At 69.4% G+C, this 57671-nt stretch carries 47 protein-coding genes and 2 tRNA genes (1 of these 49 running past the window's edge); 24 read left to right on the top strand and 25 right to left on the bottom strand.

The window, feature by feature from the left end:
• Together BST28_RS15795 and BST28_RS15790 are read right to left on the bottom strand one after the other, a co-directional pair.
• Positions 1–1082 carry the 5' portion of an NAD(P)H-dependent amine dehydrogenase family protein gene (locus tag BST28_RS15795; RefSeq protein ID WP_019738725.1) on the bottom strand. The gene continues 7 nt to the left of window position 1, outside the view, so only the first 1082 of its 1089 coding nucleotides appear in the window; the start codon lies at positions 1080–1082; its stop codon lies off the left edge, out of view.
• Positions 1079–2110 (bottom strand): aromatic ring-hydroxylating dioxygenase subunit alpha, encoded by a 1032-nt coding sequence (locus BST28_RS15790; protein WP_019738724.1) that lies wholly within the window; start codon positions 2108–2110, stop codon positions 1079–1081. Before BST28_RS15790 ends, BST28_RS15795 begins: the two co-directional genes overlap by 4 nt.
• A gap of 107 nt (positions 2111–2217) precedes the next feature.
• Between BST28_RS15790 and BST28_RS15785 the strand changes: the two genes are divergently transcribed.
• From BST28_RS15785 to BST28_RS15775, 3 genes are all read left to right on the top strand, one after another.
• On the top strand, positions 2218–2868 hold the full coding sequence (locus BST28_RS15785; protein ID WP_065288940.1) for a TetR/AcrR family transcriptional regulator: 651 nt from the start codon (positions 2218–2220) through the stop codon (positions 2866–2868).
• 2 nt (positions 2869–2870) lie between these two features.
• Entirely contained in the window at positions 2871–4454 is a 1584-nt protein-coding gene (locus BST28_RS15780) for a Na+/H+ antiporter (protein WP_083081825.1), read from the top strand.
• A gap of 62 nt (positions 4455–4516) precedes the next feature.
• The gene (locus tag BST28_RS15775; protein ID WP_020425514.1) at positions 4517–5203 is read left to right on the top strand and encodes a cutinase family protein; all 687 of its coding nucleotides are present in this window, start codon (positions 4517–4519) and stop codon (positions 5201–5203) included.
• A 36-nt stretch (positions 5204–5239) separates the two neighbouring features.
• On the opposite strand, the gene BST28_RS15770 is transcribed toward BST28_RS15775, so the two are convergent.
• Both BST28_RS15770 and BST28_RS15765 read right to left on the bottom strand, forming a co-directional pair.
• Positions 5240–5959: a DUF2652 domain-containing protein gene (locus BST28_RS15770; RefSeq protein WP_065288939.1), complete on the bottom strand. Its 720-nt coding sequence runs from the start codon at positions 5957–5959 to the stop codon at positions 5240–5242.
• 26 nt (positions 5960–5985) lie between these two features.
• Positions 5986–6561, bottom strand: coding sequence for a carboxymuconolactone decarboxylase family protein (locus BST28_RS15765; protein WP_019734934.1), 576 nt, complete (start codon positions 6559–6561; stop codon positions 5986–5988).
• An 861-nt stretch (positions 6562–7422) separates the two neighbouring features.
• On the opposite strand from BST28_RS15765, the gene BST28_RS15755 reads away from it, so the two are divergent.
• On the top strand, positions 7423–8187 hold the full coding sequence (locus tag BST28_RS15755; RefSeq protein WP_065288937.1) for a PE-PPE domain-containing protein: 765 nt from the start codon (positions 7423–7425) through the stop codon (positions 8185–8187).
• Between the two features lie 281 nt (positions 8188–8468).
• Positions 8469–9203, top strand: coding sequence for a PE-PPE domain-containing protein (locus tag BST28_RS15750; protein ID WP_065288936.1), 735 nt, complete (start codon positions 8469–8471; stop codon positions 9201–9203).
• A 356-nt stretch (positions 9204–9559) separates the two neighbouring features.
• On the opposite strand, the gene BST28_RS15745 is transcribed toward BST28_RS15750, so the two are convergent.
• Together BST28_RS15745 and BST28_RS15740 are read right to left on the bottom strand one after the other, a co-directional pair.
• Positions 9560–9633: transfer RNA gene (locus BST28_RS15745), tRNA-Ile, on the bottom strand.
• Between the two features lie 76 nt (positions 9634–9709).
• On the bottom strand, positions 9710–10585 hold the full coding sequence (locus tag BST28_RS15740; protein ID WP_083081810.1) for a sigma-70 family RNA polymerase sigma factor: 876 nt from the start codon (positions 10583–10585) through the stop codon (positions 9710–9712).
• 85 nt (positions 10586–10670) lie between these two features.
• Between BST28_RS15740 and BST28_RS15735 the strand changes: the two genes are divergently transcribed.
• Positions 10671–11054: a DoxX family protein gene (locus BST28_RS15735; RefSeq protein WP_083081807.1), complete on the top strand. Its 384-nt coding sequence runs from the start codon at positions 10671–10673 to the stop codon at positions 11052–11054.
• Between the two features lies 1 nt (position 11055).
• On the opposite strand, the gene mddA is transcribed toward BST28_RS15735, so the two are convergent.
• Positions 11056–11799 (bottom strand): methanethiol S-methyltransferase, encoded by a 744-nt coding sequence (gene mddA / locus BST28_RS15730; protein WP_083081804.1) that lies wholly within the window; start codon positions 11797–11799, stop codon positions 11056–11058.
• Between the two features lie 114 nt (positions 11800–11913).
• Here mddA and BST28_RS15725 point away from each other — a divergent pair, with 114 nt between their 5' ends.
• Positions 11914–12777: an alpha/beta fold hydrolase gene (locus tag BST28_RS15725; protein WP_083081801.1), complete on the top strand. Its 864-nt coding sequence runs from the start codon at positions 11914–11916 to the stop codon at positions 12775–12777.
• 2 nt (positions 12778–12779) lie between these two features.
• Here the strand turns inward: BST28_RS15725 and BST28_RS15720 are convergent, their stop codons facing one another.
• Positions 12780–13598, bottom strand: coding sequence for a carboxymuconolactone decarboxylase family protein (locus BST28_RS15720; RefSeq protein WP_083081799.1), 819 nt, complete (start codon positions 13596–13598; stop codon positions 12780–12782).
• 39 nt (positions 13599–13637) lie between these two features.
• Here BST28_RS15720 and BST28_RS15715 point away from each other — a divergent pair, with 39 nt between their 5' ends.
• Positions 13638–14642 carry a zinc-binding dehydrogenase gene (locus tag BST28_RS15715; RefSeq protein ID WP_083081797.1) on the top strand — a complete coding sequence of 335 codons (1005 nt, stop codon included), beginning with the start codon at positions 13638–13640 and terminating at the stop codon, positions 14640–14642.
• A 16-nt stretch (positions 14643–14658) separates the two neighbouring features.
• Here BST28_RS15715 and htpG read toward each other — a convergent pair whose 3' ends face one another.
• Positions 14659–16599 (bottom strand): molecular chaperone HtpG, encoded by a 1941-nt coding sequence (gene htpG / locus BST28_RS15710; RefSeq protein ID WP_083081794.1) that lies wholly within the window; start codon positions 16597–16599, stop codon positions 14659–14661.
• 44 nt (positions 16600–16643) lie between these two features.
• Here htpG and BST28_RS15705 point away from each other — a divergent pair, with 44 nt between their 5' ends.
• The gene (locus tag BST28_RS15705; RefSeq protein WP_133054307.1) at positions 16644–16841 is read left to right on the top strand and encodes a hypothetical protein; all 198 of its coding nucleotides are present in this window, start codon (positions 16644–16646) and stop codon (positions 16839–16841) included.
• 32 nt (positions 16842–16873) lie between these two features.
• Positions 16874–17344 carry a nuclear transport factor 2 family protein gene (locus tag BST28_RS15700; RefSeq protein WP_052312173.1) on the top strand — a complete coding sequence of 157 codons (471 nt, stop codon included), beginning with the start codon at positions 16874–16876 and terminating at the stop codon, positions 17342–17344.
• Between the two features lie 10 nt (positions 17345–17354).
• Here BST28_RS15700 and BST28_RS15695 read toward each other — a convergent pair whose 3' ends face one another.
• Positions 17355–18722: a metallopeptidase TldD-related protein gene (locus BST28_RS15695; RefSeq protein ID WP_065288933.1), complete on the bottom strand. Its 1368-nt coding sequence runs from the start codon at positions 18720–18722 to the stop codon at positions 17355–17357.
• The gene (locus tag BST28_RS15690) at positions 18719–20233 is read right to left on the bottom strand and encodes a TldD/PmbA family protein (protein ID WP_019736948.1); all 1515 of its coding nucleotides are present in this window, start codon (positions 20231–20233) and stop codon (positions 18719–18721) included. Before BST28_RS15690 ends, BST28_RS15695 begins: the two co-directional genes overlap by 4 nt.
• A 33-nt stretch (positions 20234–20266) precedes the next feature.
• On the opposite strand from BST28_RS15690, the gene BST28_RS15685 reads away from it, so the two are divergent.
• Positions 20267–21151 (top strand): carbohydrate ABC transporter permease, encoded by an 885-nt coding sequence (locus BST28_RS15685; RefSeq protein WP_065288932.1) that lies wholly within the window; start codon positions 20267–20269, stop codon positions 21149–21151.
• On the opposite strand, the gene BST28_RS15680 is transcribed toward BST28_RS15685, so the two are convergent.
• Together BST28_RS15680 and BST28_RS15675 are read right to left on the bottom strand one after the other, a co-directional pair.
• Complete coding sequence (locus tag BST28_RS15680; RefSeq protein WP_080575674.1) at positions 21116–22600, bottom strand: APC family permease; 1485 nt, start codon at positions 22598–22600, stop codon at positions 21116–21118. The two genes, BST28_RS15685 and BST28_RS15680, sit on opposite strands and share 36 nt — an antisense overlap.
• 80 nt (positions 22601–22680) lie before the next feature.
• Complete coding sequence (locus tag BST28_RS15675) at positions 22681–23193, bottom strand: lipoprotein LpqH (protein WP_019736951.1); 513 nt, start codon at positions 23191–23193, stop codon at positions 22681–22683.
• A gap of 248 nt (positions 23194–23441) precedes the next feature.
• On the opposite strand from BST28_RS15675, the gene BST28_RS15670 reads away from it, so the two are divergent.
• From BST28_RS15670 to BST28_RS15660, 3 genes are read left to right on the top strand one after another with little or no spacing between them, the layout of a single operon-like run.
• Positions 23442–26036: a helix-turn-helix transcriptional regulator gene (locus BST28_RS15670; protein ID WP_083081792.1), complete on the top strand. Its 2595-nt coding sequence runs from the start codon at positions 23442–23444 to the stop codon at positions 26034–26036.
• A 13-nt stretch (positions 26037–26049) separates the two neighbouring features.
• Positions 26050–26892 (top strand): carbohydrate ABC transporter permease, encoded by an 843-nt coding sequence (locus tag BST28_RS15665; protein WP_083081790.1) that lies wholly within the window; start codon positions 26050–26052, stop codon positions 26890–26892.
• The gene (locus tag BST28_RS15660) at positions 26889–28223 is read left to right on the top strand and encodes an ABC transporter substrate-binding protein (protein WP_083081787.1); all 1335 of its coding nucleotides are present in this window, start codon (positions 26889–26891) and stop codon (positions 28221–28223) included. Before BST28_RS15665 ends, BST28_RS15660 begins: the two co-directional genes overlap by 4 nt.
• 17 nt (positions 28224–28240) lie before the next feature.
• Here BST28_RS15660 and BST28_RS25120 read toward each other — a convergent pair whose 3' ends face one another.
• The 3 genes from BST28_RS25120 to BST28_RS15645 all read right to left on the bottom strand — a co-directional run bounded on the left by BST28_RS25120 (position 28241) and on the right by BST28_RS15645 (position 31571).
• Positions 28241–28651 (bottom strand): DivIVA domain-containing protein, encoded by a 411-nt coding sequence (locus BST28_RS25120; RefSeq protein WP_083081785.1) that lies wholly within the window; start codon positions 28649–28651, stop codon positions 28241–28243.
• Between the two features lie 113 nt (positions 28652–28764).
• The gene (locus tag BST28_RS15650; protein WP_083081782.1) at positions 28765–29574 is read right to left on the bottom strand and encodes a CbiQ family ECF transporter T component; all 810 of its coding nucleotides are present in this window, start codon (positions 29572–29574) and stop codon (positions 28765–28767) included.
• Positions 29571–31571 carry an ATP-binding cassette domain-containing protein gene (locus BST28_RS15645; RefSeq protein WP_083081780.1) on the bottom strand — a complete coding sequence of 667 codons (2001 nt, stop codon included), beginning with the start codon at positions 31569–31571 and terminating at the stop codon, positions 29571–29573. Before BST28_RS15645 ends, BST28_RS15650 begins: the two co-directional genes overlap by 4 nt.
• A 137-nt stretch (positions 31572–31708) precedes the next feature.
• Between BST28_RS15645 and BST28_RS15640 the strand changes: the two genes are divergently transcribed.
• The 3 genes from BST28_RS15640 (at position 31709) to BST28_RS15630 (ending at position 34968) form a co-directional block, all read left to right on the top strand.
• Complete coding sequence (locus BST28_RS15640; RefSeq protein ID WP_019738867.1) at positions 31709–32158, top strand: MarR family winged helix-turn-helix transcriptional regulator; 450 nt, start codon at positions 31709–31711, stop codon at positions 32156–32158.
• Positions 32159–32375: 217 nt separating this feature from the next.
• Positions 32376–34184 carry a bifunctional diguanylate cyclase/phosphodiesterase gene (locus BST28_RS15635; protein ID WP_065288945.1) on the top strand — a complete coding sequence of 603 codons (1809 nt, stop codon included), beginning with the start codon at positions 32376–32378 and terminating at the stop codon, positions 34182–34184.
• 418 nt (positions 34185–34602) lie between these two features.
• Positions 34603–34968: a PAS domain-containing protein gene (locus BST28_RS15630; protein ID WP_019737033.1), complete on the top strand. Its 366-nt coding sequence runs from the start codon at positions 34603–34605 to the stop codon at positions 34966–34968.
• 4 nt (positions 34969–34972) lie between these two features.
• Here BST28_RS15630 and BST28_RS15625 read toward each other — a convergent pair whose 3' ends face one another.
• From BST28_RS15625 to BST28_RS15615, 3 genes are all read right to left on the bottom strand, one after another.
• Complete coding sequence (locus tag BST28_RS15625) at positions 34973–35650, bottom strand: TetR family transcriptional regulator (RefSeq protein WP_019737032.1); 678 nt, start codon at positions 35648–35650, stop codon at positions 34973–34975.
• On the bottom strand, positions 35650–36336 hold the full coding sequence (locus BST28_RS15620) for a TetR family transcriptional regulator (RefSeq protein WP_019737031.1): 687 nt from the start codon (positions 36334–36336) through the stop codon (positions 35650–35652). Before BST28_RS15620 ends, BST28_RS15625 begins: the two co-directional genes overlap by 1 nt.
• A gap of 163 nt (positions 36337–36499) precedes the next feature.
• Positions 36500–37624, bottom strand: coding sequence for an esterase-like activity of phytase family protein (locus BST28_RS15615; protein ID WP_019737030.1), 1125 nt, complete (start codon positions 37622–37624; stop codon positions 36500–36502).
• A 52-nt stretch (positions 37625–37676) separates the two neighbouring features.
• Between BST28_RS15615 and BST28_RS15610 the strand changes: the two genes are divergently transcribed.
• Both BST28_RS15610 and BST28_RS15605 read left to right on the top strand, forming a co-directional pair.
• On the top strand, positions 37677–39596 hold the full coding sequence (locus BST28_RS15610; protein ID WP_083081778.1) for an acyl-CoA dehydrogenase family protein: 1920 nt from the start codon (positions 37677–37679) through the stop codon (positions 39594–39596).
• Between the two features lie 71 nt (positions 39597–39667).
• On the top strand, positions 39668–40054 hold the full coding sequence (locus tag BST28_RS15605; protein WP_019734690.1) for a hypothetical protein: 387 nt from the start codon (positions 39668–39670) through the stop codon (positions 40052–40054).
• A 40-nt stretch (positions 40055–40094) separates the two neighbouring features.
• On the opposite strand, the gene BST28_RS15600 is transcribed toward BST28_RS15605, so the two are convergent.
• Positions 40095–40170, bottom strand: a tRNA-Asn gene (locus BST28_RS15600).
• A 129-nt stretch (positions 40171–40299) separates the two neighbouring features.
• On the opposite strand from BST28_RS15600, the gene BST28_RS15595 reads away from it, so the two are divergent.
• The gene (locus BST28_RS15595) at positions 40300–40554 is read left to right on the top strand and encodes a hypothetical protein (RefSeq protein ID WP_019734691.1); all 255 of its coding nucleotides are present in this window, start codon (positions 40300–40302) and stop codon (positions 40552–40554) included.
• A gap of 7 nt (positions 40555–40561) precedes the next feature.
• Here BST28_RS15595 and dnaG read toward each other — a convergent pair whose 3' ends face one another.
• Entirely contained in the window at positions 40562–42466 is a 1905-nt protein-coding gene (gene dnaG, locus BST28_RS15590; protein ID WP_083081776.1) for a DNA primase, read from the bottom strand.
• A gap of 82 nt (positions 42467–42548) precedes the next feature.
• Between dnaG and BST28_RS15585 the strand changes: the two genes are divergently transcribed.
• Entirely contained in the window at positions 42549–43343 is a 795-nt protein-coding gene (locus BST28_RS15585) for a sensor domain-containing protein (protein ID WP_019738700.1), read from the top strand.
• Positions 43344–43359: 16 nt separating this feature from the next.
• Here the strand turns inward: BST28_RS15585 and BST28_RS15580 are convergent, their stop codons facing one another.
• Complete coding sequence (locus BST28_RS15580; RefSeq protein ID WP_019738701.1) at positions 43360–44622, bottom strand: deoxyguanosinetriphosphate triphosphohydrolase; 1263 nt, start codon at positions 44620–44622, stop codon at positions 43360–43362.
• Positions 44623–44746: 124 nt separating this feature from the next.
• Between BST28_RS15580 and BST28_RS15570 the strand changes: the two genes are divergently transcribed.
• Entirely contained in the window at positions 44747–46732 is a 1986-nt protein-coding gene (locus tag BST28_RS15570) for a TPM domain-containing protein (RefSeq protein ID WP_083081770.1), read from the top strand.
• 85 nt (positions 46733–46817) lie between these two features.
• Here BST28_RS15570 and BST28_RS24120 read toward each other — a convergent pair whose 3' ends face one another.
• Positions 46818–48392: a PGRS repeat-containing protein gene (locus BST28_RS24120; protein ID WP_165758093.1), complete on the bottom strand. Its 1575-nt coding sequence runs from the start codon at positions 48390–48392 to the stop codon at positions 46818–46820.
• Positions 48393–48691: 299 nt separating this feature from the next.
• Positions 48692–50089, bottom strand: a complete 1398-nt coding sequence (locus BST28_RS15555; RefSeq protein WP_083081767.1) for a glycine--tRNA ligase — start codon at positions 50087–50089, stop codon at positions 48692–48694.
• A gap of 160 nt (positions 50090–50249) precedes the next feature.
• On the opposite strand from BST28_RS15555, the gene BST28_RS15550 reads away from it, so the two are divergent.
• Entirely contained in the window at positions 50250–50606 is a 357-nt protein-coding gene (locus BST28_RS15550; protein ID WP_052312335.1) for an ArsR/SmtB family transcription factor, read from the top strand.
• The gene (locus tag BST28_RS15545) at positions 50603–50995 is read left to right on the top strand and encodes a Fur family transcriptional regulator (protein WP_019738899.1); all 393 of its coding nucleotides are present in this window, start codon (positions 50603–50605) and stop codon (positions 50993–50995) included. The genes BST28_RS15550 and BST28_RS15545 overlap by 4 nt, the downstream gene beginning before the upstream one ends.
• Positions 50996–51011: 16 nt before the next feature.
• Here the strand turns inward: BST28_RS15545 and BST28_RS24410 are convergent, their stop codons facing one another.
• Complete coding sequence (locus BST28_RS24410; RefSeq protein ID WP_207570111.1) at positions 51012–57101, bottom strand: PGRS repeat-containing protein; 6090 nt, start codon at positions 57099–57101, stop codon at positions 51012–51014.
• Between the last annotated feature and the right edge of the window lie 570 nt (positions 57102–57671).

Genomic DNA, 57671 nt, shown 5'->3' with positions numbered 1-57671 from the left:
CGGAATCGTCCCGCGAACCCCCGCAACGGCAGGTCGGCACTGGTCAGTAACCCCGGCGGGGCGGCCACCACGGATCGGATCGCATTCAGGGCGGGCAAGCCGGTAACGGTCATGCCGATCGAGGCGAAGTTGTCAGGGTTGGACAGGTCCACACCGGGTTTCGGCAAGATCATGTGCTTGTTGTAGACGCACGGATCGCCGGTCACCCGAGTGAGGTAGCAGCCCTTGATCTTCCAGTTCGGTTCGGTGTGCGGGGTCATCTGCCATTCCAGGTGCGTCTCCACACGTGGCACCCCGTCGACCATGCCCTGGTATTTGATGTAGTTGCCGCCCAACGATCCTTTCGGCAGGGTGTACCAGCCCAGGTCGACGTCCTTGGTGCAGACGCCCAGCTCGTAGCTGAAGGTGACCTCGTCGAGGGTCAGGTCGAAGCAGTCCGCCATCATCAACACACTGTCGGCGAAGACGCGGGTGAACTTCTCCAGCTTGGCCGGGATCTCCGGATCATCGGCCGGCTGGCCGTAGCCGACCTCGATCCAGGTCTCCTTGGAGTGATGACACGACACATCGACCGATTCGATGGTGGTGACGTTCTCGATCTCGGCGACATCGGCCGCGGCCACCACGCCCAGGATCTGATTGAGGCCCGGGTTCATCCCGGTCCCGTAGAACGTCGCGCCACCCTTGGCGCAGGCCTCGGAGAGCAGCTGCGTCACCGGCTTTCCGGACCGGTGCGGGTGGTTGTGGTCGCGGTGCCAGCCGGTGATCCAGTCGGCGGTGGTGACGATGTTGATGCCCGCCTCGAGAACCTGGACGTAGAGATCTTCGTCGGGGAACACCCCGTGGAAGGTCAGCACGTCCGGTTTGGCGGCGATGATCTCCTCGATGCTGCCGGTCGCCTTCACCCCGTTGGGTGCGATGCCGACCAGCTCACCGGTGTCCTTACCCACCTTCTCCGGCGAATAGCAGTGCACACCAACGAGCTCCAGATCGGGACGCGCGGCGATCCGTTTGATCATCTCGGTGCCGACGTTGCCGGTGGCGACCTGGAACACGCGGATCGGGGTGGTGGACGCGGTCATGCGGAGGAGCCTTTCTGGGTCGCTGCATAGACTTCGGCGGCACTGCCTCCGATGCCGTCGGGGTAGAACTGTTTGGCCCACTGGCGGATTGCGGTGAAGCCGGAGTATTCGGCGGTGGCCAGCGCCGGCGGATCCGAATAGCGCTGATGCGACCAGATGTGGATGTCCTGTTCGAACTGCCGGATCACTTCGCGACCGAATTCGGCGGCCCTGGCCTCGGCGCGCACCGGATCGCCGGCTGGTGTGCGGCCGATGTAGACCATGAAGCGGACATCGGAGGTGGAATCGTCGACGGGCGTGATCGCCGAGATGGTGCGGTTGTCGATCATGCCCCAGCTCTTGGTCACCGCGATGCCCAAGCCGCCGTTGATGGCCTCGACACCGCTGTTGACGTCCTCGATCTTCTGGCCGTCATCGCCTTCGAAGGTGATGGTGAAATCGACGTAGGACACCGGCTCGGCGAAGTCGTGGCGGGTGAACACCGGCACGATCGGCGTGCCGTGCACGTATTTGAAGTGCGCGAAATCCACGCCGTTCTCCAGGACGTACTGCGGGTGCATTTCGAGGGTCTGCCGGTAGAGCCGCTGCTGCGGGTAGTAGTCGGCCGCCGTGCGGTCGTCGAAGCCGGCGAACACGTCCGGCGGGTCGAAGTACGGCTCTCGCCCGTGTACGTCGTGCCAGATGTAGACCGACTCGTTGCGTTCGATCACCGGGTAGGTGCGGATCCGCCGGCCCCGGTTGGGCTTGTCCTGGTAGGGAATACAGACGTTGCGCCCCTGAGAGTTCCACTGCCAGCCGTGGAAGGGGCACTGCAGCACTTCGCCGCAGACGGTGCCGCCGTAGCCCAGGTGCGCGCCGAGGTGCTCGCAGTAGGCGTTCATCACGGTGAGCTGCCCGGACTCGGCGCGCCAGGCGACCATCTCCTGTCCGAAGTACTTCATGGTGTGCACCTCGCCGACACCGATCTCGTCGGACCAGGCGACCTGAAACCAGCCGGTCGGCTTCATCGACAGCGGCGGTTTAGCCATGCGTGCGTGTCCTCTCCATGGTCGCGAGCGGGCCGACTTCCGCAGCATAGTTCGCCCGACAACAGAATCATAGGGGGTACTATGGAAATGTTGCTAGGATTCCTGGGATGACGCAACCAGCACCGCGGCGCAGCAACAAGCGCGGGCAAGCGACCCGCGAGGCGATGCTGGACGCGGCGGTGCGCTCGCTGGCCACCGGCGACCCGGGCGCGGTGTCGGCGAGCCGGATCGCCAAGGAGAGCGGCGCCACCTGGGGCGCGGTGCAATATCAGTTCGGCGACGTCGACGGCTTCTGGGCGGCGGTGCTGCACCGGACCGCCGAGCGGCGGGACGCGACTATATCGGCGTTCGCCGAGCTGAAAAAGGATGCCCCGCTACGGGATCGGGTTGCCGCGATCATCGACACCCTCTATCACGGGCTGGCGTCGCAGGATTCCCGGGCCATCGAGAACCTGCGGGCCGCCCTCCCCCGCGACCACCACGAGCTGGAACGGCTGTACCCGCGCACCGCGGCGGAGCTGTTCTCCTGGGGCAGAAGCTGGCTGCAGACCTGTTATAGCGCGTTCGCCGACCTGGAGGTCGACCCGCAGCGGGTGCGGGAGGTGGCCGCCCTCATCCCGGGTGCCATGCGCGGGCTGGTCTCCGAGCGTCAGCTGGGCTCCTATGCCGACCTCGAGGAGGCACGGCGCGGTCTGACCAATGCCTTGGCGGCCTATCTCGAAGGCTCCCCAGCGCGCCGCCGGCACGGCAGGATGTGATGGTGTTTGGCCTCGTCGTCATTGTCACGCTCGTCGCCACCGTGGTCGCGGGCACGCTCCTGGGCAAGCGGTATCGCGTCGGCCCGCCGGTACTGCTCATCCTGCTCGGCGGCATGCTGGGCCTGATCCCCCGCTTCGGCGAGACCCAGCTCGACGGGGAGATCGTGCTGCTGCTGTTCTTGCCGGCGATCCTGTACTGGGAGAGCCTGAACACCAGTTTTCGCGAGATACGGGCGAACCTGCGGGTGATCGTCCTGGTCAGTGTCGGCCTGGTGATCGCGACCGCGGTGGCGGTGTCGTGGACGGCGCGAGCGCTGGGAATGGAGCCCCATGCGGCGTCGGTGCTGGGCGCCGTACTGTCGCCCACCGATGCCGCCGCGGTGGCCGGACTGGCCAAGAAACTGCCGCGTCAGCCCCTGACCGTGCTGCGCGCCGAAAGCATCATCAACGATGGGACTGCGCTGGTGTTGTTCGCCGTGACGGTCGCCGTCGCGACGGGCAGCCCCTCGATCGGACCCGTCGACCTGGTGGGCCGCTTCGTCGGCTCCTACCTCGGCGGGATCGTGGCCGGGCTGCTGGTCGGAGGAGCGGTCACGCTGCTGCGCCGCCGCATCGACGCACCGCTGGAGGAAGGCGCCCTGAGCCTGCTGACCCCGTTCGCGGCGTTCCTGCTGGCCCAGACATTTCATTGCAGCGGCGTCGTCGCGGTGCTGGTGTCGGCCCTGGTGCTGAACTACGTCGGCCCGCGGGTCATCGGGGCCCGTTCGCGGCTGCAGGCTTTCGCCTTCTGGGACATCGCGACCTTTCTGATCAACGGTTCGTTGTGGGTATTCGTCGGTGTTCAGCTTCCCGGCGCCGTGCACGGCATCGTCAACATCGGAGAGGGTCTCGCCCATGCCACGGCGCTCGGCCTGGCTGTCACGGGCGTGGTCATCGTGACCCGGATCGCCTGGGCGGAGATCACCACCGTGCTCATCCGCCTCGTGGACCGGCGCGCCGAACAGCGAGCCCGTCGTATCGACTGGCGGCAGCGCGCGGTGTCGAGTTGGGCGGGCTTCCGCGGCGCGGTCTCACTGGCCGCGGCACTGGCCGTCCCGCTGACCACCCACAGCGGCGAGGCGTTCCCGGATCGCAACCTGATCATCTACGTGGTGTCGTTCGTGATCCTGGTGACCGTGTTGCTGCAAGGCAGCACGTTGCCGGCCGTCGTTCGCTGGGCCCGCATGCCCGAGGATTCGGCGCGCGCCGAGGAATTGCGGCTGGCCCGCAGCCGCGCCGCCGAGGCCGCGCTGGAGGCGCTGCCGCGGGTGGCAGGTCAACTCAACGCCGACCCGGAGGTGGTGGACCGCTTACACCAGGAGTACCGGGACCAGGCCGCGCTGGTGACGACAGACGATCGAGCCGGCGACGCCGCCGGGTATGAAGACGTGGTGCGGCAAATACATCTGGGCGTCCTCGAGCACAAGCGCCGGGCTGTCACCGAACTTCGCGACCGAAATCAGATCGACGACATCGTATTACGTGAAGTGCAGGCGTCGATGGATCTGGAGGAAGTACGCCTGCTGGGCCCTGCGGACACCGAGTAGCGGCCAAACCGGCCGGGCTATTGGCGGCGACAGAATGGCTGTGGGCCACTACCATTCACCTCGTGAGCGATTCTTCGGCCCACCGTCTGCGACTCACCGGCTTCGGCGCTGTGCTGGCGGCAGTCCTGCTGATCGCCCCCGTCGTCCTTCCCGCCGGGACACCCGGTGCGGTGTCGCCGGCCAGCGCAGCATGTCCCGACGCCGAAGTGGTGTTCGCCCGTGGGCGCCTGGAATCGCCCGGCGTCGGGGCGGTCGGCAATGCATTCGTCAGCGCGCTGCGCTCCAAGACCTCCAAGAACATCGGTGTGTATGCGGTGAATTACCCCGCCGACAATCAGATCGACCAGGGCGCCAACGACATGAGCGCCCACATCCAGAAGACGATCAGCGGGTGCCCCAACACCCGTATCGTGCCGGGGGGATATTCGCTGGGCGCGGCGGTCACCGACGTGGTGCTGGCGGTCCCCTTTTCGGCGTTGGGCTTCACCAATCCTCTGCCACCGGGCGCCGACGAGCACATCGCCGCGGTTGCGCTGTTCGGCAACGGCAGTCAGTGGGTCGGACCCATCACCAACTTCAGCCCGGTCTACAACGACCGGACCATCGAGCAGTGTCATGGCGCCGACCCGGTCTGCAACCCGGCCGATCCGAACACCTGGGAAGCGAACTGGCCGCAACACCTGGCCAGTGCCTACATCTCGTCGGGCATGGTCAACCAAGCCGCCGACTTCGTCGCCGCAAGGCTGTAGCCGGCGGCCATCGGCCCTGCCCCCGCTGCGCTGCGGTCAGCCCCGCGACAGTTCCGGGGCGCCGCGGCCCAGACTGCGGAATCCCGCACACGGTTCCTTGGCACCGAGCATGAACGGCAGCGAACTCAGCCGGAACTTCAGCCTGCCGGCCCAACCCAGGGCGTCCGGGGGCGGCGGCACCGCCGAGTTCGCCAGATCCAGGTAGTACGTAGACGTTTGGCCCAGCCCGTCGAAATCGTGCACCAGGGGGGTGCACACCGCGCGCACCGGCTCGTCGAGACACTCCGCGACGGCGTCGGTCATCAACACGTATTCGGGCACCGGCACCTGATTCTTGAGCATCCGGTGCACCAGGATGACGTCGACACCGGCGAGCTCGGTGTGGCGCTTGACCTTCTGCTCGGCCACCTCGCCCTGGTGAGCAACGAATTTCAGCGACAGGTTCATCAATTGCCGGCAGCTGTCGCACTCACACAGGCGTCCGTTCTCGATACGCGCACGCCGGTCGATGAACGCCTGATGCATCCGCGCCAGCCGCTCGCTGACCAGTTTCTGGGCGTCACCGTCGGGCGCCCAGAAGAAGGCGGCGTCGCCCTCCAGCTTCGCCAGCTTCATGCCCTTGGCCGCGTCGATGACCGATTCCAGCAGCGTGGCCACCGCCATCTGGGCGTGTACCAGGTGGGTCCTGTTCCAGTTCATGTAGGCGGTGTAGCCGCCGATATCGGCGATGACGAGCACCGCGCGCCGGATGGCCATGAACTCAAGAGTGTAGTCGCAGACCGTCAGCCGTAGCCGCGCTTCACCAGATGGCGCGCACCGGCCTCTATGGCGGCCGGGCCGGCGACTTCGAAGTCGAAGGCGTTGGCCAGCCGGTCGGTGATGTTGAAGACCAGGCTCACGGCCAGGGCGTCCTTGAGCTGCTCGGCGGTCACACCGGTCGCCAGCACGGCTCGCACGTCCTCGGCATCGACGCTGTGCTCGCGGGTGAGTCTGCCCAACAGGCGAAGCGTCGCCCGCAGCGGCTCGGTGATGGGTGCCGTCTCCAGATCGGCGAGGGTGGCCGCGGCCGTCGCGTGATCGCCGTAGCAGAGGTTGGACGTGGCCGTGTGTGCCGCGACGCAAAACGGGCACCGGTTGACCTCGGAGACGTAGGCGGCCATCAGTTCCCGCTCCCCGACCGACCACGCCGAGGGCCCGCGCATCGCCTCGTTGGTGAGGGCACCGCCGCCGTAGAACTCGGGTCGGTAGAACGCGAGTTTGACGGCGTCGACGACCGGCTGGCGAGACACCAGTCGAATCATCCCCAGCGGGGCCTTGGTGCGCAGTCGGTGCCCGTGATCGAGAATCGCGAGCCTCATCGCGGGCCCCCTTCGCCGGCGGCGGCCAGCGCTTCCAATGCACCGGTGTACTGCCGGGTCGCCTGACCGACCGCGGCGCACACCACGATCTCAAAGATCTGTCTTCGCTCAGACCCGCGGATCGTGCGGCGGCGACGTCCTCGTCGCTCACCCGGTAGGAGCGGTGGGCCACCGTGTCGACCAGAGTCCTGATCGGCTCGTCGAGCCCGGCGTTGTCGAAGGCAGCCCGGCGCAGCTCAAGCGGCGCTGTCGCATCGTCACCGAGGATGCGGCCCAGGAGCGCTTGGTAGAGGCCGGTGATATCAGCCATGGATTGGTGCAGCCCTCCTTTCACCGCCGGCCCTGGTTCGTGCGCCGGCACAGGCGACAGGCGAACCCATACCCGCGTCGCCACCGCCGTCAATCCTCGGCCTGATCCGTCGACCGCGGGCGGGAATCGGGGCATCTCGAGCAACCACGGCGGACTCGGCCTGGCCGCAGCCGCCGGCGGGTGTAGGCCGCCAAATCCGGTGGAGGCCGGCCTGGGTTTCAGCCCCGGCAACTCTGGGCACGCTGGTCAACGGATGAATTCGCGTTTCGGGTGCACCGCGGTCCATCCGGGTCCGCAGTCAGGTCCGCCGACCACCGACACGCGCGGGCGATCGGCTCAGCAACGCGGAAAGCCCACCCTCATGAATTTCTTGGCGATTATTTGGATTTCGGGGATTTTATTGACGTCGGCGGCAATAATTCCAACTGTTGGCAGGCGGTTGCCAGCTCGCGATCGGCATCGCCCCCCGGGAGATGTCGCACAACAGAATCACGTCTTGTCCCAGAACCCCTCGAGACATCCTCGGGGACCTTCCGAACAAGGAGGACCTCATGAAGAAAGTGATCCTGGGCGTCGCGCTGGCCGGCGCCGCGCTGGCGTTCGCCGCAGCAGCCAATGCCGCCGACGACAACAAGTACGACTTCCTTTACGGCTCAACCGATGCGTTGGTCCTGGGCCCGACCAATATCCCGACGCCGAGCGCCAACTACATCACCAACGGGATCGACCTGTACCTCGATCCGCTGGGGTACCAGGGCGACGTTGATTCGTCACACGCGCTGACACTGCCCAACTCCTTCAACTTCCTCGACAGTGTCCCGGAAGGCGAAAAGGTCCTTACCGACGCGATCTTGGCCGAGTACCACGCCGGCACAATGGGCTGCGACGATGCAGGTGTGTGCAGCGATCCGCTGACCATCTTCACCTACTCCCAAAGCAGCCTGATCGCCGCTAACGTCCAAGACGACCTCGTGAAAGCCGGCGTCCCCGAGGACGCGTTACGTTTCGTGATGCTCGGCGCCACCCCCGCCGCCGTCCCCACCGGCATGTACCCCACCGAGGTTTTCAACATCGACGGTGACATCTACGCGACTCACTCGCTGACCAAGAGTTGGATCGACCTGCTGTTCGGGAACACAAATTGGCAGGACGTGCTGTTCGGGTTGGCCGTCCACAACGCCTACCTCGGGTTGACGGCGGACCAGATCGCCTCGGCGGATTCGTTTACCGACGGACTGACCACGTTCAACGAGATTCCCGAACTCAGCTTCCCCGAGTTGGTCACAGCGCTGGTCAGTTCGTTCTTCCACGTGTGATACCCGGGTTGTGAACCGGCGTCCACGAAATAAGACTCGTGCACGTGCGACCAGTGCCTAGCCAACCGAAAGCACCAGCCGGTTCGCGGTCGAGTGGCCTGACATAATCAATATCGTTCGGCGATATTTCGGTTCCGGGCGCCAAGATTGACGGCAGCTGAAATAATTTCGCCGTCGACGACCGCTGTCGCAGCGCTCACCCGCGGGAGTCGGCCAACGTAATCACCTGCCGACCAGCGCAGCTCGGCGAGACCGCCTGAACCTGCAACCAGGGGAAACCGATGAAGCATGTGATCCTGGGCGCCGCGCTGTGCGGCGCCGGGCTGGGGTGGGCCGCGGCCGCCAACGCCGCCGACGACAGCTATGACTTCCTCTACGGATCAACGAACGCGTTGATCCTGGGGCCGACCGGCATCCCGACGCCGAATGCCGCCTACATCAGCGACGCGCTCAACCTGTACCTCGAACCGAACGGGTATGAGGGCACCACCGCGTCGACGCTGGCACTGACCACTCCCGAGACCAACGACTTCGGCCAAAGCGTCGCGCAGGGCGAAACCATCCTGGTCAACGCGGTCCTCGCCGACTACGCCGCCGGCGGCATGGACTGCGACGCCTCCGGCGTGTGCAGCGACCCGTTGACCATTTTCACCTACTCGCAAAGCAGCCTGGTGGCTTCTCTCGCCGAACAGCAACTCGCCGACGCCGGCGTCCCCAGCGACGCTCTGCGTTTCGTCATGCTCGGCGCCAACACCACCGTCGTCCCCAACGACCTGTACCCGACCGACGTGTACAACATTCACGGTGATGCCTACGCGGAACCCGGCGTCTTGGGCATGAGTTGGCAGGACCTCCTACTCGGCCTGGAACTCCACGAGGCCTACCTCGGGTTGACGCCGGCAGAAATCGACTCGGCCACAACGGTCGTCGACGGAATGACCACGATCAACGACATTCCCACACTCACCACCACCGAGCTCTGGGATGCGCTGCTCAACGCACTCAGCGCCGCGTGAGTCATCGGGCCGCGATGAACCGACCGGCCCCGCACAGCATCGCCCGTAAGGTCGCGGCACGGCTGCACATCGCCCCCGGGGGCCGGTAGCTCGCCGAAACACGTGTGTTACCTGCCCCGCGCGGCTCACACTGTGCTCAGCCCCAACGCGGCTACCATGTGAGCAGTTCGACCTCTGTCGGGGTCAGCTTGCAGGATGCGACCGGCGGCGTCAGTGGTAGGTCCACCCGACCCCGGTCACCATCGCCAACACGGCCTGACACCGCTGCTCGACCACGCTCAACTCCCTCATCCAGGAAGTGTCACGGATCAACCGAAGTAACTGTCAACCATCAGCCGAGGTAATACAGCTAATTGTGGGGCGGGCGGGGCTCGAACCCGCGACCAACGGATTATGAGTCCGCGGCTCTAACCGACTGAGCTACCGCCCCCGGTGCTAACTCGCGACCATGACACTAGCGTTCCCGCTCGCCGCCGATGACAAGGCGGGGGCCTCGATGCGCACGCCTAGACCCCGTCGGGAGGTTCCGGCAGCTCCATGCCGCCCAGCCGGACCGGGTCGGTGATCGACACGATGCCCACCAGCCGGCCGTTTCGCACCGTGCACGCCATCAGACTCAGTGGGCGCCCGGTCGGGCCCCAGCCCAGGATGCCGGGCTCGCCGTTGACCAGGACACGACGCGCGGTGACCCGGGCTCCGCGGCCCCGGCGGATCGCCTCCAGGACGTCACCGGCTCCGGTCGTGACGGTCACGCCGCGGGCGGTGTGCTGGCGCCAGGTGACCTCCGGGTCGAGCACCCGCACCAGGGCATCGAAGTCACCGTCCTGCGCGGCGGCCAGAAAGGCGTCGACGACCTCACGCTGGGCACGCCGATCCCCCGCCGGCGTGGGCACGTCCTGGACTTTGCGCCGTGCCCGGCTGGCCAGCATCTTGGCCGCATCGGCCGATTTGCCGACGATCGGTCCGATCTCGGCGAAGGGAACCGCGAACATGTCGTGCAGCACGAACGCGAGCCGTTCGTCCGGGCGCAGCGACCCCAGCACGACCAGTAATGCCAGCCCTACCGAATCCGCAAGCACCGCAGCGTCTTCCGGGGTGTCGCGGTCATCGGTCACGATTAGGTCGGGCAGGTCTAGGTCGGTCGAGATTTCCGGCCGGGCGGCGCGCGCCCGCAAGGTGTCGATGCAGATGCGCCCGGTCACGGTCGTCAGCCACCCCGGCAGGTTGTCGATCGCGTCGACGTCCTGGCGCGACAGCCGCAGCCACGCCTCCTGAACGGCGTCTTCGGCGTCGGCCCCCGACCCCAGGATCCGATAGGCCAGCGCCAGCAGGCGAGGGCGCTGCTGTTCGAAATCCTCCGCCAGCTGCGACTCAGTCGTCATCGGTTACCTCTCGTGGTGTCGGCCCGTCATAGGTGATGACGGACCCCACCGCATCGAGGTAACCACGAACACGAAGGAGTGCGCCATGAACACCACGTTGTGGATCATCGCCGGCATCCTCGCCGCCGGCTTCGTCGCCGGCGGCACCGCCCTGCTGGCGCTGCCGCGGGAGAAGTACCGGGCGCTGGGCGCCAACCAGCACTGGGTCGACGACTTCACCGACGGCCATCTCAAAACCATCGGCACCATCAAGCTCATCGGCGCGATCGGCCTGGTCCTGCCGGCAATTCTGGGTGTCGCACCGGTGCTGGTGCCGCTGGCCGCCTGCGGCCTGATGCTGTTCATGGCCGGTGCCGCCACCACCAGGCTTCGCCGCAACGAGTGGCGCTATCTGGCCGGCGACATCGCGTTCATCACCGTGTTCGGCTTCCTCGCCTGGGGCCGGTTCGGCCTGCAGCCCTTCGCCTGAGCTACCGCGGCTCGGCGCCGGGCCGGCGCAGGGGGAAGAGCATCGGGACCCGGCGGCGGTATTGCTGGTAGTCCTCGCCGAGGACCCCGACCAGATCCCGCTCCTCGAGCTGCACCGCGATCAGGATGTAGCCGGTGGTGGCGACCGCGAACAGCAGGTGCCCGGCGGTCATGGTGGGCGCGGCCCAGAACGCGATCACGAAACCCAGCATCAGCGGGTGCCGCACCAGCCGGTAGAGCAACTTGGCGCGAAACCCGACCGGGGTGAAGGGCTGTGCCCGCCAGGTCGAGTACACCTGGCGCAGCCCGAACAGCTCGACGTGGCTGACCATGAACGTCGCCGCCAGCGCGATCACCCAGCCGATCCAGAACAACGCCCACAACGCCGCCCGCCCGGCAGGCGCCGTCACCTCCCAAATGATCGTCGGGATCGGTCGCCACTGCCAAAACAGCAGGGCCAGAACAATATTCGATGCCAGAACATAGGTGCTGCGTTCGAGGTCGACGGGTACCGCTCGCGTCAGCCATCGTTTGAACGCCGGTCGCGCCATCACGCTGTGCTGCACCGCGAACAAACCCAGCAGCAGCACGTCGACCACCAGCGCTGCACCGGTGGACGCGTGCGGGCCGCGGTCGACACTGCGCGGCACCACGAGATCACCGACGAAGCCGACCGCATAGAGGAAGACGACGAGGAACACCAGATAATTCAGCACCCCGTAAGCGAGGGCGAGAAAGCGGGCCATAGCGCCCTCCCGACATGACGAATACACCATCGTAACCCCGACAAGGCGCAGGTCAATAGGGTTTTTGCCCGGGCGACTAATCGCCGCTGAACCCCATCGGCTTACGATCCGAGGATGACCGCGGAAACGTTCATCACCCATGCGCCCGGCGATGTGCGCATCATCGCCGACCGCCACGGTGATCCCGACGCACGCCCAGTGGTGTTCCTGCACGGCGGCGGCCAAACCCGTCGCTCCTGGGGCCGGGCCGCCGCGGCGGTGGCCGAACGCGGCTGGCAGGCCGTCACCGTGGACCTGCGCGGGCACGGCGAATCGGATTGGGCCAGTGAGGGCGACTACCGATTGGTGAGTTTCGCCGCCGACGTCCAAGAGGTGCTGCGCACCCTGCCGCCCGACCCGGTGTTGGTCGGCGCCTCGCTGGGCGGGTGCGTCGCGATGCTGCTCGGCGGCGAACTGGAACCCGGGGCCGCCAGCGCGATCGTGCTGGTCGACATCGTGCCCAACATGGACGCCTCCGGAGCCGAACGCGTACAGGCGTTCATGGCCGAGAACATGGAGTCCGGCTTCGACTCCCTCGACGAAGTCGCCGACGCGATCGCCGCCTACAACCCGCACCGGCCCCGCCCCACCGACTTGGACGGGCTCACCACCAACCTGCGCCGGCGGGGCGATCGCTGGTACTGGCACTGGGACCCGCAGTTCCTCAGCGGCCCCGAGCACCAGGGACCGATGGAGATCCACGACGTCGAACGGCTCAACGCCGCGGTGCAGATCATCCTCGACGGCGGTGTGCCGATGCTGCTGGTCCGCGGTCAGCTCAGCGACCTGGTCGGTGCGCAGAACGCCGAGGATTTCCTGACCCGGTTCCCGCAGGTGGAGTTCGTCGACGTCGCCGGGGCCGGTCACATGGTCGCCGGAGACCGCAACGACATCTTCGCCGACGCCATCCTGGACTTTCTGGCCCGCCGCTCCGCCTGAGCTCAGCCGTACACCGTCTGGCCGTCGGCATCGAGCAGGTAGCGCTCGGTGCCGTCGGTCACCCGCGGTGCGTCGGCGGCCAGGGACACCGCGATCTTGTTGCCGGCGTTGCGCATCACGTCCAACGTGAGCTCCACGGCTTGCTCGTCGCTGAAGTGCCGCCGCACCCCGGCGGCGATGTCGGGGTCGATGTGCGCCGGCGTCCAGATCAGGGCGTCGACGTAGCGCAGCGCCGCCTTCTGCGGCTCGCTGAGCAGCCCGGAACCTTCGAACCGCTCGATGTCGTCATACAGCGACTCCGAGCCCCCGGCGTCCAGCGCAGTCGTCTCGCGCAGCGACTTGCACAGCCGGCAGTTGTGCTGGGCCGCACCACGCAACCGCACCACCTCGGAGGTCACCGAATCCAGGGATCGCAGCCGGGCGACGGCGGGCATGAACCCGTTGAACAGCGCATCGCCCGGCTGGCCCGAGTGGTCCCAGGCGATCGGGTCCGGCCACGGCACCGCGACACCGAGCGCATCCAGACCGGCCCGCACCCGTGGCACGAAGTCGGCGACATACATCTGGACGACCGCATCAAACATGCTGTCCCCCAAGGTATCCCGTAACCGGCCACGCTGGGTGTCGCTGATCATCGAGACGTCGACGCTGAACTGCTCGGCGAACTCGGCCACCACCGGATCGGCCGCCGAGGCATCGGCGCTCACCTCGGCCGGCAGCGGCGGCAGCCCCAGCGTCCGGCCGCACACCTCGCGTACCAGGGCACCGAGCCGGCCACCCGGCAGCGCCACCAATCGGTTCAGCTCATCCAGAACGTCCATCTCATGGATTATGGACTGAACAGCAATAGGCTGAAACCCATGCGCGTCGTCGTCATCACCAAACACGGCCCCCCATCGGTGTTGCAGGTGCAGAACCGCCCCGATCCCCCGCCGCCGGCCGGCGGCCAGGTTCGGATCGCGGTGCGTGCGGCGGGGGTGAACTTCGCCGACCACCTCGCCCGGGTCGGGCTGTATCCCGATGCCCCGAAGCTGCCCGCCGTGGTCGGCTACGAGGTGGCCGGCACCATCGAGGCCGTCGGTGAGGGTGTCGATCCGGCCTGCATCGGCGAGCGGGTGCTGGCCGGCACCCGCTTCGGCGGGTACGCCGAGATCGTCAACGCCGAGGCCTCCGACACCGTTGCGCTGCCGCCGTCGATGAGCTTCGAGCAGGGCGCCGCGATACCGGTGAACTACGCCACGGCCTGGGCCGCGCTGCACGGCTACGGGTCGCTGCAGACCGGTGAGCGGGTGCTGGTGCACGCCGCCGCCGGTGGCGTCGGCATCGCGGCGATCCAGCTGGCCAAGGCGACCGGAGCCGTCGTGCACGGCACCGCCTCACCGGGCAAGCACGGCCGGCTCGAGGAGCTGGGTATCGACCGCGCCCTCGACTACCGCAGCACCGGCTGGTGGGAAGGCCTGGAACCCTACGACATCGTGCTCGACGGGCTCGGCGGCACCTCGCTGCGACGCTCGTTCGAGCTGCTGCGCCCGGGCGGCCGGCTGGTCGCCTACGGCCTTTCCTCGCTGCAGCAGGGCGAGAAGCGGTCGGTGCGCCGGGCGGCGCCGCAGGCACTGGCGATGCTGCGCGGCTTCAGTCTGCTCAAGCAGATGGAACAGTCCAAGACCGTCATCGGCCTGAACATGCTGCGGCTGTGGGACGACCGCGGCACGCTCGAACCCTGGATCGCCCCGCTGTCGGAGGCGCTGGCCAACGGGACCGCGATCCCGGTCGTGCACGCCGCGGTGCCGTTCGCCGATGCGCCCGAGGCCCACCGCATCCTGGCCGCGCGGGAGAACATCGGCAAGGTGGTGCTGGTGCCCTGACCGCCGGCGGTCGAGCTCACACCGTCCGGGTCAGCCGCGCCACCAGCAGCTCGGCGAAGCGGGCCGGGTCCTCCGGCACCCCGCCCTCGGCCAACAGCGCGGCGTCGTAGAGCAGTTCGGCGGTCTCGGCCACCTCGGCAGCGTCGGGCCGCTCGGCGTGCGCCGTGCGCAGCCCGGTCACCAGCGGATGGCTCGGGTTGAGCTCCAGAATCCGCTTTCCCAGCGGCACGTCCTGCCCGGACGCCCGGTAGAGCTGCGCCAGCGCCGGGGTCATCTCGAAGACGTCGGTGATCAGGCAGGCCGGCGAATCGGTGAGCCGGGTCGACAACCGCACCTCCTTGACGTGGTCGGCGAGGGTCTCGGTCAGCCACACCACAAGGTCGGCGAACTCCTCCTCCTGGGCCTTGCGTTCGGCCTCGTGGGCGGCCTTTTCCTCCTCAGAGTCCAGGTCCACCTCGCCCTTGGCGACCGACTGCAGCGGGTGGCCGTCGAACTGGTCGACCACGCCCACCCAGATCTCGTCGACCGGGTCGGTGAGCAGCAGCACCTCGAATCCCTTGGCCTTGAACGCCTCCAGGTGCGGCGACTTCAGCAGCTGCGAACGCGACTCACCGGTGGCGTAGTAGATCTGCTGCTGGCCGTCCTTCATCCGGCTGACGTACTCGGCCAGTGTGGTGGGCTGCTCCTCGCTGTGGGTGGAGGCGAACGAGCAGATGCCCAGCAGCGCTTCCTGATTGTCGGGGTCGGAGAGCAGGCCCTCCTTGAGCACCCGCCCGAATTGGGTCCAGAAGGTGCGGTAGTCCTCGGGGCGGCCGGACTGCATCTCCTTGATGGTGGCGAGCACCTTCTTGGTGAGCCGGCGGCGGATGGCGTTGATCTGCCGGTCCTGCTGCAGGATTTCGCGGGAGACGTTCAGCGACATGTCCGCGGCGTCGACGACGCCCTTGATGAACCGCAGGTATTCGGGCATCAGCTGGTCGCAGTCGCCCATGATGAACACCCGTTTGACGTAGAGCTGCACCCCGACGCGGGCGTCACGGTGGAACAGGTCGAACGGTGCGTGCGAGGGAATGAACAGCAGCGCCTGGTATTCGAAGGTCCCCTCGGCCTTCATCGCGATAACCTCGAGCGGCTCGTCCCAGGCGTGCGCGATGTGCTTGTAAAACTCGTGATATTCCTCTTGCAACACTTCGTCTTTGGGACGCGCCCACAACGCCTTCATCGAGTTCAGCGTGACGACCTCGGTGGTGACGCTCTCCTGTCCGCCTTCCTCCTCGGCGGGCACGGTGCGCTGCACCTCCATCCGGATCGGCCAGGAGATGAAGTCCGAGTACTTCTTGACCAGGTCGCGGATCACCCACTCGTCGGCGTAGTCGTGCAGCTCGTTGTCGGGGTCGGCGGGCTTGAGGTGCAACGTGATCGACGTGCCCTGTGGCGCGTCGTCGACGGCCTCGACGGTGTAGGTGCCGTCACCGGTGGACTCCCACCGGATCGCCTCGCTCTCCCCGGCCTTGTGGGTGAGCAGCTCGACGCGATCAGCGACCATGAACACCGAGTAGAAGCCGACACCGAACTGGCCGATCAGCTCCTCGGAGGCCGCTTCGTTTTTGGCGTTCTGCGCCTCGCGCAGTTGCCGGCGCAGCTCGGCGGTGCCGGAGCGGGCCAGCGTGCCGATCAGGTCCACCACCTCGTCGCGCGACATGCCGATGCCGTTGTCGCGGATGGTCAGGGTTCGCTCGGTCTTGTCCGCCTCGATCTCGATATGCAGGTCGGAGGTGTCGACGTCGAGGTCCTTGTTGCGGAAGGCTTCGAGCCGCAGCTTGTCCAGCGCGTCCGAAGCGTTGGAGATGAGTTCCCGCAGGAACGCGTCCTTGTTGGAGTAGACCGAGTGGATCATCAAGTCCAGCAGCTGACGGGCCTCAGCTTGAAACTCCAGCTGCTCCACACGTTCGCTCATAGCGGCGAATTTTACCGGTCATCTACGTGGAGGAGGTTCATCGGTTGACCCACCTCGGGGCAGTCGTCACCCACGTCGCCAAGGGGACATCGCGAGACGGCTTAGAGGTGGAGTGGCGCGTACTTGACGCCGTCACGATCGACGGCGACATGTTCAGCCGCTGCGAGATGTTCGATGAAGACGACCTCGACGCCGCGCTCGCCAGATTCGACGAACTCAGTCGATCGACACCTCAGCATTGACATCGGCTTTTGCACCCGGTTCAGTGACCAGCATGCTGGACACCTCCGCGTCGGGTTCAACCGCCACATCGGATGCCGTCGTGCTGGGCATGTGGCAGGCACTGGCGCGGCATGATTGGGACGCACTCAAGACCCATCTGGCCGCGGACTGCCTCTACGTCGACATGCCGATGCCGGCGGCGGCCGCCCGCGGCCCCGAGAACATCGTCAAACGGCTCCGGTTGTTGTTCGACCGGCTGGCCGAATACCGCCACCACGGCGGCCAATTGGTGTCGAACGGCCCGGATGTCATGTATGAGCACTCCGAGACATGGGTATTCCCGACCGGCGAACAGGGCACCCTGCGGTTCGCCACCGTGCATCGGGTAGTCGAGGGGAAAATCACCTTGTGGAAAGACTATTGGGACTTCTCCAGCATGCTGGCGTTCGCCCCGCCGAACTACTTCGAGAACTTCGCCGCCGACGACATGTCCTGGGTGTTCGACGCCACCGAGCTGGTCTGAGCCCGCACCGTCACTGCGCCTGACTCACCGACGACATGTGGAAATCCGGAATCCGTAGCGAGGGCATCACCGCGCGGGTCGCCCAGTCGCCCCATTCCCGCGGCAGCGTCGGCTCGGCGATCCCGGCCTGGGTGGCCCGGCGCAGCAGGTCGAGCGGGCTCTCGTTGAACCGGAAGTTGTTCACCGCCGCGGTCACCGCGCCGTCCTCAACCAGGTAGACGCCGTCACGGGTCAGCCCGGTCAGCAGCAGCGTGGTCGGGTCGACCTCGCGGATGTACCACAGTGTGGTCAGCAGCAGCCCGCGCTCGGTCGAGGCGATCATCTCGTCCATGCTGGCCGAACCGCCCGTCATCAACAGGTTGTCGGCGGGCAGGGTGGCCTGGACACCGAACTCCGCGGCGGCAGCTCGCGGGTAGGCCAGCGCATTGATCACCCCGCCGCGGATCCAGTCCACGCAGCCGATATCCAGACCGTTGTCGAACACCGACACCGTCTCCGAGGACGTGCCGGTCGCCACGAACGGCGCGCACTCGAGACCGAACGCGTGCGGGTCGGAGTACAGGGTCAACGGCAGATCGGTGAGCCGCTCCCCCACCCGGGTGCCGCCACCGGGCGCCGACAGCGCGGTGCGGCCCTCCTGGGCGCCACGGCCGCTCATCGTCCAGCCCAGGTAGATCATCATGTCGGCCACCGTGGACGGCGGCATCAACGTCTCATAGCGCCCGGCCGGCAGCTCGACGGTGCGGGCCGCCCACCCCAGCCTCGTCGACAGCTGCTCCAACAGTGAATCAACCGGCACATCAACGAAGTACGGTGTGCTGACTCCGGCCCAGGCACTGGCTCCGTTGCGTTTGGCGTTGATCTCCACCGTCCCGGTGGGCTGGGTGAAGCGCCGACGCAGGCCGGTGGAGGACGCCAAAAACGTCGTCGCCACCTCATGGCGAGCGAAGCCGTAGAGCTGGTCGGCCCCGCGAAAGCCGCGGCTCAGTGATGCGGCCAGGTCGGCGAAGACCTCCGCGCCGGTACCCGGCACATCGGCGTCCCAATCGTCGGGCACCCCGTTGCCGTCCACCAGATCGGCGGCGTCGCGGGCTTCGGGTGCACCGGCGGCCGCCTCCGCCGAGGCCGCCACCAGCTCGGGGATCAGTGCGGGGTCCACTTCGGCCGAGCACAGCGATCCGACCCGGGGGCCCTCGTCGTCGCGGACGATCGAGACCACGGTGGTGGTCCGGCTGCTCGACACCCCGTTGGTGGTCATCGAGTTGCCCGCCCAGCGCAGCGACGCCTCGGTCTTATCGGTGACCAGCACGATGGTCTCGGTGTCGGTGCTCCCGATCGAGGCGAGCGCGGTATCGATGACCTTCTGCGCGGGAATCATTCCCGGCCTCCCTCGGCGCGCGTGTTGAGCACGTTGATGCCCCGGAACAACGCCGACGGACAGCCGTGGCTGACCGCGGCCACCTGACCGGGCTGGGCCTTCCCGCAGTTGAACGCCCCGCCCAGCCGCCACGTCGAGGCGCCGCCGACGGCCTCCATCGCGTTCCAGAAGTCGGTGGTGGTCGCCTGATAGGCGACGTCGCGCAGTTGACCGTCGAGCCGGCCGTCACGAATGCGGAAGAACCGCTGCCCGGTGAACTGAAAGTTGTAGCGCTGCATATCGATCGACCACGATCGATCCCCGACGATGTAGATACCGTCGTCCACCCGGGCGATCAGGTCTGCGGTGGACAGGTCGTCGGGTCCCGGCTGCAACGACACGTTGGCCATCCGCTGGATCGGAACGTGGTGCGGCGAATCGGCATACGAGCACCCGTTGGAGCGGGCCCTGCCTAACCGCGGCGCGAACACCCGGTCCAGCTGGTAGCCGACGAACATGCCGTCGCGCACCAGATCCCAGCTCTGGGCGGCCACACCCTCGTCGTCGTAGCCGATGCTGGCCAGCCCGTAAGGCACCGTCCGGTCGGCGGTCACGGTCATCACCGGGGAGCCGTAACGCAACGTGCCGAGCTTGTCCGGGGTGGCGAACGAGGTGCCGGCATAAGCCGCCTCGTAGCCGATAGCCCGGTCGTATTCGGTTGCGTGCCCGATGGATTCGTGGATGGTCAGCCACAGGTTGGTCGGGTCGATCACCAGGTCGGTCGGCCCGGGCCGAACGCCGGGGGCCTTCATCTTCTCGGCCAGCAGCACCGGCAGCTGCGCCAGCTCGTCGCTCCAATTCCACACCTCGTCGCCGGCCACCGCCTCCCATCCTCGCGCGGTCGGCGGCGCCAGGGTACGCATGGAGTCGAAGCCCTCCGGCCCGACGGTCACCGCCTCACAGACCGGCATCAGCCGCACCCGCTGCTGGGTGATCGACGACCCGAACGTGTCGGCGTAGAAGCTCTGTTCCTTGACCGCGGTCAACGCCGCCGTCACGTGGTGCACCCCGTCGGCCGCGAGCAACCGGCCCGAGTAGTCCTCCAGCACGTCGATCTTGTCGCCGGTGGGCACCTCGAACGGGTCGATTCGATAGTCCGACACCCAGGTGGCGTCGCGGTAGACCGGCTCGGCGGCCAACTCGACGCGTTCGGTGTTGAGGGCGGCCAACGTCTTGGCGACCTGCACGGCCCGCCGGGCGGTGTCAGCGGCCACGCCCGGCGCCAGCTCGGCGTGCGATGCGAAGCCCCAGGTGCCGTCGACGATCACCCGGACCGCGAAGCCGAGCTCCCGGTTGATGACGGAGGTCTCCAAGTCGCCGTCGCGCAGCCGGACGATCTCGGTGGCGATCCGGTGAACGCGCAGGTCGGCGTGCTGCGCGCCGGCCGCCCGGGCCGCTGTCAGGGCGGCGTCGGCCAACTCGTGGCGGGGCAGGGCCAGAAACTCGGCATCGATCCCCCGGTTCGGTGTCACCGGTCCACGGTAACGAGCCGCTTTAATACGTGCATGGCAGACTCGCCGCTCAGGCCGCGGCGCCGCTCCGCGGCGCTGGGTTATGCGCTGCTCGCCCCCAGCCTGTTCGGCGTGGTGGCGTTCTTGTTGCTGCCCATGCTGGTGGTGGTGTGGCTGAGCCTGCACCGTTGGGATCTGCTGGGGCCGATCAGCTTTGCCGGCACCGACAACTGGCGCTCGGTACTGACCGATCCGGCGTTCGGCAATTCGCTTGCGGTGACGGTCCTTTTCGTGGCGATCGTCGTTCCCGTCCAGACCGCGCTGGGGTTGGGAGTGGCGGTGCTGCTGGCCCGCGAGCTGCCCGGCAGCGCCGCGTTTCGCACCATCTACGTGCTGCCGTGGATCTGCGCGCCGCTGGCCATCGCGGTGCTGTGGCGCTGGATCTTGAGCCCCACCGGCGGCGCGATGAGCACCCTGGCGGGCCGGCGTATCGACTGGCTGACCGATCCCGGGCTGGCCCTGCCGGTGACCTCGGCGGTCGTGGTGTGGACCAACGTGGGCTACGTCGCGCTGTTCTTTCTGGCCGGCATCCTGGCCATCCCCACCCAGGTGCTCTCGGCGGCGCGCATCGACGGGGCGAACGGCTGGCAGCGGTTCTGGCGGGTCACGTTGCCGATGCTGCGGCCCACCATGTTCTTCGTCCTGGTCACCGGGGTGGTCAGCGCCGCGCAGGTGTTCGACACCGTCTACGCGCTCACCGGGGGCGGCCCCGCCGGCCGCACCGATCTGATCGCGCACCGCATCTACGACGAGGCGTTCGGGGCGGCGGCGATCGGCCGGGCCGCGGTGATGGCGCTGGTGCTGTTCGCCGTGCTGGTCGGTGTCACCGTGATACAGCAGCTGTCACTCGGGCGCCGGGTCAGCTATGACCTCACCTGATGCAGCGCCGGTGCCGTGGCGGCGTTTCGGGCCGCGATCAAGTGCGCTGTGCCGGCGCCCCCACGCCAGGTAGAAGATCAACGCGAGCGCTACCCAGGCGGTCAACGCAATCCAGGTGTACAGGTGCAGGCTGTAGAGAATCCATCCGCATGCCGCCACCGACAGAATCGGTGTGATCGGATAGCCGGGCACCTTGAATTTGCGAGGCAGATCCGGTTCCCGGACCCGCAGCACAATCACCGCCACCGAAACCACGATGAACGCGGCCAGGGCGCCGATGGAGACTATTTCGGCCAGATGGTGCAGCGGCACCAGGCCGGCGAGGATCGCCACCACGATCGCGACGATCACCGTATTGGCCACCGGTGTCCTGGTGCGCGGATTGACCTTGGCGAACGTCGTCGGCAGCAGCCCGTCACGCCCCATCGCGTAAAGGATGCGGGTCTGGCTGTACATCGTCACCAACGTGACAGAGAAGATCGATATCACCGCGCCCGCGGCCAAAATGGTGCTGCCCAGGCGGTTTCCGGTGATGTTGTCCACGATCACGGCCAGCCCCGCGCTCTGCCCCTCGAAGTCGCGCCAAGGCTGGCTGCCCACCGCGGCCACCGCGACGAGCACATAAACACCGGTCACGATCAGAAGCGCCGCGATGGTTGCCCGCGGAATCGTGTGTTGCGGATCCTTGGCCTCCTCACCGGCGGTCGATACCGCGTCAAGCCCGACGTAGGAGAAGAAGATCGTGCCCGCCGCCCAGCTGACTCCCGACACCCCGAACGGCATGAACTCGGTGAAGTGGTGCGCGGTGAACGCCGTTGCGGCGATCACCGCGAACATCAGCAGCACACCGAGCTTGATCACCACCATGACGGCATTCACCTTGGCCGATTCACTGGAGCCGCCGACCAACATCGCCGCGCACATTGCCACCAAGATGATGGCGGGCAGGTTGACCACACCGCCCGCCGACTCCCACGGTGCCGATGAAACCGACTGCGGCACCGAGAATCCGAACACATTGGCGGATAACTTGCTCAGGTACTGACTCCACCCGACCGACACCGCGGCGGTGGACACCCCGTATTCGAGCAGCAGGCACGCCCCGACCACAACGGCCATGACCTCACCGAGGGTGGCGTAGGAGTAGGAGTATGCCGACCCCGCCATCGGCATCGCCGACGCCAACTCGGCGTAGCAGATCGCGGTCAGACCCGCTGCCACCCCGGCCATGACGAACGAGAAGACCACCGCTGGACCGGCTTGCGGTACCGCCTTCGGGAAGACGAAGAAGATGCCTGCCCCGACCGTCGCACCGACACCGAGCATGGTGAGCTGAAAGACGCCGAGACTGCGTCGCAGGTCGTTCGAGTCCTCACCGGCGACCGGGGCGCCGCTCACCGGCCGGCGTCGCAGCATCTGCCGTGGCAGGCTGAACGCCGGAGTTGGCATGATGCTCCTCGCGGGACGGTCCGAGTCCATCATTGAACGCGGCCCGACCGGCGCAGCGGCTTACAACACGCCGTACCGGGCTAAGAACAGGTCACGTCAATTTCGAAGGGCTTGTTCACCGGCTGCATCGGGTTGGCCGTATCGATCCCGGTCGCGGTACCGGTGATCTTGTATTGGTTGCCGTCCTTGGTCGCCTCAGCGTTGCCCTGACCGGTACCCGCCGTGTATGCCAGCGTCACACCGTTGACATTGCCCAGCCCGACCGACTTCACCTCCGGCGGGTCGGCCTCGGTGAGCACGGCGGCGATGCCGGTGGCGGCTCCGCCGATCGCGATGTTGACATCGCCGGCCATCGTCGTACACACGGTCGTGCCGCTGACGTTCTGGTCTTGGCCGTCGATGATCACTTTTGTGTTTGCGGCAGCGCCCTCAACGCTCACCGACGCACTGGTCTCACTCGAGGAGCTTGCGGCACTCGAAGAGCTCGACGAGGACGCCGGGGCGCTCTCCGTCTTTTTCTCGCTGGAGCACCCAGACAGGCCTACGACCGCGATTGCTGCCGCCGCTGCGGCAACCGTTACTGAACGCTTCACCCGGTACTCCTTCGTTGTCGGTGCTCACGCGCCTGATTTCGCGCTGTTTGGTGAGCGCGAGCGGGGGCCTGCGGGCTACGCTTTATCCCGCATCCTGATCCGATGACGGTGTACTGATGCCCGTGGCTGGCCGCCCGCCACGCTCACTTGGCGAGTGTGCTGGGCGCACCAACCTCGGCGCATCAGGTAATTACCTGATATTTGCTCCGGGATGCGCGGTCCCGGACCCGAGGCGGAGGGTAGCCACAGTGGGCCGTCTGCTCGAGCGCGAACCGGCACTGGCCGCCCTTCATCGCTGCCATCGGGCCACCACCCGGGGCCGGGGGCAGGTGGTGTTGCTGCGCGGGGAGGCCGGCGTGGGCAAAACCGCGGTGATCGCCCGTTTCCTCAGCGGGCTCGATCCGGGCACCCGGGTGCTGCGCGGCTGGTGCGACGGGTCGGCCACCCCCCGGCCGTTGGGTCCGTTCATCGACATGCTCGCCGATCTCCCCGCCGATCAGGCGGCCTCGATACGGGCCGGTATCGACGCCGGGGACACCGAGGCCGTCTACGCCGGACTGGTCGGCGTCGTCCGCGATGGCAACCCCGCGGTGTGGGTGATCGAGGACCTGCACTGGGCCGACGGGCCCGCCTTGGATCTGCTGCGTTATGTGGCCCGGCGGATCGACACGCTGCCGATTCTGCTGCTGGCGTCCTACCGCGACGACCAGATCGGCCCCACCCACCCGCTGGCCGTGCTGCTGGGTGATGTGGCGACCTGCGCGAGCCTGACCCGCCTGGCGCTGGCTCGGCTCAGCGCCGCCGCGGTCGCCGCGCTGGCCGCCGGCAGCGGCATCAACGCCTCGGCGTTGCATCGGCTCACCGGCGGGAACGCGTTTTTCGTCACCGAGATGTTGGCCGCCGGGCCTGAAGCGCTGAACGACGGCCGGCTGCCGTGCAGTGTGTCCGAGGCGGTCCGGGGCCGGCTCGCGAGGCTGTCGGCGGCCGGGCGCGAAACCGCGCAGGTCGCCGCGATCTGCGGACCGCGGGCCCACCCCGCCCTGCTCGAAGCGGTATCGCCGGGCGCGGCGGCCACCCTGGGTGAATGCCTCGACGCCGGGGTGCTGTTCGCCGCCGCCGACACGGTGGGCTTCCCCCACGAACTGGCCCGCCGCGCCACCCTCGCGCAGATCCCCGATTATCAGCGCCGAGTGCTACACAAGCGGGCACTGACCGTGCTGTCCGAACCCCCGATCGACCCGGACACATTGGAGGCGCTGGCATTTCACGCCGAACAGGCCGGCGACACCGACGCCGTCATCGGCTATGGCCCCGCGGCAGCCGAACACGCCGCGGCAGGTGGCGCCAATCGTCAAGCCGCCGAGCTGTATGCGCTGGCGCTGCGCCACGCCGACACCGTCCCCGACGAGCACAAGGTGACATGGCTCGAACGGCACGCGTTCGGCAGCTACCTGATCGGCGAGGCCGACGCCGCGGTGTCGTCGTGGCGAGAGGCGCTCGCGTTGCGCCACGCGTTGCACGACCCCCATCGCCAGGCCGAAAATCTGCGCCGGCTGTCGCAGCTTCTGCTGCCGCTGGGACGCCCCGCCGAAGCCATTCAGGCGGCGCACGCGTCCGTGCAGCTGCTCGAAGACCTCGGCCCGTCTCCGCAGTTGGCCCGGTCGCTGATCACCCTGGCGCACTTCGCCGCACTCGGCGTGGACCCCGCCTGCGCCCGCTATGCCGCGCGCGCGGAAGCCCTCGGTTCCCGCTTCGGTGACCCGACCGTGCTGGTCTGCGCCCGCGGATACGCGGCGCTCACCGCCGTGTTCTGCAGCGACACCGGCTGGGACGACGCCGAAAAGGTGTGGGCCGAAGCGGCCGCAACCCCTGGGCTCGAAGAGCATTGCGGAATGCTGGGCGCCCTGCTGGGCATGTTCGCGGTCGCCCGCGGCGAATTCGACCGCGCCGAGCATCACCTCAGCCACGCCGCGGCCCACCTCGACCATCACGACCTCGGCATGTTCCACACCATGGTGGTGGGGCTGCAGGCGTTGACCGGCCTGGCTCGCGGCGACTGGGCGTCTGCCGTGCTGGGGGCCGAGCACGTCTTGACCCAGCGCGGCCTGACCCCCGAGCACCGGATCGCGCCGTTGATCACCGTCGCCTTGATCCGGGCCCGCCGCGGCGAAGAACCGGTTTGCCCATTACTCGATGAGGCACTCGAGTGTGCGACGGGCAGCATGCTGGGTCTGTCCGTGTGCGCCGCGCGTGCCGAGGCCGCCTGGCTGGCCGGCGACGACGAAGCGGCCCGCTGCATCGCGGCCGAAGCCACCGCGGTGTCCGGCGCAGCCTACGAGTGGCTCGGGGGTTCCGTGCGGCGCTGGGCGCAACCGAGCGGGGGCCGCCGGGGCAGCGACGTCGTCGCTGCGACCCCCTATGACCATGAGATCAACGGGGATTGGTGCACGGCAGCGCGGGAGTGGGCGCTGCGTGGCTGCCCCTACGATGCCGCGATCGCCCAACTCGGCGGCGACGTCGATGCCGTCGAGGCGGCGCTGGGAACGTTCCGCCGGCTCGGCGCCCGCACCGCGGCCCGCCGCGCCCAGCAGCGCCTCGCCCACTTGCGCGGTCGTGATCCCGACCGTCGCCGCAAAGACACCAGCGCCGACCCCCACGGCCTCACCAAGCGTCAACGGGACGTCCTGGAACTCCTCGCCGCCGGACACAGCGACGCCGAAATCGCCACCGCGCTGTACATCAGCGCCAAAACCGCCAACACCCACGTATGCGCCATCATGGCTAAACTTGGCGTCCACAACCGCACCCAGGCCGCCGCCTATGCCTACCAACAGCCCCGGTGAGCTACCCCAATCCATGTCGATAAGCGATGTCTGCAGTCCGCACAAGCGCTTTGGTGCGTCGGTGATCTACGCGCTGCTCACCCTCGGCGCGCTGATCACCTTGGCGCCCTTCGGGCTGGGGTTGTTGACGTCGATCACCCCGGCACGCCAATTCGCCACCGGAACCCCGCTGTCCTGGCCGCACCCGCCGACCCTGGATAACTTCAGTGATCTGGCCGGCGCGGGCTTCGGCCGGGCGGCCGCGGTCACCACGCTGATGACGGCGGTGATCGTGCTCGGGCAGCTGAGCTGTTCGGTGCTGGCAGCGTATGCATTCGCCCGGCTGGACTTCCCGGGACGTGACGCGCTGTTCTGGGTATATGTGGCCACCCTGATGGTGCCGGCCACCGTGACGGTGGTGCCGCTGTATCTGATGATGGCGCAACTGGGCCTGCGGAACACGTTCTGGGCGTTGGTGTTGCCGTTCGTGTTCGGCTCCCCGTATGCGATCTTTCTGCTACGCCAGTACTTTCGTGCCGTCCCCGACGACCTGGTGAACGCCGCGCGTCTCGACGGCGCGAACACCTTGGACGTGATCGTGCACGTGATGATGCCGGCCAGCAGGCCGATCCTGGTCACCCTCGGGCTGATCACCGTGGTCTCGCAGTGGAACAACTTCATGTGGCCCTTGGTGATCACCAGCGGCGACAAGTGGCGGGTGCTGACCGTGGCGACCGCGGCCCTGCAGTCCCGCTACAACGCGCAGTGGACGCTGGTGATGGCGGCGACAACCGTCGCGATGATCCCCCTGGTCGTGCTGTTCGTGGTATTCCAGCGCCGAATCGTGCAGTCGATCGTCGTTACGGGCATCAAGTGAGCCGGCCGCGGTTCTCCACCCTGTTCGCCGCGGGGGTGCTGGCGTTGGCCGCGCTGCTCGGTGTGGCGGCGGTGCTGCTCGACGACGCCTCGACCCGGTCGGCCGGAGCCAAGACGGTGGTGACGGTGCGACTCTGGGACGAACAGGTCGCCGTCGCCTACCGGCAGTCGTTCGCCGCGTTCAACCGCGCCCACCCCGATATCGAGGTGCGCGCCAACATCGTCTCCTACGCCAGCTATTTCGACACGCTGCGCACCGATGTGGCCGGGGGCGGCGCCGACGACATCTTCTGGCTCTCGAACGCCTACCTGGCCGGGTATGCCGACAATGGGCGGCTGATGGCGATCGACGCCGACGATGCGGATTGGGAACCGTCCGTGGTCGCCCAGTTCACCCGGGGCGGGACGTTGTGGGGGGTGCCGCAGCTCACCGACGCCGGCATCGCGCTGTACTACAACGCCGACCTGCTGGCCGCCGCCGGGATCGATCCCGCACGGTTGGCGCAGCTGCGCTGGGATCCGCGCGGCGTCGGCGACTCCCTGCGGCCGCTTCTGGCCGAGCTCACTCGCGACGCCGCCGGACGCAGCGCGGGCACACCGGATTTCGACGAGCGCCGCATCAAGCAGTGGGGCTACAACGCCGCCAACGACCCACAGGGCATCTACCTGAACTACATCGGCTCGGCCGGCGGGGTGTTCCAGCGCGGCGACGAGTTCGCCTTCGACAACCCGGCGGCCGTGGCCGCATTCGAGTACCTGGTGCGGCTGATCAACACCGACCACGTGGCGCCGCCGGCCTCGGAGACCAACACCAACGGCGACTTCTCCCGCAACCAGTTCTTGGCCGGCAAGATGGCGCTGTTCCAGTCCGGCACCTACAACCTGGCTGCCGTCGCCGAACAGGCCGCGTTCTCCTGGGGGGTGGCGATGCTGCCCCGCGGGCCGGAAGGCAGGCGCGTCAGCGTCACCAACGGTATCGCCGCCGCCGGCAACGCCGCCTCACCGCACCCCGAAGCGGTGCGAAAGGTGTTGGCCTGGCTCGGCAGTCGCGAAGGCAACCAATACGTCGGCCGTCACGGGGCGGCGATCCCCGCCGTGCTCAGCGCACAGCGGGTCTACTTCGACTACTGGGCGCACCGCGGGGTCGACGTCACCCCGTTCTTCGCGGTGCTCGCCGGCCCGCGCATCCCCGCTCCCGGCGGGTTCGAGGGGTTTCCGGCCGGCAACCAGGCGGTCAAACCCTATTTCGACGAGATGTTCCTGGGCCGCGCCGATGTCGCCGCCACCCTGCGTAAGGCTCAAGACGCCGCCAACGCGGCAGCCCGCCGGTAGCGCACGCCGCCGTTTCTCTAGGTGGCGCGATGCCGCAGTTCCGCGGCGATGCGCTGCAGAAACGCGTCGACCTGTTCTTCGTTGTAGCCACGCTTTCCCAGGGGCGGCTTGGAGAAGACCCAGGTGTCGACGTCCTCGGGACGCAGTCCGTCCTCGACGGTTCCCGGCGGCGACCGGGGTTCCTCGAGTTCGACTTCCACCAGGTCCAAAAAGGCGTCGACCTCCAGGTCGTCGTAGCCGCGCCTTCCGGTGCGGGGCTTGCCGAACCGCACGTTGCGGACGTCTTCCGAGGTGAGCCTGCCGTAGGCGTCCGGGTACGGCGACGGCCGAAGTGAACCCACCTTGTCGGTCGGAGCGTCTTCGATCGGCGGCGCCTCATAGGGGCTGGCATCGACGGAGGGACGCTTCCGTTTTCCGAACAGCGGCATGGCGCTAACTTACTACCGCCCCAGATTGCAGCCATGCTGGAAAATGTCGGCGCGAAAAACCTGCGTGAGTGCAATCTCGCGGAGACGGCGGCCAAGGCGGCCGGCGCTGGAAGCTAGGCGGTGGTGGAGAGCACCGTCAGCTCGAGGGCGAGGGCCGCGCCGCAGACCACCGCGACCAGGGTCAGGGCCAGGGCGTCGGCGAACTTCGGGCGCGCCGGTGACGCCGAAATCTGGCCCACACCACCGCGAGCGGTGATCGCGTCACCCATCTCATCGGCGCGGCGCAGCGTGACGGTGATGGCCGCGGTGAGCAGGTCGATCGCCTCGCGCGCCCAGCGACGGCGCCGCTCCCGGCGGGTACACGGCCGCGTCCTGGGCCGCAGCCTGCGGGCGGCGTAGAGCACCCGGAACTCGTCGATCAGCATCGGGAAGGCGCGCAACGCCAAGGCCAGCGCAACCGCCCACTCGTCCACCGGGATTCGCAGCAGGCGCAGCGGACGGCCCAAGGTGGCTACCGCGGGCGCGATCTCAGCGACGTTGGTGGTCCACGACACCATCGCGCCCAGCCCGAGGAGCACGATCGACAGGGCGGTGATCCGCAGGAAGTTCAGCAGTCCGCCCAGGCCGGCCGGTTCGCCGCCGGCCATTGCGGCGGTGGCACCGCCGACCACCAGCAGCACCCACAGCCAGCGCGGCACCGACGGCAGCGCGCCCCGCGGAATCTTGGCGACGCCGGCCGCGGTGAACACCAGCACCGCCACCGCACCGATCGGCACCCAACCCGGGTAGAAGGTCAGCAGCACCGAGATGCCGAAGACGACGATCAGCTTGGTGCCGGCCCACAATCGGTGCACGGCGGAGTCGCCGGGCACCGGGCGCAGCAGCACCACCGGCCGCGGCGTTCGACGCGTCTCGTTGGTCATGCCGCACCCGCTTGTGCCGGCACCAATACGCCGTTGCGCAGGTGCAGTGTCCTGGGGCACAACTCCCCCAGCCCGGCGAAGTCGTGCGAGATGACCACCACCGTCAGGCCGGTCTCGCGCCGCAGGTCCTCCAGGAGCCGCAGCAGCCCGTGCCGGCTGGCGGCGTCCAGACCGGCGAGCGGCTCGTCGAGGATCAGCGCCCGCGGTGAACGGGCCAGCAAGCCGGCCAGCACCAGCCGGCGCATCTGACCGCCGCTGAGTTGATCGATGCGCCGACCTGCCAGCGCCGCATCCAGACCGACGGCCGCCAGTGCGGCTTCCACCCGGTGGTGATCGTGCGGCGAGAAACCGGCCGCCGAGGCCACCTCCAGGCCGACGTGGCTGCGCATCAACTGCAGCCGCGCCGCCTGGAACGACAAGGCGACCGCCCCGACCTGCTCATCGGCGGGCCGGCCCCCGAGCAGGCAGCTGCCGGCGGTCGGTGTCGTCAGGCCGGCCATGATCCAGGCCAGCGTGGATTTGCCGGAGCCGTTGCCGCCGTGGATCAGCAGGCCGTCGCCCTCGTCGACGGTGAAGCTGATGTCGCGCAGCGCGGTCTTGGCCCACGGGGTGCCACTGGCGTATTCGTGCCCGACGGCGATCAGCTCCAGCACCGGCGGGCCGGCGGGTCCCCCGGGGGCGGCGCCACCGGACCGCGCGGCGGGCACCGCGGCGGTCTCCACCATGGCGGTGTTGTCGCGCGAGCCGCTCAAGTCGATGGTCCGGTCGGCGCTGCCGACCTCATCGTTGTAGTGGGTGATGTGCACCAGGGACGTGCTGTGTCGCTCAGAAAGCCTCGAGAGCACCCCCAGCAGAACTTCGCGCCCCTGCGGGTCGACCATGCTGGTGACCTCGTCGGCGATCAGCAGTGCCGGTTCGCGGGCCAGCGCCGCGGCCACCGCCAGCCGCTGCAGCTCGCCGCCGGACAGGCCGCCGGTGTCCCGCTCGGCGAAACCGGACAGGCCGACCTCGCCCAAGAGGCGGTCGATGTCGGTGGTGGTGCCCGGCGGCAGGCCCCACACCACGTCGTCGGCGACCCGGGTGCCCAATACCTGGCTCTCCGGGTGCTGCATCACCACCGCGGTGCCGCCGGGGGCGCCCAGGCCCACCGCGCCGGGGCGCTCGACGGTGCCCGCGGTGGGGGCACGCCCGGCCAGCAGCAGCATCAAGGTGGTCTTACCCGACCCGTTGGCGCCGGTGACCGCGACGTGTTCGCCCGGTTGCACTTCCAGACTCACCGGCCCCAGGGCGTCGTGTCGGGTCTGCGGATAACGGAACCGCACCTGGTTCAGCCGCACCGGGACGGGTGCGACCGGGCCGCTCTCGGCGGGTAGCTCCAGCTTGTGCACGTCGGGCACCCCGCGCAGCCGGTCGAGCACCCGCGACAACGCCCACCAGCCCAGCAGCGAGACGATCATGATGCCGACCGTCGTCTGGGCCAGCAGCAGCCACTGCCAAAAGCGCAGCAACACGGAAAGAAACCCGGTCAGATCCGCGGCGGCCCGTTGGAACTCCGGCAGCGGCACCTTGGCCAGGGCGGCCGCGACGCCGTGCACATTGGCGGTGATCGCATCGAAGATCAGGTGACGCAGCCGCGACAGCACGGCCAGCGACGCCACCACCCCGGCGCCGAAGATCCCGCCGGCCACTGCGGAGGCGACGATCACGGTCGGCAGACCCCGGCGGTGGCGTTTGATGACGCCGGTCAGCCCCCCGATGTAGGCGCAGTTCACCACCGTCATGAAGCCGCCCATACCGGCGATCAGGAAGGCGATGGTCGCCGCGGCCACCGTGGCGGCGATCAGCACCCGGATCCAGTAGCGGAAGGCCAGCAGGCCCATCGGCACCGTGCCCAACAGCGCCAACCCGCCGGCGAAGGGCACCACCACGGCGATGATCGCCGTGGCGGCGCACAGCGCCGCCATCACCGCGGCCTGCGCGATCTCGACGGGTTGCATAGACCGAGCCCGGACTCGGGTGGGGCCCTGGCCGGTCTTCGTCACCCGTCGATTCTGCCAGCCGGACCGGACGGCACCCGAACGCTCCGCCGACCGAGTTGATCCACTTCGGTCCACCGTTGTGCAATACTCGCGCGATGGCAGCCCCCGTCCACGTCAGCCTGGGAGCAGATCTCCTCAGCGTCGTCGCCCGGCTCAACCGGCTGGCCACCCAGCGGGTCTCCCTGCCGATCCCCGGTGCGCAGGCCAGACTGCTGTCGACCATCGAGGATCTGGACGAGGCCCGCATCTCGGAGTTGGCCGCGGTCGACCACTGCTCGCAGCCGACGATGACCACCCAGGTGCGCCGGCTCGAGGACGCCGGCCTGACCACTCGCACGCCCGACCCGCAGGACGCCCGCGCGGTGCTGATCCGGATCACCGAGAAGGGGGTGCTCACGCTGGACCAGGTTCGCCGGGACAGGGCCGCGGCGATCGATCCGGAGCTGGACCGTCTCTCCGCCGAAGACCGACAGACGCTCACCGAGGCGGTCGAGGTGCTGCGCCGCTTCCTGGCCGACACCGCTCTGGCAGGACCGGTCCACTAGCGCCGTTCACGCGCTGAGCGGCGGTTCGGCGCCACCGGACCAGCGGGAATTCGGCGGAGAAGTTTCCGGCCCGATCGGTTTTTCGAATATGCTCATGACGGCATCGGCCCGAAGCGAGCCCAGGCCTCCCGCGGCACGGCACGGGGCCGGCGGTCTTCGGGGGAAGGACATCGTGGCGGATAGATTGGCGCTGGTCACCTCGATCGCCGCCCAGCTGATGGCCACCACACCGTCCTCGGCGCCGGCGGTCAGCGAGCGGGTGCTGCAGACGCTGGTGGAGCAGCTCAACGTCGACGCCGGATTCCTGCGCCACAACGACCATGAGATCAGGGCCTCCAAGCTGGTAGCCGAGTGGCCGCCCCGCACCGATCCGCCGGAACCCGATCCGCTGGCGGTGGTGTCGTTCACCACCGCCGATCCGGTCTTCACCACCTGCGCGCACGGCAAGCAGGTCGCCATCATCCGGCCGGAGCCGGCCGAGTCCGGCTATGTGCGCCAGATGGGCAGGGATCACGCCATCGAGTCGCTGTCGGTGGCCACCGCTCCGCTGATCTCCGGGCCGGTGACCACCGGGATGCTCGGCCTGGTCAAATTCCGGCGGCCCAAGTGGCGCCCCGAGGAGCTCAACACCATCGAAGCGATCGCGTCGCTGTTCGCACAGTTGCAGGCCCGGGTCGTCGCCGAGGAACGGCTGCGCTATCTGGCCGACCACGACGACCTGACCGGCCTGCACAACCGGCGCGCACTGGTCGCCCACCTCTCCGATCGGCTCGTCGCGGGCAGCCCCGGCCCGGTCGGAGTCTTCTACATCGACCTGGACCGGCTCAAGCCGATCAACGACTTTCTCGGGCACTCCGCCGGCGACTGGTTCATCCAGGACTTCGCCCGCCGGCTGCGGGCGTACGCCGGGAGCCGGACCATGACGGCCCGCATCGGTGGCGACGAGTTCGTCGTCATCCCGGACTGGCCGATGTCGATGGCCAGCGCGGAGACCTTCGCCGACCGACTGCAGGCCGCGCTGCGCGACAAGGTGGAGATTCAGGGCCACACCGTCACCAGCACGGTCAGCGTGGGTGTGACGGTGGGGTTGCCCGGCGAGGACACCAGCGCGGGACTGCTGCACCGGGCCGACGAGGCGGTGCTGGCCGCCAAACGCGGCGGCGGCAACCAGACCGTCAGCTCCACCGACGACATGTCCCTGAAAAGCTTGTTCCGCAAGGACATCGAGCTGCACTTGCAGGGCAAGATCGACGACGAGTCACTGCTGCTGTACTACCAACCCGAGGTCGACCTGTGGAGCGGGGCGATCGTGGCGGTCGAGGCGCTCGTGCGTTGGCGGCATCCGACCCGGGGGCTGTTGCTGCCCGGCTCGTTCATCAGTATCGCCGAATCGGCGAACCTGGCCGACGATCTGGGCCGGTGGGTGATGCGCAGTGCGTGCGCGGAATTCAGCTCGTGGCAGGCCAACGGCGTCCGGACCAACGCCACCTTGCGCATCAACGTGTCCCCGGTGCAGTTGGCCGCTCGTGGATTCGTTCAGAACGTGGTGGACACCGTCGACGAGTTCGGCCTGCGGCCGGGCTCGCTGTGCCTGGAGATCACCGAGCGCGCGGTGGTGCAGAACATCGAGACCACCCGGCGCACCCTGGCCGAACTGCGCGAAGCCGGCGTGCAGATCGCGATCGACGACTTCGGCACCGGTTATGCGGTGCTGTCGCACCTGAAGGACCTGCCCGTCGACACCTTGAAGATCGATACCGTGTTCGTGCGTGAATTGGGCGTCAACCCAGGCGATCTCGCCATCGTACGAGCGATCATCGCCCTCGCCGAGGCATTCGGCCTGCAGGTCGTCGCCGAGGGAGTGGAAACCTCAGCGGCCGCGCTCACCTTGATGCGGCACGGCTGTCACCGGGCGCAGGGATTCCTGTTCTCGCGCCCGGTACCGGGTCCCGCCGCCGAATCAATGCTGGCGTCGCGCTGGATGGCGATGCCTTTCCTGGCCGACAGCCAGGCGCTGGTGATCTGACAAGAACATCGCCCGGTACAAACCGGCACACAACCGCACCCCCGTTTGCCTGCCGGCGAGCTCAGCAGTCGGTGCGGTGCACCAACGCGGCTCGGCGTGCGGCGGCATTCGGCGGCGCGGACCCCTCGAGGTGCCCCGGGCGAAGCTTTGGGAGGAACTCACCGGCGCCGGCCACGACGCACGCTGCAGCGCGCCCCCGCCGTGCAAACCAGTCCCTCGCATAAACGGAGATAATACATACCTTTCGGATGACGTCCAATCCTTACAAGACTGTTCGTTAGCAAGAGGTGATGTCAGGGGTTGCCGTTCGTGACCGCCGACTCTCCGGCACCGGGGAAGGACACCCGCGTGGCGGGCCCGGCCCGTCATAATCAGAGTCATGGAGCGACGGCGCAACGCGCACACCCCCCAGACCCCGATGGAGACACTGCGGCAGTTGCCGGCCCTGGTCGCCCTCGAACGGATCCCGGTGCCGGTGCTCGCGATCGCCGACGACGGCACCATCTTATTCGCCAACACCGGCTTCGCCGGCATGCTGGGCTACACCCAGGAAGAGGTGCTGGCGCTGGAGTTCCGGCAGATCTTCGGCGACGTCCCGCCCGCCGAGGAGTCCGCTTTGTCGGTGATGCACTCGTTGGCCAATCTCGTTGTCTCCCTGGAACATCGGGACGGATCAACGGTGCGGGCGTTGATGAGCAAGTCGGCACTGGAACGCGCCGACGACCGGGTTGCGCTGGCGACGTTCCAGGACCTCACCGAACAGCTGTGGCTAGACGAGCGGTAACGCCTCAGCGCTCGACGGCTGGGTCCGCCCCGCCGCCGTCCGCGCCGGGACTGGCCTGATAACGCAGGGCCTCGCGGGCCAGGAATTGCCCGAAATACGACAGCGAATCCGCCGCTACGATCGCCGGCAGCAGCATCTCCCACATCCGGGTCAGCCGCCCCACACTGTCGCCTGAGCGCGACAGCAGCCAGGTGCCGAGCATGGCTCCGGTGATCGACTCGGCGGCCTGCCCGGGGTCGAGGTCCTCGCGCAGATCGCCCTCGGCGATCGCACGTGCGGTCTGGGCGGTCACCGCGGCCGCCCACTGCGCGGCGACATCACCACCGAGATCGTTGGATTCCGACAGAGCGAAGACCAAGTGGCCCGCGGCGCGTGCCTCCTTGTCGGTCGCCAATACCGCGGTGACGGCGAACATGCCGTGGATCATGCCTTCCAGCGCGGGCGAGGACGGCTGGCACATGCCCCGGAAGGTGTCCAGCATCGTGGCGAATCCGCCCTCGATGATGGCCGTCACCAGCGATTCCATCGAATCGAAGTGGTGATACAGCGCACCCTTGGTCACCCCGGCCCGCTCGATGATCGCGGTTCGCCCCGCGGCGACGTAGCCGACCTCGCCGAACACATCGATGGCGGCGTCGAGCAGTTTGCGCCGGGTCGCCTCGGATCGAAGCTGACGTGCCATCAGCCCACCCGGTCTCCGGCCGCAGTGGAGGTCGCCGACGTGGTCTTGACGGCCAGCGCGGTGCGTCGCCGGAGGAACTGCAGGAAATAGTCGATCCGGTCGGCGGGCACGAGGCCGGGGAGCACGACGATCAGGGCCCGCTCGATCTGGCGCAGGAACTGTTCGGGTTCGTCGAGGTTGCTGGCTTGGCGCAAACCCAGGTACAGCGTCATCATCACCCGGGCGACGTCCTGCGGGTCCGCGTCGACGACATCGCCTTCGGCGATCGCCCGTTCGGCGACCACGCTGAGCGCCTGGACCGCGTTGTTGAGCACCGTGGTCTGCAGGCCCTCGGCTCGGCCGACCACCGGCAACAGATGCAGCACCGCCCGCGCGGGGTCCTGGCAGATGTCTTCCACCGCCATCAGGAAACCGACGTCGATCAGGGTCTCCAGGCCGGAGAGATTCCGGTCGACCAGCGCCTGGACCGCCGCCCCGGCCCTGGCCAATTGTTCGTCGATAACCGCCAAAGCCAGCGCATGCTTGGAGCGGAAATGGAAATACATTGCGCCCTTGGTCAATTCCGCTTCGGCGAGGATGTCGTCAAGGCCGACGTCGTGATAAGGCCGCTGAGCGAACTGATGCGCAGCGGCGCGAATGATCTGCTGGCGCGTGGCATCGGCGCGCCGGTCGGTGGATTCAGCCAACGCGCGATCTCAGCCTCGTCACTGAACCGCAGTCGTACCGCATTGCGCTAACGCTAGCAGGGCATTGTTGAAGCCGACTCTTTTCGTTACCCGGATTCGTCACTAACAAGCGGAACCGGCTGACATCGGGGGGCTTCGGTCTCCGCAGGTCCGCCCGGGCGGGTCAGGGCCCGGGCATCGCGAACGCCAGGAACTGGGTCACCTGGCTCGGTGCGAAGTTGTCGTCGCTGACCAGCACCACCGTTTGCCGGCCGTCGGGCAGTCGCGGCCCCAGGGTGATCCCCTCGATGTTGTCCAGCGGGTCCAGACCCGGCGTGGCGGTCAGGTCGGCGAGCAGTGTTTTGGTCATCGGGGTCACGGCGTGCCCGGTCAGTGCGGGCACACCGAGCACATCGGTGGCGTCACCGATCTCGGCCCGAAACAGCCGCACGGTCGGGCGGGTGCCATACGCCCGCTCGATCACCAAAAACGCGGTGTCCGACAGCGCCACCAGGTCGGTGAGGCCGTTGGTGTCGGCGGGCGGGGTCGCCGGCTCCAGCGGATAGGCGTACTGGGCGGCCGGGGCGCCGGGGTTCCCGCCGGCGTCCAGGCGATAGACGGTGACGCGGGTCAGCGCGCCGTGCGCCTGGTCGGGCAGGGCGCCGTCGTCGTAGCCGGGCCCCTCCATCGCTGCGAACAGCGACCGGCCGTCGGCGGTCACGGTGAGGCCCTCGAGGGCCTTGTTGCGGCGGGGCCCGGTGCGCTGTGCCGACATCGCCAGCTGCGGGGGCAAGGCGAACTCACCGAGGTAGCTGCCGTCGAGGCCGGCGATCCTGACCCAGGGATCGGCCAGCACCCGACCGTGCGGGCCGCCGGTGATCCGCTCGCCCTCCGACGACCAGTACAGCCGCTGTCGGCCGCTGTCGAACGCGATACCTTCCGGGTCGGGCGGCGCACCGTCGACGGATCGCGGCGTGAACGGCCGCCCGCCGGGGTCCAGCAGCGGGTGAACGGCGCTGATCGTCGCATCGTCGACGCCGCGATCGGACACCGAAAGCCGAACGGTGTAGAACCGGGCCGGCCCGTGCGCCGACCGGTCATCGCTGATCACGTAGTAACAGTCGCGGCCGGCGTCGTAACTGATGCCTGACAGACCGCCCACCGTCGTGCCCTCGACCGTGGTATTCGGCGGCAGTCGGATCTGACCGAGATAGGCCAGTCCCGGCGCCGCCACCGGGACCGAGCACGGGGCGCAGCCGGCGGCCAATACCGAGCACAGCCAGAGCAGCCGGGCCAGGGTGGAGCGCACACCGTTATTTAAACCCGGTTTAGCGGCTCCCTCGCCCGGATACCGTGCAGGAGTGAGCACCTCCGAAGCTTTGTGCGCCACCTTGGACGGCCGCTGGCGCGCGGTGAAAAACCGGGTCCGGGCCACCCTCTCCGACGAGAAGTTCCGTCCGCACTACACCCCCAACACCGCGATCGCCCGCGCCAAGGTCGCCGAGCAGCTCCGGATCATGGCCGGCACCGGCGTGGCCGCCGACAGTTTCCGCAAAGAGCACGGCGGCACCGGTGATGTGGGCGCGGCGGTCAGCATGATCGAAATGCTGGCGATGTCGGACCTGTCCCTGATGGTCAAGGCCGGGGTGCAGTGGGGCTTGTTCGGCGGGGCCGTGGAGAACCTGGGCACCGAGCGCCACCACCGCGCCTACGTCCAGAAGATCATCGACCTCGAGGTGCTCGGCTGCTTCGCGATGACCGAGACCGGCCACGGCAGTGACGTGCAGGCACTGGAGACCACCGCCACCTACGACCCGGCCACCGAAGAATTCGTCATCGATTCCGCCACCGGTACCGCGCGCAAGGACTACATCGGCGGCGCCGCCGAAACCGCCACCGTCGCCGCGGTCTTCGCTACGCTGATCACCGGCGGCAAAAACCATGGCGTGCACTGCTTCCTGGTCCCGATCCGCGACGCGGACGGCAATGACCTGCCCGGCGTCACCACCTCGGACTGCCACTACAAGGGCGGTCTGCCCGGGGTGGACAACGGCCGCATCGTCTTCGACCACGTCCGGGTTCCGCGGGAGAACCTGTTGAACAGATACGCCGACGTCGAACCCGACGGCAGCTACCGGTCGTCGATCGAGAGCGACGGCCGCCGGTTTTTCACCATGATCGGCACCCTGATCCGCGGCCGGGTCTCGGTGGGCGGCAGCGCGGGCGCGGCCGCACGGGTCGCCCTGGACATCGCCACCCGATATGCGTTGCAGCGCAGGCAATTCAGTGCACCCGGCGAGGACGGGACCGAACACGAGGTGCTGATCATGGACTACCTGGCCCATCAGCGCCGGCTGTTACCGCTGATCGCCCGGTCCTATGCGCTGCAGTTCGCCCAGAACGAGTTGGTGGGCCGCTGCCATGACCTGCAGACCGCCAACGACCCCGACCCCGAGGAGCAGCGTGAGCTCGAGGCGCGGGCGGCCGGGCTCAAGGCCGCCAACACCTGGCACGCCTCCCGGGCGATCCAGGAGGCGCGGGAAGCCTGTGGAGGCGCCGGCTACATGGCCGAGAACCGGCTGATCGCGTTGCGCGCCGACACCGACGTGTTCACCACGTTCGAAGGCGACAACCACGTGCTGACCCAACTGGTGGCCAAGCAGCTGCTGACCGCCTACGCCGACGATATCGCCGGCATGAGCCCGGTCGGCTGGGTGCGGTTCGCCGCCGAGACCGTCGGTGAGCGGGTGCTGAAACGCACCGCGGCCGAGGCGATCATCCAAACGTTCGTCGACGCCCGGCAGGACAGCGAGGAGGAGGGCAGCCTGTTCAACCGGGGCACTCAGGTGCACATGTTCGAGGACCGCGAGGAATATCTGCTGACGTCGGTGGCGCGCCGGCTGCGGGCCAAGTCCTCGGAGATGAGCGACTTCGACGCGTTCAACGCGGTCCAGGACCATGTGCTGCACGCGGCCGCCGCCCACATCGACCGGGTGGTGCTGGAGGCGTTCGTCGCCGGCATCGAATCCTGTCCCGACGCCGAGGCTCGGGAGCTGCTGGAGCTGGTGTGCGACCTGTACGCACTGAGCGTCATCGAGGACGACAAGGCGTGGTACATCGAGCACCGGTATCTGTCCACCGATCGGGCCAAGGCCGTCACCCGCGGCATCAATGACCGGTGCCGGAAGTTACGGCCGCACGCCCAGACGCTGGTCGACGGATTCGGCATCCCCGAACAGCTGCGCTACGCCGAGATGCTGCACCCGGAACACTTGGACTAGCCGCCGGTGCCTCCGGCGGGCCGTCGTCTATAGGCTGTCGGCATCGACGCTCGAACGAAGGAGTTTCACTCATGGCGTGGTTCCTCGCGCTGAACGCCACACCGACCAAGGGCGGCCAGTCGCCGACCTATGAGCTGCAGGAATCCGCCGACATCGAGCGGATCACCCAGGAGATGGCCAGCTTCGCCGCCACCGATCAGGCCGTGGCCGTTCCCGCCGTCTTCAACAACGGCCGCCAGCGGGTCACCCTGTATGTGCGTCCGGCCGCCTGGGGCGCATGGGCGATCTACGAACTGACCGAGGAAGAGCGCCGCGAACTGATGGCCGCCAACCCGCTGGTCAACGCGATCGCTCAGGCCCGTGCCGCCAAACAGCAGCAGGGAGGCCAGCAGCAGCCGATGTTTGCGCCGACGCAGCCTCAGCAGTCGGGGCCGTCAGTGATTCCGAGGCTGGACTGATCGCTGGCACTGAGCGCTGGAACGACGCCGGTAAACGACGTGGCTCCCCCGGGTGGACTCGAACCACCAACCCTCCGGTTAACAGCCGAATGCTCTGCCAATTGAGCTACAGGGGACTGCTGTCCGCGTGGACGTGCACGACTCTAGCGCATCCCCACGGCACCTCCGTTCCACGGGGGTCGCACCGAATCGTCCCGCCGCCGGATGGGGCAGGATGGAAGCACCGCACGATGTAGGGAGCAGCATTGATCGGGTACGTCGTCGTGATGGGCGTCGGCTATGTGATGGGCACGAAGGCCGGCCGCCGGCGCTACGAGCAGATCCTCGGCACCTACCACGCGCTGACCAGCAGCCCGATCGCCAAAGCGGTGATCGACAAGGGACGGCGCAGCATCGCCAACCGGATTCATCCCGACCACACGATGGTGACGCTGACCGAACTCGAGGACGGCACCACGGTGGTGGGGCCACAAGACCCGGAGCGCCCCGGGCAGCCCTGATAGGCAGTCAGGCGGTCAGATCATCGCCGCTGGCCTGCTCCAGCAGGCTGCGCCGATAGGCCTCCATCGCGACCAGGTCGCCGAACAGCGCATGGTATTCGTCGCTGTGCTCCACCGGTGACATGCGCTGCAGTTTGGACTTGACCTCGGCGATCTGCCGGCCCACCCATACCTCCTGCAACCGGGCCAGCACCCCGCCGATGTAGCGCGGCAACTTGTCGTCGTCGACCCGGATCGACTCCACACTCAACTCGTGGATGAGGCCGACGGTCAGCGGCGAGGTGGTGTGCTCGCGCACCGTCTCGATCCATTGCGCGCCGGCGGCCGTGGCGGCGGTCCCGCCGGTTCCCCCGGCGGTGTCGATCGCCGAGCGCACCGCCGCGTAGCCGGGGTGGGTGAAACTCTCCACCGTCAGACTGTCGAAGACCGGTCCGGCCAGCGCGGGGAACTGCAATGCCGCCTTGAGCGCCTCCCGCTGCGGCCACAGCGTCGGATCGGCCGGGTTGGGGCGCGCCACCGGCGCTTGAGCCCCCGATGCGGCGGCCGCGGCGGACACCCGGGCGGTGCCGCCCCTGGAGTCTTTTGCTGCGGCACGCACCCGGCCGATCACCTGCGCCACGTCGTCCCAGCCCACCCAGCCGGCCAGCTGGCGCGCGTACTCGTCGCGCAGGGTCGGGTCCTTGATCTGGGCGACCATCGGCACGCAGCGGCGCAGCGCAGCCACCCGGCCCTCGGCGTTGTCCAGGTCCATTTCAGCCAGCGCGGTGCGAACTGCGAACTCGAACAACGGAGTTCGGCGTGCCACCAGATCTCGCAGCGCCTCGTCGCCGTGTGCCAGCCGCAAATCGCACGGATCCATTCCGTCGGCGGCCACCGCCACGAACGACTGGCCGGCCAGCTGCTGCTCGCCTTCGAGGGCCTTGACCGCCGCGGCCCGGCCGGCCGCGTCGCCGTCGAAGACGTAGATCAACTCACCCCGAAAGAACTTGTCGTCCATCATCAGTCGGCGCAGCATCGCCAGGTGCTCGTCACCGAAGGCGGTGCCGCACGACGCCACCGCGGTGGTCACCCCGGCCAGGTGCATCGCCATCACATCGGTGTAGCCCTCGACGACGATGGCCTGGTGGCCACGCGCGATGTCCCGCTTGGCCAGGTCCAGGCCGAACAGCACGTTGGACTTCTTGTAGAGCGTGGTTTCGGGGGTGTTGACGTACTTGGCTTCCATCGGGTCGTCGTCGAACAACCGGCGCGCGCCGAACCCGATCACCTCCCCGGCCGAGGACCGGATCGGCCACAGCAGCCGGCGGTGGAACCGGTCCATCGGACCGCGGCGCCCTTCCCGGGACAGGCCCGCGGCCTCCAGCTCCTTGAACTCGAAGCCCTTGCGCAGCAGATGTTTCGTCAAGCTGTCCCAGCCCGAGGGGGCGAAGCCGCAACCGAACCGCTGCGCGGCGGCGGCATCGAAGTTGCGGTCGGTGAGATATTTGCGCGCCGGTGCCGCCTCGGCGGTGCCCAGCGCCGCGGCATAGAACTCGGCCGCCGCCGCGTTGGCGGCGATCAGCCGGCTGCGACCGCCGCGCTCACGCTGGATGTTGGTGGCCGAGGCCCCGGTGTAGGTGATGGTGTGGCCGACCCGGTCGGCCAGCAGCTCGACCGCCTCGACGAAGCTGGCGTGTTCGATCTTCTGCACGAATGCGTAGACATCGCCGCCTTCCCCGCAACCGAAGCAGTGGAACAGGCCGTGGTTGGGGCGGACGTGAAACGACGGCGACTTCTCGTTGTGGAACGGGCACAGGCCCTTGAGCGAATCGGCCCCGGCGCGTCTGAGCTGCACGTAATCGCCCACCACATCCTCGATGCGGACACGTTCGCGGATGGCGGCGATGTCGCGATCGGAGATACGGCCTGGCACGCGGTCAGTCTAGAGCGCACAGCCGGGCTGAAGCCGCCATGTTTTAAGCTCGGTTCGTCAACGTCGACGTCAGGGAGCACGCATGAGTCTGTCCGAGCAGTCCACGGCGGCGAAATCCGCACGACCGCGCCTGCTGCTCGTGATCGCAGTCGCCGTGCTTGCCGTGGTGGGGGTGGCCGCCTGGCTGGTTCTGCCCAACCGCTCCCGCGGCTCCGCGTCGGGAATCACCGGCGAAACCGTCAAGCAGGTCCTGCTCGACGGCGCCGAACTGACCACGATGCTGGAGCAGCCGTTCACCACGGTCACCGGCCCGCCGGCCTACGGCGGCCTGGAAGCGATGGAGGACTCGTCGTCGCCCGGGGAATGTGTCGGCGTGGTGGACGTCGCACCCAAGAGCGTGTACGCCTCAGCCGACGTACAGAGCTATGCGCGGGAGACCTGGATCGACTCCGAACCCAACCGGGACGGCTTCACGCCGCTGACCACCCGGGTGATGTTCGTCAAGGAGGCCGTGGTCGCTCTGCCCAGTGCGGAGGACGCTCAAGCACTTTTCGCGAAGTTCGCCGAGCAGTGGAAGCGCTGTGACGGGCATCCGGTCAACGCCGACTCGGATGCGGGCGGGCAGCCGCAATTGCACGGCACCGAAATGCACATCACCGACGTCCGGGTCACCGATGACGTATTGGCGGCCTCCATCGTGCTCGACAAGAGCCCCAAGGCGCCGGACACCCGGGCCGTCGGGGTGCGGGGCAACTGCATCGTCGGGGTGCTGATCGCGTTCACCGGCACCGAGAACGCCACCGGTTCCGGCGACCCGCAGACCAGCAGCATCGAGGCCGTGCAGGCGATGATGGACAAGGTCACCAAGCTCAGCTGAGTTCGGCCGCCGCCGTCTAGCCCTTCGCGAGGCGCTCCAGCCGGCCCTCGGTACACGAGGCGATCTGGTCGATGACCACCCGCAGGCGCGCGCCGTCATCGGCGGCCGCGGCGAACGCGGGGACGAAGACCGGGTCCAGGCTCTCCGGCGCCCCGGCCAGCAGCCGGTGGGCCACCGCGTGCACCTGCTCGCGCTGGGCGGCCTGAATTTTGCGGTGCTGATCTTCGGACATGATGAACTGCACCGCAAGGGTTTTCAGCACGGCAACTTCGGCCCTGACCACTTCGGGCACTTCCAGGTCGGCCTGGTAGCGCGACAGGGGCTGCCGGCCGGCAATGGTTTGGGTGGCGGTGATGGCCGCGGAGGCGAACCGCCCGACCAACTCGCTGGTCAGCCGCTTCAGCGCCACCGACGCCGCCAGGGTCGCCGGGAAGGTGCCGTGCGCGGCGACCGCGGCCACCATCGGCAGTTCGGTGAGTCGCTGAGCGGCCGCGGCGAGATCGTGGACCCCATCGGGGTCGCCGAGGCGCGCCAGCTCGGCAACCGTCGCGGCGTCGGCGAGCACCCGTAGGTCGATTCGGCCGGCGATGACACCGTCCTCGACGTCGTGCACCGAATAGGCGACGTCATCGGCCCAGTCCATGATCTGTGCTTCCAGACAGACCCGGCCCTCCGGCGCTCCCTGACGCATCCATTCGGCGGCGGCGCGGTCGTCGTCGTAGAAGCCGAACTTGGCCCGGGCCGGGCCGTCTCCCGAGCGCCGGGGCCACGGATATTTGGTGACCGCATCCAGCGCCGCCCGGGTCAGATTCAGCCCCGCGCTGACACCGTCGGGCCCCACGACTTTGGGTTCCAGGCTGGTCAGGATACGGAAATTCTGCGCGTTGCCTTCGAATCCGCCGCACTGCGAAGCGATTTCGTTGAGCGCCTGCTCCCCGTTGTGCCCGTACGGGGGGTGCCCGATGTCGTGGGCCAGCCCGGCCAAATCGACCAGGTCGGGATCGCAGCCCAGCCCGATCGCCATCCCCCGGCCGATCTGCGCCACCTCCAGCGAGTGGGTCAGCCGGGTGCGCGGGGTATCGCCGTCGCGGGGACCGACGACCTGGGTCTTGTCGGCCAGCCGGCGCAAGGCGGCGCTGTGCAGCACCCTGGCCCGGTCGCGGGCGAAGTCGGTGCGGTGCTGGCCGCCGGTCCCGGGCAGGCCGGCGGTTTTCGACGACTCCCCCACCAGGCGGGCGCGGTCGTGCACGCCGTAGTTGTCGCATGAGTTTGTGGCCACCGCCGCCAGTCTATTTTGGTCCCGCCCGCATCGATGACATGCCGGGCCGAAACGCCGGTGCCCGCGGCCCGGCCGGTCGCAGAATTCCAGCGGTCGCCCGCGAACCGCATATACATTGACCAGCATGCGAATCACCCGCCTGATCAGCGCCGCCCTGGCGGTCCTCATCGCCGTGCTGCTGGTGGCGCCGGGCGCCGCGGCGCAACCACCACAGCGGCTGCCCAGCTCGATCACCGACAGCGCCGGGGTGCTCTCGCCAGCCGATCGCGCCGGGGTGCAGGCCGCGATCGACAAGCTCTACACCGACCGGCACATCCGGCTGTGGGTGGTCTACGTCGACGTGTTCTCCGGGCAGACCGCCGATGACTGGGGCCGCAGCACGGCGCGGCTCAGCGAGCTGGGCAGCAACGACGCCTTGCTGGCGGTGGCCATCGCCGACCATAGCTACGCGTTTTTGGTGTCCGACAGTATCTCCGAGATCAACGCCGGCAAGGTTGATGCGCTGCGGCGCAACCAGATCGAGCCGGCCCTGCACCGTAGCGACTGGGCCGGGGCGGCCGCGCTCGCCGCCAGCGGCCTGGACGCGGCGGCGGCGCCGGCCGAGGTGAGCTGGGCGCCGATCCTGATCGCGCTGGCGGCGGTGGCGGCCGCCGGCGTGGTGGTGTGGCTGGTAGCACGCCATCTACGGCGGCGCCGGCACCGCGCGGCATTGACAGCGGCCCGGCGGGTCGATGCGACCGATCCGAATGCGCTGGCCGATGTGCCGGTGTTCGCACTGGATGCCCTGTCTCGGGAGAAGGTGGTCGACGTCGACAACGCGGTGCGCACCAGTGCCAACGAGTTGCAGCTGGCGATCGACGAGTTCGGCGAGGAACGCACCCGCCCGTTCGCGCAGGCGGTCGCGAGCGCCAAGGCCGCCATGGAACACGCCTTCACGGTGCGCCAGCAACTCGACGACGATATCCCCGAGACACCCGCACAGCAGCGCGATCTACTGACCGGGGTGATCGTCACCGCCTCCAAGGCCGACCGCGAATTGGAGACCCAGCGGGCGTCGTTCGAGCAGCTGCGCGACCTGGTGCTCAACGCCGGCGAGCGCCTCGATGCCTTGACCCGGCAACTGGTCGAGCTCACCGGGCGCATCCCGGTCTCCGAGCGACATCTGGTGGAGTTGCACCGCGAATTCGACGCCACCGCACTGAGTTCGGTGTCCGGCAACGTCAAGACCGCTCAGGACCGGGCGGCTTTCGCCGAACGCAACATCACCCGGGCGCGGGGGCTGGCCGAGCACCCGGTGACCGGCGGGCAGAGTGAACTGGTGGACGCGGTGCGGGCCGCCGAGTCGGGGCTGGGCCAGGGCCGCGCCCTGCTCGACGCGGTGGACAACGCCGCCCGCGACATCCGCCACGCGGTCGCCACGCTCCCGGAGGCCATCGCCGACGCCGAGGCCGGGATCGCGCAGGCCGATGCGCAGCTGCAGCGCGGGGCGGGCACCCACAAGTCCGAGCTGGCCGCTGCCCGCGACACCGCGGCCAAGGCCGTCGCCGCCGCCCGGGCGAGCAGCGATCCGCTGGCGGCGTTCACCGCGCTGACCAAGGCCGACTCCGACCTGGACGGGCTGTTGGACACCGTGGCCGAGGAACGCGCGGCCGCCGAGCGGCTGGCCCGCACCCTGGAACAGGCGCTGTTCACCGCGTCCTCGCGGATCCGCGCGGTGTCGGATTACATCGATACCCGACGCGGCAGCGTCGGACCGGAGGCGCGCACCCGGTTGGCCGAGGCGCGACGCCGGCTCGAGGCCGCGCAGGACAAACGCGCCACCGACGTCGCCGGCGCCATCACCCAGGCCAACGGCGCGGCCACGCTGGCGGCCGCCGCGCAGTCGCTGGCCAAGGCGGACGTGCAGTCCGCGCAACGGGAGTACTACGGCCGTTACGGCGGCGGGCCCGGCGGCGGCAACGACACCGGGGCCATGCTCGGCGGCATCATCATCGGCAACATCCTCAGCGGGGGCCGGATGGGCGGCGGTGGCGGGGGCGGCTGGAGTCCGACCTCGTTCGGCGGCTCGTCCGGCGGCGGGGGTTTCTTCGGCGGCGGAGGCCGGTTCTAGCCGAGGCGCTATTCGGCACCGCCCGCAGCGAATGACGAAAGTGCCCGCACGCCAAGGGCGTGCGAGCACTTTACGTTGACGCGTATCAGGGGGCTTCGGTCGGTCCGGTCGCACCCGCCTGGCCGTCGGGCCCGGGCGAACCGGCCATACCGTCGGTCGCCGTGCTGCCGTTGCCGGTCGCCGTCGCGCTACCGCCGGCCCCGCCGGGGCCAGCCTGGCCGCCGGCTCCGCCAGCCGCGCCGCCGGTCCCACCGGTGCCGCCATTGCCACCGGCGCCACCGTCACCGCCGTCACCGGCCGTCGAGATCCCGCCGGAGCCGTGAGTCGTGGCGTCGCCGCCGGCCCCACCGGCACCGCCCTGGCCACCGGTCCCGCCGACAGCGCCGGCCGCGCCCGTGCCGCCCGTGGCGCCGGCACCGCCGACACCACCGTCACCGGCGGTCGCGGTGCCCCCGGCGCCGTTGGCGCGGGCGTCGCCACCGGCGCCGCCGTCACCACCGGTGCCGGCGATGAGACCCTGGCCTCCGGCGCCACCGTCCCCGCCGGCACCGCCGGTAGCGACACCCTGCGAGCCGTTGGACGTGGCGTCGCCACCCGCCCCGCCGACCCCACCGGTGCCACCGTGTCCGTTCTCGGCGATACCGCCGGTACCGCCGGTGCCGCCGGTGCCACCGGTCGAGTCACCGCTGAAACCGTTGGCGGTGCCATCGCCGCCGGCGCCGCCCGCTCCACCGGCGCCGCCTTCACCGCCGTTGCCGATGGGCGCGGCGGAGTTACCACCGGTGCCCCCGGCCCCGCCGTTGCCGCCGACGACGGTGCCGGTGGCACCGTTGGCCGTGGCGTCGCCGCCGGCACCGCCGACACCACCGGCGCCGCCGTTGCCGAAGACCGACGCGACGGCGTCACCCCCGACGCCGCCGTTACCGCCGTCGGAGCCGGCTGCGGTACCGCCGGCACCGTTGGCCGTGGCGTGGAATCCGTCGCCGCCGGCGCCACCGACGCCGCCGTCGCCCATGACCGTGCCACCGGTACCGCCGGCGCCGCCGTCCGTGCCGTCCACCCCAGCCACGGTGGAATCCCAACCGTCGCCGCCGTCGCCACCGTTACCGAAGAATCCGGCGGCACCGCCGTCACCACCGTCCATCCCCTGCACGGTGGAGTCCCAGCCGTCGCCGCCGTCGCCGAACCACAGTCCGCCGGCACCGCCGTCGGGGTTGGCCTCGGTGCCGTCGATGCCGTTGCAGATCAGGCCGCACGCGCCGTCGAGGCTGTCCTCCCCGTTCATCTGGATGTAGGCGGCGTTGATGGCGTTGTCGACCTGCTGACCCAGGTCACTGGTGATCCACGCCTCCAGGGCCGTGTGCCACGGGTCATACATCCACTGCTCGACCACGCTCGCGGGGTCGAGGTCGGGGTTGGCCAGCAGCAGCTGGTCCCAGAAGGGCGAGTCGCCGAACACATCGTCCACGCCGGTGGTGTCCACCGCCGGGCCCGCGAACGCGCTGGGGTCGAACAGGTCCATCAGCCAGTCGAGTCCGTCTGCGTGTGCGCCCGGCGCCGTGGCCAACGGGGCCATCCCGAACGCCAGGAACACGGCCGCGGAGCCCCCCGCCCCGATCAGTCGACGGCGTGTCTTCGTGGTGCGCTTACTGATAGTCATCTACCTACCTCCCAGGTGTGGACTAATCGTCGGTTGCTCGAAAGCCCTACGGCAGTAAAGGCTTTCCTCAGTTAACGCTGACCGCGGTGCCGTATCAAATCGGGACCCCAGACTCTCAGGAAAGCGCGGACGGCAGGCCCGAACACCTAGGCGGCGGTCCGTTCGGGTGCCGTGAATGCCATGAAACCGGACCAGAATCGGCGGGCATGCCACGAGCAGGCTGTGATTCCCCCGACCGCGTCCGTCGCCGCGCCGCGACAAGGCTCCGGCTACACCGCCGGGCGTCTTGCGGGCCGCTGTCAGCAGCCCTTGAGTCGCACCGCCAGATAGTCGGCCACCTTGTCGATGGCCACCCGTTCCTGGGCCATGCTGTCGCGTTCCCGCACGGTGACGGCCTGATCTTCGAGCGAGTCGAAGTCGACCGTGATGCAGAACGGGGTGCCGATCTCGTCCTGGCGCCGGTAACGTCGGCCCACCGCTCCGGCATCGTCGAACTCGACGTTCCAGCACTGCCGCAGCTCGGCGGCCAGGTCCCGGGCCTTCGGTGACAGGTCGGCGTTGCGGCTCAACGGCAGCACCGCGGCCTTGACCGGCGCCAGCCTGGGGTCCAGGCGCAGCACGGTGCGCTTGTCCACCCCGCCCTTGGCGTTGGGGGCCTCATCCTCGTGGTAGGCATCGATCAGGAACGCCATGAACGAACGGGTCAGCCCGGCGGCCGGCTCGATCACGTAAGGGGTGTAGCGGGTGTCGGTCGCCTGGTCGTAGAACGACAGGTCGACACCGGAGTGCTTGGTGTGGGTGGACAGGTCGAAGTCGGTGCGGTTGGCGATGCCCTCCAGCTCACCCCACGGGTTGTTCTGGAAACCGAACCTGTACTCGATATCGGTGGTGCCGGCGCTGTAGTGCGACAGCTTCTCCAGCGGATGCTCGAACAGCCGCAGGTTGTCGGCGTCGATACCCAGGTCGACATACCAGGCCAGCCGGGTGTCGATCCAGTACTGGTGCCACTCGGGGGCGGTGGAGGGCTCGACGAAGAACTCCATCTCCATCTGCTCGAACTCGCGGGTGCGGAAGATGAAGTTGCCGGGGGTGATCTCGTTGCGGAAACTCTTGCCGGTCTGGGCGATTCCGAACGGCGGCTTGCGGCGTGCGGTGGTGACGACGTTGGCGAAGTTGACGAAGATGCCCTGGGCGGTCTCCGGCCGCAGGTAATGCAGCCCCTCCTCGCTCTCGATCGGGCCCAGGTAGGTCTTGAGCATCATGTTGAATTCGCGCGGCTCGGTCCACTGCCCCTTGGTCCCGCAGTCCGGGCAGGCGATCTCACTCATCGGAACGTCGTCCGGCTCGATCTGCTCACCCTTGGCGAGCCGCTTGGACGCCGCGGCCTCCTGCATGTGGTCCTGGCGGTGCCGCTTGTGGCAGGACAGGCACTCGACCAGCGGGTCGTTGAACACCTCGACGTGCCCGGAGGCCACCCACACCTCCCGCGGCAGGATGATCGACGAGTCCAGCCCGACGACGTCCTCGCGGGCGGTCACGACCGAACGCCACCACTGCCGCTTGATGTTCTCCTTGAACTCCACCCCGAGCGGGCCGTAGTCCCACGCAGATTTGGTGCCGCCGTAGATTTCGCCGGCCGGGAAGACCAGTCCGCGGCGCTTGGCCAGATTGACGACGGTGTCGATGACGGACGCCACGAGGGGGTGCACTCCTGTCTTGTCGAGGCCGCGCCGGCAACGCCGACACGCAGAGCACCGACATCGTATCGATAAGCTCGACGTTCTTTGACATGCATCATTACGCATGGAACAGTGGAGCCAGCTGAAAACGGTTTCCAACATGGGCGGAGGTGGTGGCATGTCGCCCGCAGCGTCCGGCCTGGTAGCCGACGGTCACCGACACAGCGGGCCCGCCTTCCCCACCACTCCGCCGCGGGAGATCCTCGACGCCGCCGGCGAATTGCTGCGGGCGCTGGCCGCTCCGGTGCGCATCGCGATCGTGTTGCAGCTGCAGGAATCCCACCGCTGCGTCCACGAACTCGTCGACGCGCTGGGGGTGCCCCAACCGCTGGTCAGCCAGCATCTGAAAATCCTCAAGTCAGCCGGGGTGGTCACCGGGGAACGGTCCGGCCGCGAAGTGCTCTACCGGTTGGCCGACCATCACCTGGCGCACATCGTCATCGACGCGGTGGCCCACGCCGGCGAGGACCGTTGACCGCCCCGGGGGTGCGCTCCACGCGGCAGCGCGCGGCGATTTCGGCATTGCTGGAGACCATCGACGACTTCCGTTCCGCCCAGGAGCTGCACGACGCGCTGCGCGAGCGCGGGGAGAACATCGGACTGACCACGGTCTATCGCACGCTGCAGGCGATGGCCTCGGCCGGGCAGGTCGACACCCTGCGCTCCGACACCGGCGAATCGGTGTACCGGCGCTGCTCGGAGCACCATCACCACCACCTGGTGTGCCGCCACTGCGGTGCCACGGTCGAGGTCGGCGATCACGAGGTCGAGGAGTGGGCGGCCCGGATCGCCGCCGAACACGGCTTCTCCGATGTCAGCCACACCATAGAGATCTTCGGCGCCTGCGCCGACTGCCGGACCTAGGCCCACCCCTTCGGGATCAGCCGGGCGAGCCGTTGCTGGCACCGCTGCCGCCGGCACCGCCTTCACCGCCCCGGCCGAGGTTGCCGCCGTTACCGCCGTTACCGCCGTTGCCACCGGACTCGCCACTGGTGGTTCCCGACGGGTCGTAACCGTCGCCGCCGTCGCCACCGTTGCCGGCCGGCAGCGGCGCCGGGTTACTGCCGGCCGCGCCGCCGACGCCGGCCGTTCCGCCGCCACCGGCGCCGCCGGTGCCCGCGGCGCCGCCGGAACCACCGGAGCCCCGCAGACTGCTGGTGCCGCCATCGCCACCATTGCCGCCTGCACCTTCGTTGTCGCCGGTGGCGGCACCGATACCGCCGCCGGCGACCCCGCCGACGCCCTGCGCCCCGTCACCGCCGTCACCGGCGACGGCTCCGTTGCCACCGGTACCACCGGCGCCGCCGTTGCCGTTGACGCCTCCGGCCCCGGCGGTGGTGCCGCCACCGCCGCCGTCGCCTCCGGTCCCGCCCGCGCCGGCGGCGCCGGCGTTGCCGCCGATACCGCCGCCGCCCCGGGCAGCGCCGGTGTCGGTGCCACCGGCGATACCCGATTGGCCCTCACCGCCGTCACCGCCGGCCCCGGCGTTGCCGCCGGTACCGCCCTGGCCGCCCTGGCCGCCGTCGCCATTGGCCCCGGTGGTGCTGCCGGTGCCGCCGTTGCCGCCGGCGCCGCCCTGCCCGCCGGTGCCGCCGGTCCCGCCGGCACTTCCGGATTCGCCGTCCGCGGTGGTGACGGCGGTGTTGACGCCGTCCTGGCCGGTGTATCCGGCACCGCCCGTTCCGCCGCCGCCCCCGGTACCGCCCGAGCCCGCATCGCCGCCGGTCCCGGTGGCCGCCTGTGCACCGGCGCCGCCCAATGTCTTACCGCCGGCACCGCCGTTGCCACCGTTGCCGCCGGCACCGCCGTCGCCACCGGCGCCGCCCTGGGTGCCCGCGACACTGCTCGAGGTGCCGGCCGAGCCGGTGTTTCCGGTGCCACCACCGCCGCCGGCCGCGCCGGTACCGCCGTTGCCGCCGATCCCGGCAGCGCCGGAGATCGACCCACCGTTGCCGCCTTGACCGCCGTTACCGCCGTTACCGCCCGTCCCGCCGTCCAGGCCGGTGGTGTCGGCGGAGTTGTCGGTGCCCGCGGTGCCGGAGCCGCCCTCGCCACCGTCACCGCCCTTACCGATGTTGCCGCCGTTGCCGCCGGCACCACCATTGCCGCCGGAGGTTCCAGCGGGTGCACCGGAACCGGCCGCCGCGGGGTTGTAGCCGGCGCCGCCGTCACCGCCGTTGCCGGCCGGCCCCGCCACATCGGTGCCATTGGAAGCGGCATTGCCCGCGCTGCCGGTGCCCGCCGCACCGCCGGTGCCGGCCGCGCCCGCGGTGCCCGCGGACCCGCCCTGGGTGGAGTCGCCGCCATCGCCGCCGTTGCCGCCGCCACCGAGGCTGCCGTGGATGGTCTGGCCGGCCACTCCGGCCGCGCCGTCCCCACCGTCGCCACCGGCGGCACCGTTGCCGCCGGCGCCGGCGTTACCGCCATTGCCGTTGGCGCCGGCCGCACCGTCACCACCGGCGGTGCCACCGCCGCTGCCGCCGTGGCCTCCATCTCCACCGGCGCCGACTCCCCCGGCGTTGCCGCCGGCCCGACCGTCCATGTCATTGACACCGGCGCCGCCGGTGGTCCCGGCGAAACTGAAACCGGCGCCGGCATTTCCGCCGACGGCACCATTGCCGCCGTCGCCGCCGGCACCGCCGTTGCCGGAGATCGAGCCGCCGAGCCCGCCGTTGCCGCCGACACCGCCCGAACCACCGCTGATGCCCGATCCGCCGTCCGGGCTGTCCGATGTACCGGCCAGGCCGTCGCTGCCGGCGGTGCCCGAGCCGCCGGCACCACCGTCACCGCCCTTGCCGATGTTGCCGCCATTGCCTCCGGCGCCACCGTTGCCGCCATTGGTCCCGGCGGCCGCACCGGAACCGGCCGCCGACGGGTCATAGCCGGCACCGCCGTCACCGCCATTGCCCGCCGGGCCGGTCACCGAGGCGCCGTCACTGCCCGCATTGCCCGGAGTGGTGGAACCGTCCCCGTTCGTCCCGGCAGCGCCACCGGCGCCGGCCATGGCCGAATCGCCGCCGTTGCCGCCGTGCCCGCCAGAACCGACAACACCGTCGAAGCCGGCATCGGCGGCGGTACCGGCGGCACCTTGTCCGCCACCACCACCGGCGGCGCCGTCGCCTCCATCACCGCCGTGCCCACCGGCACCGTCGGCGCCGGCCGCGGCACCGGCGGTCGACCCGCCGGCACCACCGTTACCGCCGGCACCACCGGCGCCCGCGACTCCGGCCGCGCCACCGTTGCCACCGCCACCGAGCGCCGCACCGGTGTCACCGCCACCGGCGATGCCGGCCACCCCGAGTGCGCCCTGGCCACCGGCACCGGCGTTTCCACCGTCGCCGCCGGCACCGCCGGAACCCCCGGTACCGTTCGCACCGACCGAACCGGCCGCCCCATTGGTGGCACTGCCCGCCGCGCCGCCGTTGCCGCCGACTCCGCCGTCGCCACCGCGACCACCGGCCCCACCGGCGGTCCCGGCACCACCGTTGCCCAGCGTCGTGCCGGCATCACCGCCGGCGGCGCCCGTCGTTCCGTCTTCGCCACCACCGCCGCCGCCACCGTCGGCGCCACTGCCGGCGCTGCCGCCATTGCCGGCGGCACCCGAGATCGCACCGCCGTTGCCGCCGGCACCACCGTTACCACCGGCGCCGCCGGCGCCGCCGTTCAGACCGTCGATGCCGCCCGTGCCGCCGCCACCGGTGGTCCCGGAGTTGTCGGCCCCGGCGGTGCCGGAGCCGCCGGCACCACCGTCACCGCCCTTGCCGATGTTGCCGCCGTTGCCTCCGGCGCCACCGTTGCCGCCGTTGGTCCCAGCCGATGCACCCGACCCGGCCTCCGACGGGTCGTAGCCGTTACCGCCCGCGCCACCGTTGCCCGCCGCTACCGAAAGACTCTGGCCGGCGCTGCCCGACCCCCCGGCTGTCCCGGCCGTGCCGGTGCCCCCGGTACCCGCGTTGCCGCCGACGCCGGCCGCCCCGCCCTGCGCGGAGTCGCCGCCGTTCCCGCCGTCGCCGCCGGCCCCGAGGTCACCGTTGGAGCCCGCGACCTCGGCCAGGCCCTGCGCCCCGTCACCACCGTCGCCGCCGCCGGCCCCGGCGCCGCCGTTACCGCCCAGCCCGCCGGAACCGTTGTTGCCGGCGCTGCCTCCGGCGGTCGAACCGCCCGCGCCGCCATCGCCGCCGCGACCGCCCGCCCCGGCGGTTCCGGCCGCGCCGCCGTCGCCGCCGCCGCCCTGGTTGATCGCCAGCGTGGCGTCGCCGTTCGCACCCTGGCCACCGGCGCCGGCCGTTCCGCCGTTGCCACCCTGGCCGCCGTCGCCGCCATTGCCGTTGGTTCCCACCGTGCCGCCGGCCCCGGTGCCGGCGTTGCCGCCGGTGCCGCCCGCGCCGCCCTGGCCGCCGTCACCGGCTTGCCCGCCGTCTTCGCCCGCACCGTTGTTGACGGCCAGCACGCCTTGCTGACCGACATAGCCCTCGCCGCCCTGACCACCCTGGCCGCCGTGGCCGGCATTACCACCGTTGCCGGCGGTGCCCGGCGCACCGGCGTCGAGACTGGATTGGTCGCCGGTCCAGTTGCCACCGGCACCGCCGTTGCCGCCGGCGCCGCCGTCGCCGCCCCGGCCGCCGGCGGCGATCGAGCTGCCCTGCCCGCCGGCTCCGCCCTGGCCGCCGTTGCCGCCGGTACCGCCGTTGCCGCCGGCCCAGCCCCCGGACCCGCCGGCGCCACCGGCACCGCCGGAACCGCCCGAGCCCCCGTCGCCGCCGACACCGGCGTCGAAGGCGGCATTACCGCCCAGCCCACCGTTGCCGCCGGCCAAACCGGTTGGGGCGCCGTCGGACATCGTGGTGGCAGCCTGCCCGGCGAAGCCGCCCTGGGGAATCGGCGACGACACCGGTGACCGGTTGAAGCCGTTACCACCGTCGCCGCCGTTGCCGCCCAGCAGTCCCTTGACGCCGTCGGCGCCGTCGGATCCGGACTCCCCGGTGCCGGCCAGCCCGCCGGTACCGGCCGCGCCCCCGCTGCCGCCGGCCCCGGCCACACCGGCGTTGGCGCCGGCCCCGCCGTTACCGCCGTCGATGTGGGCGGCGGTGCCGTCGGCAGCGTCGCCGCCATTGCCACCGGAACCGGCGTCACCTCCGGCGCCCCCGGCGCCGCCGTCACCGTTGGCTCCGGCGCTGCCGGAGCCGCCGGCCGCCACACCACCACCGGACCCGCCCGCACCACCATTGCCGCCGTGTCCGCCGTTGCCGCCGAGCGCGGCGTCACCACCGTTGGCGCCTCCGGCGGCATGGGCATCGGAGGCCGCGTCGTAGCCGTCGCCGCCCAGTCCGCCTCGGCCGCCGGCTCCACCCGCTCCTCCGGTACCGCCTTGACCACCGTTACCGGAGACCGCTCCGCCCAGTCCGCCGTTGCCGCCGGCCCCGCCGTTGCTGCCGGCGCCGCCGGCCTCACCCGCGGTACTGCTCTGCCCCGCTGATGTCGCCGCCGAGCCGTCGCCGCCGTCGTCTCCGGTGGCCCCGGCGCCCCCGGCACCACCGTTTCCACCGTTGCCGTAGCTGCCGCCGTTGCCGCCGGCACCGCCGTTGCCGCCGTCGACGAGGGAATCGGTCGAGGTCCAGCCCGCTCCACCGGCCCCGCCGTCGCCGCCGCTGGTGGCCGCTTGCCCGGTGGCGGCCACCCCGGTGACACCCATCCCGCCCGCGCCGGCCCGGCCGACCTCACCGCCGTTGCCGCCGGCACCACCGTCGACATGATCGGCGGTACCGGCCGCGCCGGCTCCGCCATCACCGGCGGCACCGGCGTTGCCCCCGACACCGCCGTGAGCGCCGTCGCCGGCCAGTCCGGCACTACCGAAGTGGGCGCCGTGGCCGCCGGCACCGGCCAGCCCGGCGGCCCCACCGATACCGCCGTCGCCGCCGTCACCACCATCGCCGCCGGCACCGGTGGCATGAGCAGCGAAGTCGCCTGCCGCGCCCAGGCCACCGACGCCGCCGTTGCCGCCGGCCGCGCCGTTCCCTGCGCCGCCGCCCCGTCCACCATCACCGAACAGCAGCGCCGAACTCGAACCTCCCGCTCCGCCGTTGCCGCCCGCGCCACCGGTGCCACCGGCGCCGCCCAGCCCACCGGCACCGTCGGCCACCGACCAGACGCCCTGGGCCCCCGCGACGCCGGCGGTGCCCAGTCCGCCGTCGCCGCCGAGGCCGCCGGCGCCGCCGCTGCCGAACAGCCAGCCGATTCCGGCACCACCGGCGCCACCGTTGCCGCCGGAAGCACCCGCGCCACCGTCGCCGCCGGCGCCACCGTTACCCCCGACGCCCATCAACGAGCCCCCGGTGCCGCCGGCGCCACCGGTGAAGCCACCGCCGCTGTCGCCGCCGGCCCCACCGTTACCGAAGAACCCCGCATCGCCGCCGTCGCCGCCGGCGACACCCCCGGTGCTGCCGTCGTAGCCGGCACCGCCGTCACCGAACAGCCAGCCACCGGCCCCGCCGTCGGGGTTGGTCGCGTCGCCGTCGGCGCCGTTGCCGATCACGAAGGATCCGAACAGGCCGTTGATCGCGGCGTCGACCTGGCTGCCGAACGGGCTGTTGATCCAGGTTTGGACGCCCTCGTGCAGCGGGGTGTAGATCCATTGGTCGAAGAGCGCGGTCCAGTCGGTCGAGCCCCATTCGGCTGGGGAGCTCGCGGCCAGGCCGGGCAGCTCCCACGCCGCCGGATCGAACCACTGCTGCAGATCAAATGCCCCGGTCAACGGGCCGGGGTCGACGTCAGGGGCCAGTCCCGCGTCGAACAAGTCGGTCAGCCAACCGAAATCCAGGTCCGCGCGCGCCGGCGGCGCGCTGGACAGCGGGGCGGTCCCGAACGCCAGGAACGCCCCGGCGGCGGTTCCGGCGCCGAGCACGCGGCGGCGGTGACGCTTTGCGGAAGAGGAGGTGACTCGGTGTCCGGTGATGCGGCGCCTGATAGTCATCCCGAGTCTCCTATCCGGACCACGAGTCCGATTTAGGGAATTACTGAGTTATATCCGGCCGTAAGTCTAGGTAACCGGAGATTTTTTTCAACAAAAATCTAGGTTTGCTCTCATAGTTTTTTCATATGATTCGCCAATCTTTCATCTATACCGCAACGTCGGCGGCACCTGGCTCACCAGGGCCGCGCGGTAGGTGGTGCTATTTCAGGACGTCAGGACCGATCCGGTCCCGGAACCGGCGAGCGCGGGCCCCGGCCGAGCCAACTCCAGAAAAAACTGAGATTTTCCAGAGAGATTCAAGTGACCTCTCGGCGCTGTGCATGCGGGGCCGTCGGCCGCGCGCCCCGGCTCAGCAGGATGTGGCGCCGCCGATACAGCCGTCCTTTCCGATACCGCCGTGGTTGCCCGGCTGCCCGACGGCGCCGTCTGCACCCGCTACGCCACCGGTGCCGCCGGCAGCGCCCCCAGAGCCAACGGTTCCCGCCGCGCCGCCTACCCCACCGGTCCCTCCGGCGCCCCCGGCCCCTTGCGCAACCCCGCCCAGCCGCCCCCCCGGCGTCGCCCCCCCCC

Source organism: Mycolicibacter kumamotonensis (genome assembly GCF_002086285.1).
Taxonomy (GTDB): Bacteria; Actinomycetota; Actinomycetes; order Mycobacteriales; family Mycobacteriaceae; genus Mycobacterium; species Mycobacterium kumamotonense.
The sequence above is the reverse complement of the archived record's forward strand: the minus strand, read 5'-3'. Positions and strand labels throughout refer to the sequence as shown.

Bases quoted from the DNA above. Each gene is read 5' to 3' on its own strand.
- BST28_RS15790 (WP_019738724.1), bottom strand. From the start codon at position 2,110: ATGGCTAAACCGCCGCTGTCGATGAAGCCGACCGGCTGGTTTCAGGTC.
- BST28_RS15785 (WP_065288940.1), top strand. From the start codon at position 2,218: ATGACGCAACCAGCACCGCGGCGCAGCAACAAGCGCGGGCAAGCGACC.
- BST28_RS15770 (WP_065288939.1), bottom strand. From the start codon at position 5,959: ATGGCCATCCGGCGCGCGGTGCTCGTCATCGCCGATATCGGCGGCTAC.
- BST28_RS15765 (WP_019734934.1), bottom strand. From the start codon at position 6,561: ATGAGGCTCGCGATTCTCGATCACGGGCACCGACTGCGCACCAAGGCC.
- BST28_RS15755 (WP_065288937.1), top strand. From the start codon at position 7,423: ATGAAGAAAGTGATCCTGGGCGTCGCGCTGGCCGGCGCCGCGCTGGCG.
- BST28_RS15750 (WP_065288936.1), top strand. From the start codon at position 8,469: ATGAAGCATGTGATCCTGGGCGCCGCGCTGTGCGGCGCCGGGCTGGGG.
- BST28_RS15740 (WP_083081810.1), bottom strand. From the start codon at position 10,585: ATGACGACTGAGTCGCAGCTGGCGGAGGATTTCGAACAGCAGCGCCCT.
- BST28_RS15735 (WP_083081807.1), top strand. From the start codon at position 10,671: ATGAACACCACGTTGTGGATCATCGCCGGCATCCTCGCCGCCGGCTTC.
- mddA (WP_083081804.1), bottom strand. From the start codon at position 11,799: ATGGCCCGCTTTCTCGCCCTCGCTTACGGGGTGCTGAATTATCTGGTG.
- BST28_RS15725 (WP_083081801.1), top strand. From the start codon at position 11,914: ATGACCGCGGAAACGTTCATCACCCATGCGCCCGGCGATGTGCGCATC.
- BST28_RS15720 (WP_083081799.1), bottom strand. From the start codon at position 13,598: ATGGACGTTCTGGATGAGCTGAACCGATTGGTGGCGCTGCCGGGTGGC.
- BST28_RS15715 (WP_083081797.1), top strand. From the start codon at position 13,638: ATGCGCGTCGTCGTCATCACCAAACACGGCCCCCCATCGGTGTTGCAG.
- htpG (WP_083081794.1), bottom strand. From the start codon at position 16,599: ATGAGCGAACGTGTGGAGCAGCTGGAGTTTCAAGCTGAGGCCCGTCAG.
- BST28_RS15700 (WP_052312173.1), top strand. From the start codon at position 16,874: ATGCTGGACACCTCCGCGTCGGGTTCAACCGCCACATCGGATGCCGTC.
- BST28_RS15695 (WP_065288933.1), bottom strand. From the start codon at position 18,722: ATGATTCCCGCGCAGAAGGTCATCGATACCGCGCTCGCCTCGATCGGG.
- BST28_RS15685 (WP_065288932.1), top strand. From the start codon at position 20,267: ATGGCAGACTCGCCGCTCAGGCCGCGGCGCCGCTCCGCGGCGCTGGGT.
- BST28_RS15680 (WP_080575674.1), bottom strand. From the start codon at position 22,600: ATGCCAACTCCGGCGTTCAGCCTGCCACGGCAGATGCTGCGACGCCGG.
- BST28_RS15665 (WP_083081790.1), top strand. From the start codon at position 26,050: ATGTCGATAAGCGATGTCTGCAGTCCGCACAAGCGCTTTGGTGCGTCG.
- BST28_RS25120 (WP_083081785.1), bottom strand. From the start codon at position 28,651: ATGCCGCTGTTCGGAAAACGGAAGCGTCCCTCCGTCGATGCCAGCCCC.
- BST28_RS15650 (WP_083081782.1), bottom strand. From the start codon at position 29,574: ATGACCAACGAGACGCGTCGAACGCCGCGGCCGGTGGTGCTGCTGCGC.
- BST28_RS15645 (WP_083081780.1), bottom strand. From the start codon at position 31,571: ATGCAACCCGTCGAGATCGCGCAGGCCGCGGTGATGGCGGCGCTGTGC.
- BST28_RS15640 (WP_019738867.1), top strand. From the start codon at position 31,709: ATGGCAGCCCCCGTCCACGTCAGCCTGGGAGCAGATCTCCTCAGCGTC.
- BST28_RS15635 (WP_065288945.1), top strand. From the start codon at position 32,376: ATGGCCACCACACCGTCCTCGGCGCCGGCGGTCAGCGAGCGGGTGCTG.
- BST28_RS15630 (WP_019737033.1), top strand. From the start codon at position 34,603: ATGGAGACACTGCGGCAGTTGCCGGCCCTGGTCGCCCTCGAACGGATC.
- BST28_RS15625 (WP_019737032.1), bottom strand. From the start codon at position 35,650: ATGGCACGTCAGCTTCGATCCGAGGCGACCCGGCGCAAACTGCTCGAC.
- BST28_RS15605 (WP_019734690.1), top strand. From the start codon at position 39,668: ATGGCGTGGTTCCTCGCGCTGAACGCCACACCGACCAAGGGCGGCCAG.
- BST28_RS15585 (WP_019738700.1), top strand. From the start codon at position 42,549: ATGAGTCTGTCCGAGCAGTCCACGGCGGCGAAATCCGCACGACCGCGC.
- BST28_RS15570 (WP_083081770.1), top strand. From the start codon at position 44,747: ATGCGAATCACCCGCCTGATCAGCGCCGCCCTGGCGGTCCTCATCGCC.
- BST28_RS24120 (WP_165758093.1), bottom strand. From the start codon at position 48,392: ATGACTATCAGTAAGCGCACCACGAAGACACGCCGTCGACTGATCGGG.
- BST28_RS15550 (WP_052312335.1), top strand. From the start codon at position 50,250: ATGTCGCCCGCAGCGTCCGGCCTGGTAGCCGACGGTCACCGACACAGC.
- BST28_RS24410 (WP_207570111.1), bottom strand. From the start codon at position 57,101: ATGACTATCAGGCGCCGCATCACCGGACACCGAGTCACCTCCTCTTCC.